The sequence below is a fragment of the Thalassotalea sp. ND16A genome, from assembly GCF_000764205.1.
GTDB lineage: Bacteria > Pseudomonadota > Gammaproteobacteria > Enterobacterales > Alteromonadaceae > Thalassotalea_A.
In genome coordinates, this window is the sequence record NZ_JQDZ01000123.1 from 57,672 (window position 1) to 115,342 (window position 57,671).

44 protein-coding genes and 1 riboswitch (1 of these 45 only partly in view) are annotated in these 57,671 nt (G+C 43.8%); of the genes, 37 read left to right on the plus strand and 7 right to left on the minus strand.

The window, feature by feature from the left end; all coding sequences use genetic code 11:
* From ND16A_RS01465 to ND16A_RS01440, 7 genes are all read left to right on the plus strand, one after another.
* Window positions 1-299, plus strand: the final stretch of a protein-coding gene (locus ND16A_RS01465; RefSeq protein WP_052073316.1) for a CbbQ/NirQ/NorQ/GpvN family protein. The gene continues 517 nt to the left of window position 1, outside the view; the window shows 299 of its 816 coding nt (coding positions 518-816); the start codon falls outside the window, past its left edge; its stop codon occupies window positions 297-299.
* A gap of 349 nt (window positions 300-648) precedes the next feature.
* Window positions 649-861, plus strand: coding sequence for a hypothetical protein (locus ND16A_RS0119745; RefSeq protein WP_152593937.1), 213 nt, complete (start codon window positions 649-651; stop codon window positions 859-861).
* 140 nt (window positions 862-1,001) lie between these two features.
* Window positions 1,002-1,442 (plus strand): c-type cytochrome, encoded by a 441-nt coding sequence (locus ND16A_RS01460; RefSeq protein WP_033079222.1) that lies wholly within the window; start codon window positions 1,002-1,004, stop codon window positions 1,440-1,442.
* A 5-nt stretch (window positions 1,443-1,447) separates the two neighbouring features.
* Window positions 1,448-2,836 carry a cbb3-type cytochrome c oxidase subunit I gene (locus ND16A_RS01455; protein WP_033079223.1) on the plus strand — a complete coding sequence of 463 codons (1,389 nt, stop codon included), beginning with the start codon at window positions 1,448-1,450 and terminating at the stop codon, window positions 2,834-2,836.
* A 208-nt stretch (window positions 2,837-3,044) separates the two neighbouring features.
* Window positions 3,045-3,512, plus strand: a complete 468-nt coding sequence (locus tag ND16A_RS01450; protein WP_235282253.1) for a GNAT family N-acetyltransferase — start codon at window positions 3,045-3,047, stop codon at window positions 3,510-3,512.
* Window positions 3,513-3,622: 110 nt separating this feature from the next.
* Window positions 3,623-5,452: a nitric oxide reductase activation protein NorD gene (locus ND16A_RS01445; RefSeq protein WP_033079224.1), complete on the plus strand. Its 1,830-nt coding sequence runs from the start codon at window positions 3,623-3,625 to the stop codon at window positions 5,450-5,452.
* 21 nt (window positions 5,453-5,473) lie between these two features.
* Window positions 5,474-5,665 (plus strand): hypothetical protein, encoded by a 192-nt coding sequence (locus tag ND16A_RS01440; protein ID WP_033079225.1) that lies wholly within the window; start codon window positions 5,474-5,476, stop codon window positions 5,663-5,665.
* A 97-nt stretch (window positions 5,666-5,762) separates the two neighbouring features.
* Here ND16A_RS01440 and ND16A_RS01435 read toward each other — a convergent pair whose 3' ends face one another.
* A complete protein-coding gene (locus tag ND16A_RS01435; protein WP_033079226.1) occupies window positions 5,763-6,329 on the minus strand; it encodes a bacteriohemerythrin in 567 nt (188 codons plus the stop codon).
* A 350-nt stretch (window positions 6,330-6,679) separates the two neighbouring features.
* Between ND16A_RS01435 and ND16A_RS01430 the strand changes: the two genes are divergently transcribed.
* The 19 genes from ND16A_RS01430 to amyS all read left to right on the plus strand — a co-directional run bounded on the left by ND16A_RS01430 (window position 6,680) and on the right by amyS (window position 31,638).
* The gene (locus tag ND16A_RS01430) at window positions 6,680-8,308 is read left to right on the plus strand and encodes a cytochrome D1 domain-containing protein (RefSeq protein WP_033079227.1); all 1,629 of its coding nucleotides are present in this window, start codon (window positions 6,680-6,682) and stop codon (window positions 8,306-8,308) included.
* 134 nt (window positions 8,309-8,442) lie between these two features.
* Window positions 8,443-10,236, plus strand: a complete 1,794-nt coding sequence (locus ND16A_RS01425; RefSeq protein WP_033079228.1) for a NapC/NirT family cytochrome c — start codon at window positions 8,443-8,445, stop codon at window positions 10,234-10,236.
* 77 nt (window positions 10,237-10,313) lie between these two features.
* A complete protein-coding gene (locus ND16A_RS01420) occupies window positions 10,314-10,640 on the plus strand; it encodes a cupredoxin domain-containing protein (protein WP_033079229.1) in 327 nt (108 codons plus the stop codon).
* 145 nt (window positions 10,641-10,785) lie between these two features.
* A complete protein-coding gene (locus ND16A_RS0119750; protein WP_235282258.1) occupies window positions 10,786-11,187 on the plus strand; it encodes a c-type cytochrome in 402 nt (133 codons plus the stop codon).
* Window positions 11,174-12,451 (plus strand): cytochrome D1 domain-containing protein, encoded by a 1,278-nt coding sequence (locus ND16A_RS01415; RefSeq protein ID WP_081945696.1) that lies wholly within the window; start codon window positions 11,174-11,176, stop codon window positions 12,449-12,451. Before ND16A_RS0119750 ends, ND16A_RS01415 begins: the two co-directional genes overlap by 14 nt.
* The gene (locus tag ND16A_RS01410) at window positions 12,451-12,963 is read left to right on the plus strand and encodes a hypothetical protein (RefSeq protein WP_235282259.1); all 513 of its coding nucleotides are present in this window, start codon (window positions 12,451-12,453) and stop codon (window positions 12,961-12,963) included. The genes ND16A_RS01415 and ND16A_RS01410 overlap by 1 nt, the downstream gene beginning before the upstream one ends.
* Window positions 12,953-13,486, plus strand: a complete 534-nt coding sequence (gene ahbB, locus ND16A_RS01405) for a siroheme decarboxylase subunit beta (protein ID WP_033079231.1) — start codon at window positions 12,953-12,955, stop codon at window positions 13,484-13,486. The genes ND16A_RS01410 and ahbB (ND16A_RS01405) overlap by 11 nt, the downstream gene beginning before the upstream one ends.
* 9 nt (window positions 13,487-13,495) lie before the next feature.
* Window positions 13,496-13,939 (plus strand): Lrp/AsnC family transcriptional regulator, encoded by a 444-nt coding sequence (locus ND16A_RS01400; RefSeq protein WP_033079232.1) that lies wholly within the window; start codon window positions 13,496-13,498, stop codon window positions 13,937-13,939.
* Window positions 13,914-14,450 carry a siroheme decarboxylase subunit beta gene (ahbB, locus tag ND16A_RS01395; RefSeq protein WP_033079233.1) on the plus strand — a complete coding sequence of 179 codons (537 nt, stop codon included), beginning with the start codon at window positions 13,914-13,916 and terminating at the stop codon, window positions 14,448-14,450. The genes ND16A_RS01400 and ahbB (ND16A_RS01395) overlap by 26 nt, the downstream gene beginning before the upstream one ends.
* A 9-nt stretch (window positions 14,451-14,459) precedes the next feature.
* Window positions 14,460-15,650: a heme d1 biosynthesis radical SAM protein NirJ gene (nirJ, locus tag ND16A_RS01390; RefSeq protein WP_033079234.1), complete on the plus strand. Its 1,191-nt coding sequence runs from the start codon at window positions 14,460-14,462 to the stop codon at window positions 15,648-15,650.
* Window positions 15,651-15,668: 18 nt separating this feature from the next.
* The gene (cobA, locus tag ND16A_RS01385) at window positions 15,669-16,505 is read left to right on the plus strand and encodes a uroporphyrinogen-III C-methyltransferase (protein WP_081945698.1); all 837 of its coding nucleotides are present in this window, start codon (window positions 15,669-15,671) and stop codon (window positions 16,503-16,505) included.
* 9 nt (window positions 16,506-16,514) lie between these two features.
* Window positions 16,515-18,140, plus strand: coding sequence for a nitrite reductase (locus ND16A_RS01380; RefSeq protein WP_033079235.1), 1,626 nt, complete (start codon window positions 16,515-16,517; stop codon window positions 18,138-18,140).
* Window positions 18,141-18,196: 56 nt separating this feature from the next.
* Window positions 18,197-19,144, plus strand: coding sequence for an NAD(P)-dependent oxidoreductase (locus tag ND16A_RS01375; protein ID WP_052073317.1), 948 nt, complete (start codon window positions 18,197-18,199; stop codon window positions 19,142-19,144).
* A gap of 372 nt (window positions 19,145-19,516) precedes the next feature.
* Window positions 19,517-21,982, plus strand: a complete 2,466-nt coding sequence (locus ND16A_RS01370) for a glycogen/starch/alpha-glucan phosphorylase (protein WP_052073344.1) — start codon at window positions 19,517-19,519, stop codon at window positions 21,980-21,982.
* 146 nt (window positions 21,983-22,128) lie between these two features.
* Window positions 22,129-24,318 carry a 1,4-alpha-glucan branching protein GlgB gene (gene glgB / locus ND16A_RS01365; RefSeq protein WP_033079322.1) on the plus strand — a complete coding sequence of 730 codons (2,190 nt, stop codon included), beginning with the start codon at window positions 22,129-22,131 and terminating at the stop codon, window positions 24,316-24,318.
* Between the two features lie 3 nt (window positions 24,319-24,321).
* Entirely contained in the window at window positions 24,322-24,612 is a 291-nt protein-coding gene (locus ND16A_RS01360; RefSeq protein ID WP_033079236.1) for a hypothetical protein, read from the plus strand.
* Window positions 24,609-26,789, plus strand: coding sequence for a 4-alpha-glucanotransferase (gene malQ, locus ND16A_RS01355; RefSeq protein WP_052073318.1), 2,181 nt, complete (start codon window positions 24,609-24,611; stop codon window positions 26,787-26,789). Before ND16A_RS01360 ends, malQ begins: the two co-directional genes overlap by 4 nt.
* Window positions 26,790-26,807: 18 nt before the next feature.
* Window positions 26,808-28,616, plus strand: a complete 1,809-nt coding sequence (locus ND16A_RS01350) for an alpha-amylase family glycosyl hydrolase (protein WP_033079237.1) — start codon at window positions 26,808-26,810, stop codon at window positions 28,614-28,616.
* Window positions 28,617-28,893: 277 nt separating this feature from the next.
* Window positions 28,894-31,638 (plus strand): alpha-amylase, encoded by a 2,745-nt coding sequence (amyS, locus tag ND16A_RS21565; protein ID WP_200880865.1) that lies wholly within the window; start codon window positions 28,894-28,896, stop codon window positions 31,636-31,638.
* Between the two features lie 250 nt (window positions 31,639-31,888).
* On the opposite strand, the gene ND16A_RS01345 is transcribed toward amyS, so the two are convergent.
* The 5 genes from ND16A_RS01345 to ND16A_RS01325 all read right to left on the minus strand — a co-directional run bounded on the left by ND16A_RS01345 (window position 31,889) and on the right by ND16A_RS01325 (window position 39,732).
* Entirely contained in the window at window positions 31,889-32,464 is a 576-nt protein-coding gene (locus ND16A_RS01345; protein ID WP_081945701.1) for an outer membrane beta-barrel protein, read from the minus strand.
* 179 nt (window positions 32,465-32,643) lie between these two features.
* Complete coding sequence (locus tag ND16A_RS01340) at window positions 32,644-34,062, minus strand: MFS transporter (protein ID WP_033079239.1); 1,419 nt, start codon at window positions 34,060-34,062, stop codon at window positions 32,644-32,646.
* A 61-nt stretch (window positions 34,063-34,123) separates the two neighbouring features.
* Window positions 34,124-35,041: an aldo/keto reductase gene (locus tag ND16A_RS01335; RefSeq protein ID WP_052073319.1), complete on the minus strand. Its 918-nt coding sequence runs from the start codon at window positions 35,039-35,041 to the stop codon at window positions 34,124-34,126.
* 29 nt (window positions 35,042-35,070) lie between these two features.
* A complete protein-coding gene (locus tag ND16A_RS01330; protein WP_033079240.1) occupies window positions 35,071-36,570 on the minus strand; it encodes a tryptophan halogenase family protein in 1,500 nt (499 codons plus the stop codon).
* Window positions 36,571-36,930: 360 nt separating this feature from the next.
* Window positions 36,931-39,732 (minus strand): TonB-dependent receptor, encoded by a 2,802-nt coding sequence (locus ND16A_RS01325; protein WP_033079241.1) that lies wholly within the window; start codon window positions 39,730-39,732, stop codon window positions 36,931-36,933.
* A gap of 369 nt (window positions 39,733-40,101) precedes the next feature.
* Between ND16A_RS01325 and pulA the strand changes: the two genes are divergently transcribed.
* From pulA to tesB, 11 genes are all read left to right on the plus strand, one after another.
* Window positions 40,102-42,978 carry a pullulanase-type alpha-1,6-glucosidase gene (gene pulA, locus ND16A_RS01320; RefSeq protein ID WP_052073320.1) on the plus strand — a complete coding sequence of 959 codons (2,877 nt, stop codon included), beginning with the start codon at window positions 40,102-40,104 and terminating at the stop codon, window positions 42,976-42,978.
* Between the two features lie 15 nt (window positions 42,979-42,993).
* Window positions 42,994-45,036 (plus strand): glycoside hydrolase family 97 protein, encoded by a 2,043-nt coding sequence (locus ND16A_RS01315; RefSeq protein WP_033079242.1) that lies wholly within the window; start codon window positions 42,994-42,996, stop codon window positions 45,034-45,036.
* Window positions 45,037-45,066: 30 nt separating this feature from the next.
* On the plus strand, window positions 45,067-46,527 hold the full coding sequence (locus ND16A_RS01310; protein ID WP_033079327.1) for an MFS transporter: 1,461 nt from the start codon (window positions 45,067-45,069) through the stop codon (window positions 46,525-46,527).
* A gap of 124 nt (window positions 46,528-46,651) precedes the next feature.
* The gene (locus ND16A_RS01305; RefSeq protein WP_152593941.1) at window positions 46,652-47,668 is read left to right on the plus strand and encodes a LacI family DNA-binding transcriptional regulator; all 1,017 of its coding nucleotides are present in this window, start codon (window positions 46,652-46,654) and stop codon (window positions 47,666-47,668) included.
* Window positions 47,669-47,792: 124 nt separating this feature from the next.
* Window positions 47,793-48,425: a fused MFS/spermidine synthase gene (locus ND16A_RS01300; protein ID WP_033079328.1), complete on the plus strand. Its 633-nt coding sequence runs from the start codon at window positions 47,793-47,795 to the stop codon at window positions 48,423-48,425.
* Entirely contained in the window at window positions 48,400-49,305 is a 906-nt protein-coding gene (locus ND16A_RS01295) for a spermidine synthase (RefSeq protein WP_052073321.1), read from the plus strand. The genes ND16A_RS01300 and ND16A_RS01295 overlap by 26 nt, the downstream gene beginning before the upstream one ends.
* Window positions 49,306-49,422: 117 nt before the next feature.
* Window positions 49,423-50,745, plus strand: a complete 1,323-nt coding sequence (gene deoA / locus ND16A_RS01290) for a thymidine phosphorylase (protein ID WP_033079244.1) — start codon at window positions 49,423-49,425, stop codon at window positions 50,743-50,745.
* A gap of 231 nt (window positions 50,746-50,976) precedes the next feature.
* On the plus strand, window positions 50,977-52,728 hold the full coding sequence (locus ND16A_RS01285) for a monovalent cation:proton antiporter-2 (CPA2) family protein (protein WP_033079245.1): 1,752 nt from the start codon (window positions 50,977-50,979) through the stop codon (window positions 52,726-52,728).
* 41 nt (window positions 52,729-52,769) lie between these two features.
* Window positions 52,770-53,231, plus strand: coding sequence for a DUF523 domain-containing protein (locus tag ND16A_RS01280; RefSeq protein ID WP_033079246.1), 462 nt, complete (start codon window positions 52,770-52,772; stop codon window positions 53,229-53,231).
* A gap of 58 nt (window positions 53,232-53,289) precedes the next feature.
* Window positions 53,290-55,050 carry a DUF885 domain-containing protein gene (locus ND16A_RS01275; protein ID WP_033079247.1) on the plus strand — a complete coding sequence of 587 codons (1,761 nt, stop codon included), beginning with the start codon at window positions 53,290-53,292 and terminating at the stop codon, window positions 55,048-55,050.
* A gap of 192 nt (window positions 55,051-55,242) precedes the next feature.
* A riboswitch (cyclic di-GMP riboswitch) is annotated at window positions 55,243-55,344 on the minus strand.
* A gap of 164 nt (window positions 55,345-55,508) precedes the next feature.
* Window positions 55,509-56,366, plus strand: coding sequence for an acyl-CoA thioesterase II (gene tesB / locus ND16A_RS01270; protein WP_033079248.1), 858 nt, complete (start codon window positions 55,509-55,511; stop codon window positions 56,364-56,366).
* Between the two features lie 7 nt (window positions 56,367-56,373).
* On the opposite strand, the gene ND16A_RS01265 is transcribed toward tesB, so the two are convergent.
* A complete protein-coding gene (locus tag ND16A_RS01265) occupies window positions 56,374-57,633 on the minus strand; it encodes a mechanosensitive ion channel family protein (RefSeq protein ID WP_033079249.1) in 1,260 nt (419 codons plus the stop codon).
* Window positions 57,634-57,671: the final 38 nt, after the last annotated feature.

The window sequence follows — 57,671 nt, forward strand, 5'->3', positions numbered from 1 at the left end:
CGTTAAGCTTTGACTATCCAGATAAAGAAGTTGAACAGCAAATTGTGATCAGTGAAGCCGATGTGGAGCCGCATTTAGCCTTTACTTTGGTAGAACTAGCACAAGCATTACGCCGTTTAGAACAAAATGACCTCGATGAAGTGGTTTCTACCCGATTATTGATCTATGCTGGAAAAATGATGGCCAGTGGCATGAACCCGCTTGAGGTGTGTAAATGCTGCCTGGCAGAGCCCTTATCTGACGACCCGGCTACCATTAAAGCGTTAATGGATATTGCCAGAATTTATTTTGATGAGTAAACTCGATTAAGTAATACCAATTTGATTAAGTATGTGATCTACTTTTTCATGAAGAAAAACGGGTAAATACAATGCATAAAATTTAGTATGTAGTTATTCTACATATAAATTTTATAAAGCAGTAGTTATTCGTTTTTGCCATTAAAAATGAGCAGATATTTAGTCAACTTGGTATGATCATTGGAATTAGCAGCAAGGAGTAGAGAGCATTTCGTTATTTAACCCTAAATCATCGATACATCTTGCTGTTGTTTGCCAATCTTTGTTTTTGGCAAACTTACTGGTATTACCTGGTCTGGCGTTTATCCTTTTGCTTTGGTTGTTCAAGCGCTATAAAAAAAATGGCGGCATGATCAGAATTCATTTGTACCGTGCCGTACAACTTTCGGTGCTGGTAGGCCTGGTCGTTTTCATCCCCCTGCTCTATGTCTTACTCTCAGATGATATTCAATTTCAGCTGATGGTGATGATCGTTTATTTCATTCTGGTACACACCTGTTTTGTGATGATTGGCATGCTTAACCTTGCTCGCGCTATGGTTAAGAAGCTGCCAATTTTTTAATCCCCGCCGTTTTAATACAAATAGACATATTTGCTAACAATTTTACAACATTCTTCATTAGTTTGATTTCCATCAAGATTTGTCTGGGCTTAGGGCATTAATATTGGCGGGCTTTATTAATTATCATAAGGGAGCAACCCATGTCAGAAAGTTTTACTAAAGGCATGGCGAGGAATATTTATTATGGTGGAAGTGTTTTCTTCTTCTTGATATTTCTTGCTTTAACTTTTCATACTACAAAAGAAATGCCAGAAAGAGATAACCGTCAAAACATAACCGAATCTGTAGAGCGTGGTAAACACCTCTGGGAAAAGAATAACTGTATTGGCTGTCATACTTTACTCGGTGAAGGTGCGTATTTTGCGCCAGAGCTTGGTAATGTTTTTCAACGCCGTGGTGGTGAAGCCGGCTTTAAAATGTTTTTAAATGGTTGGATGAAAGCACAACCGTTAAACATACCGGGTCGTCGTCAAATGCCTAATTTCCATTTAAATGATCAAGAAATTGATGATTTAGCTGAGTTCTTAAAATGGACCTCAGAAATGGACATTAACGGCTGGCCGCCAAACATAGAAGGGTAAGGCAGATGAATACATTAAAATATCAATCACAGGCTGTCGCAAAACCTTATTTTGTGTTCGCTTTAATCTTATTTGTCGGACAAATTTTATTTGGTCTGATCATGGGCTTGCAATATGTCGTAGGTGACTTCCTCGGCGGCGCAATTCCATTTAACGTCGCCCGTATGGTGCATACCAACTTACTTATCGTCTGGCTGTTGTTTGGCTTTATGGGCTCGGCTTATTACCTGGTGCCAGAAGAAGCCGAAACGGAATTGTATAGCCCTAAATTGGCGATAATCCTGTTTTGGGTGTTTGCTGCCGCGGGTGTTGCTACGATCTTAGGTTACTTGTTAGTTCCTTATTCAACGCTAGCGGATTTTACCTTTAACGAGTTATGGCCAACGATGGGACGTGAGTTCCTGGAACAGCCAACCATTACCAAACTGGGTATTGTTGTGGTGTGTCTTGGTTTCTTATTTAACCTGGGCATGACCATCTTAAAAGGTCGTAAAACTGCGATTAACATGGTGTTGATGACAGGTTTAATCGGTTTGGCGGTATTCTTCTTATTCGCGTTCTACAACCCGACTAACTTGGCATTAGATAAATACTTCTGGTGGTTCGTCGTACATTTATGGGTAGAAGGTGTTTGGGAATTAATCATGGGCGCAATCTTGGCTTATGTGTTAATCAAAATTACCGGTGTTGACCGTGAAGTTATCGAAAAATGGTTATATGTGATCATCGCTATGGCATTAATCTCAGGTATCTTAGGTACCGGGCATCACTTCTACTGGTTAGCGACTCCTGAGTACTGGCAGTGGGTGGGTTCAATCTTCTCAGCAATCGAACCATTACCGTTCTTTGCTATGGTATTGTACGCCTTTAACATGGTTAACCGTCGTCGTCGTGAACACCCTAACAAAGCCGCTACTTTATGGGCATTAGGCACGGCAGTAATGGCATTCCTGGGTGCTGGTGTATGGGGGTTCCTCCACACGTTAGCTCCAGTAAACTTTTATACGCATGGTTCACAAATTACCGCCGCGCATGGTCATATGGCCTTCTACGGTGCGTATGCGATGATCGTAATGACGATTATCTCATTCGCCATGCCAAAACTTCGTGGTATCGGTGAAGCAAACTGCAACCGTGCGCAAGTTCGTGAAATGTGGGGCTTCTGGTTAATGACGGTTTCTATGGTATTCATCACCTTGTTCTTAACTGGTGCTGGTGTATTACAAGTATGGTTACAACGTCTACCTGAATCTGGTGAAGCGTTAAGCTTTATGGCGACACAGGACAAGTTGGCAATCTTCTACTGGATGCGTGAAGTTGCCGGTGTTTTCTTCTTGCTCGGCTTAATTGCTTACATCTCAAGTTTCTGGGTGAAAGAGAAAGCACAAGCTTAATCTTAAACTTTTAAGTAAACTGAATTAACTAAGCCAGTTGCGCAAGCAACTGGCTTTTTTGCACTTGCGAGACTGAAGTCCCGCCAACCAGGAAACAGAACCTCGCGTCATTGCCGAAAGCAACTCAGAGTGGCTATCGCCATACCTTGACCTAACACTTAGATCTCGCTTAAGGTTTAATCAGGACGTCAAACAAGGATATTCACCGATGCAACAAGAAATAGATGATTTCGTCACAATGAATACAAATATTAGACAGTACCAAGCCAGTGACCTAACCAGTTTGATGGCAGCATGGGAGAGTGCCAATAATTTAGCCCACCCCTTTCTTAAAGATGATTTTGTCGCACAGGTGAGAAAAGATATTCCAGCACTGTATTTGCCCAATTCAGACACTTGGGTGGTCGAGCTTAATCATCACGTCGTTGGATTCATGGCGCTAATCGGCAATGAGGTTGGTGCTATATTTCTCCAGCCGGAGCATCATGGTAAGAAAATAGGTAAAATGTTGCTGGATAAGGCTCAACAGCTACATGGCAACCTCGAACTGGAAGTTTTTAAAAAGAATTCGATCGGCCGCAAGTTTTACACGAAATATGGTTTTGAGTTGCTTGAAGAGAAAGTACATCAGCCAACTGGTGAGCGGGTGTTGCGTTTGCAACTTAATGCGATCTAGTCGCGCATCGGTAGCAAGTGTCAGAACTCACTTTTGTTGATTCACATCAGAGTACGTTTTGGTTAATTTGTTATAATCGTTACAAATTAAAGTAAGAGTAATTGGTTGCAATGGAAGAGTGGGTTGGCAGTATCTGGCATCAGTTTATCACTCGTAAAGCCAGTACCGAGTTTGAGCAGGCCAAGGTTAATTTTGACCAGGTGAGTAAATCTGTTGGTATTGTGTTTCGGGCGTTAGGCGGCGATGCAGTAAAAAGAGTAGAAGCGGCAAGTCATCGTGATTATTTATCACGCAAAAGTTTTTTACAAAAGATCTCTGGTGATAATCAGCAAATCAGTCTTGCCTGGCAAGATGCTGACAGCTTAAGGCTACCTGAATACATCGCAGTGTTTCCTGAGCAGGAACTGAATGCTGACCTATATATTTGGCTGGCAGTGCTGGCAGCACATCATAGCGGCCGCTTTAAGCATTGGGCCATCGACAATCAACAACTTGTGGTTGATGTGCTTAACCAGTTTCCGGCATTAAAACCCAGATATCAACGACTGGCACAGGCGTTTGTTAAATTACGCCCAGGTGTTGAAAAACGCCCTGCCGCGGAACAGGAAATGGAACAAGCCATCATCGATGCAATTTTATCTCCGGGCTCAGTAACAGAATTTCCAACGGTAAACTATGCACCACAAGCCGTATTTTTATGGCTTTATCCATCGGCGCAAGCAACCGATCAAATTCAGGCAGAGTATGCCGATGACGTAGAAGAGCCAGAAGGCTCAAGCGGCAAAAAGCAAAATAAGGCGGGGCGGAAAAAGACAGAGCGAGTAGAGTCGACAAACAGCCGTGATGGGATGATGATCTTTCGTCTGGAAAGTTTATTTTCCTGGAGTGAGTTTGCCAATCTAGATCGTGGCAATGATGACAGTGACGACGATGATGGCGACCGAGTTGCCGATGATTTAGACAAAATCACCATATCGAAGCAGCAAGATCAAAAAAGTGCCCGCATTAAAATAGACCTCGATTTACCGTCAAGCTCCGAAGATGATATCCCGCTAGGTGAAGGCATAAAACTGCCAGAATGGGATTATCGTAAACAGCAATTAGTTAGCGACAGGTGTCTATTGCAACCTATGTTGCCAAAAGATGCTGTTGCGCAAAAATTACCGTTGCATTTGCAAAAAACGGCAAAAAATATTCAGGCGCAATTCGAGCAATTACAAACGCTGCGCTATTGGTTGAAAAGCCAGCAGCAAGGTGAAGAACTGGATCTTAATGCCTGGCTCGATTTTCATGTCGAGCGACAAATATCGCCAACCGCAGAAAAAGGCCTGTATCAAAGTTTTCGCGGCAACAATCGCGATCTGTCCTGTTTGTTACTCGCCGATTTGTCGATGTCTACCGACTCGCATCTAGATGATGAGATGCGGGTTATTGACGTAGTACGCGACAGTATGTTGTTGTTTGGTGAAGCGTTAAACGTAGTAGGTGATAATTTTGCCATGTATGGTTTCTCCTCGGTAAAACGCTCGCATATTCGTTTCACTATGCTGAAAAACTTTAAAGAATCTTATGATGATAATGTCCGTGGTCGTATCCAGGCGATTCGCCCTGGTTTTTATACCCGCATGGGCGCCGCGATAAGGCAAGCGAGCAAAATATTGCAAGAGCAAAAGTCATCGCAAAAGTTATTATTGATATTAACCGATGGCAAACCAAACGATATTGATCATTATGAAGGCCGATTTGGCATTGAAGACACCAAACAAGCGATATTAGAGGCGAAACAGGCGGGGTTAAAACCGTTCTGTATTACCGTAGACAAAGAGGCGGAAGAATATTTACCGTATATCTTCGGCCGCCATAGTTACACGGTAATGCTCAGTCCGTCACAATTGCCGGTATGCCTGCCACAAATTTATCATCGCCTAACTGCGAACTAGTGCTGAATTGGGATAACTACTATGTCTGAATCAGCCCCATGCCTGTATTGTCAAACCGATAACGAAGCCGGTTTACGCGACTGTAAAAACTGTGGCATGCCATTGGCACCTTCGCACCCGGAAAACCGTAAACGCGGGCTGAAATTCTTTAGCAAAGCATTTTGGTTAATCGCCATATTCTGTGTGATTATGATGTTTTATTTACCGAGATAAACCTTAGTCTCGCAAATGCAAAAAAGCCAGCAACAAATTTGTTACTGGCTTTTTAGTTTAAGTGTCATGTCCTGAAACAGGTTTACACTTTTAGAACTTATTTAATACCCTTAGCGTTTAAATGCGAAGTATATTGTTTATCCGTGCCGTTGATGTGGTTAATTAACCAGTCACTGAGAAATTTGCTGACTTCTTCAAAAGCATCGTGACCAATTTGTTCATATTTTTGTTCAATTTCTTTAATTTTCTCTATCATGATCTGGTGTTGCTGTTTATGGGCTTCCAGATCAGGGTAACCACTTTCACTCATCAGCTCTTCCTCGCGAGTAAAATGATAATGAGTGTATTCAATTAACTCTTTTAAACTTTGATGTTCAAACTCTGCGCCCATGTCGTAGTCATAAGCGGTATTAAATTGATTCAATAAGGTAATCAGCTTTTGATGGTCAAGATCGAGTGACTTAACGCCAACACTATATTCACTCTTCCATTTTAAAATCCTGCCATTTTTTCTTTGGCTATACAACCATGGGATCAGGATCAACAGGGCGATTAACAGCCAGGATATCTTGTTATCCATCCCGCTCAAAAAGCCGAGGAAGATAACCACAGTAACCAGCCCGATTAAGGCTGCATAAATCAATGCTTTGTAACGATTCGTCATTTTAAATACCCATAAATATTATAAGGTTAAACTAGCTTTTGGTTTTACCCATCTTAAAACAAAAAACCGCGTTTTTTTAACGAAATGATGCAAATACCGACAAAATTGTAACAAAGTTTGATCTAGGTTAAATAAACACTTGCGCTATTGGTAGATAGTTGTTGGCAGAAGGTGGAAACGTAACAAATAGTTAAGTTAGCTTCTCAAAAAAGTTGTTTTTTGGTTGTTGTTGTAAACTTTTAAACAGTCTTTTAAAAGTGATTCTCGACTATTTATAAGGTAAATTTAATAGATTTTAAATTACCTCTCTGCCTTATCAGTATTGTTAAATAACCTCGGGAGAGATACCAATGAAAGCAATAAAATATGGAGTGTCCGTACTCAGTGTTGCAGTAGGACTGGCTGTTAGTGGTATGAGTATGACCGTTTCGGCGGCAGCACCAACCTTATCAGAAGCAGACTTCGAAAAAGCACAATTACATTATTTCCAGCGTTGTGCTGGTTGTCATGGTGTATTACGTAAAGGCGCTACCGGTAAAAACTTAGAACCTAAAAGCATGTTAAAAAAAGGCCAAAAGCGTCTGGAGAAAATTATCTCTCTAGGTACTGAAGGCGGCATGAACAACTTTGATGATTTGTTCTCAAAACAAGAAATCTCAAACTTAGCGACCTTTATTCAAATGACACCACCGGTGCCACCGGAAATGTCATTAGAGCAAATGCGCTCTCACACTAAAGAGTTTGTTGCTCTTAAAGATTACCCAACTAAGCCTTTGCACGGGTTAAACTGGAAAAACTTCTTCGTAGTAATCGAACGTGATGCTGGTAAAGCCGCAATCGTTGATGGTGACACTAAGAAAATTATCACTCATATCGATACGGGTTATGCGGTACACGTAATCAAAGGTACTGAGAAGCATAAGTTAGATACTGCTAAAGATGTAGGTCGTTTCTGGTACACCATTGGTCGTGACGGTAAAGTTAACAAAATCGATTTATGGCAAACACCTGAGAAGATGTTAGTTGCTGAAACTAAAATGGCCTATGACGCTCGTGATATCGCCGTTTCTGGTGACGGTAAATACGTAATTGCTGGTGGTTACTGGCCTGCGCATTTCGTTATCATGGATGCCGAAACGTTGAACCCACTTAAAGTTGTGTCAACTCGTGGTTACAACACTAAAGGTGAGTTCATTAACGAAGCACGTGTAGCTGCGGTTTACACGTCTCCTAATAAATCTGAATTTACTGTTGCTGTTAAAGAAACTGGTCAAATGTTACAAGTGGATTACAGTGACTTAGATAACTTAACTATCACAGCCATTTCGTCTTCAGAGTTCTTGCATGATGGTTTCTACGACTCAACTGGTCGTTACTTCCAAATTGCTGCTAACGCATCAAACAAAATGGTTATAGTAGATACCAAAACAGGTAAATTAGAAGCACAAATTGATGTTGATTCTTTACCACATCCTGGTCCTGGCGCTAACTGGATTGATGAAAAATGTGGTCCTGTTGGCGGTACAACTCACTTAGGTACTGGTCTAGTATCTGTTTGGGGTAACGATCCAATGAACCACCCTGAGAGTGCTTGGAAACTATGTTATGAAGTTGAAACTGATGGTGCTGGTGCATTCATCCGTACTCATGAAACTTCAGATTATGTTTGGGCTGATCAGCTGAAACACCCAGAGCCAGAAGTACAACAATCAGTACAAGTTTTCGATAAGAAAACTCGTGAGATTGTTAAGACTATCCGTGTTACTGAAGAAGAAGGTAAAGCCGCTCTTCACATGGAATTCAACTCTGATGGCACTGAAGTTTGGGTATCTGTATGGAACCGTACTGATAACTCTAACCCAACCGGTGAAATCGTAGTTTATGATGCCAAGACTCTGAAAGAGTTACACCGCATCAAAGGCTTAACTACACCAACAGGTAAGTTCAACGTGTACAACCGTATGAACCACAAAACCTAATCAGTAAATCTTACTGATAATGCGAGCATAACACTGGTTATGCTCGCACTTTTTCGCTTAATGCCAATCAGAGTAAATGATTGTTGATGGACTGATTATTTAGTCTGATTGGTATAAATTAGTACGAGTTAGTTATGGTAAATCAATCATTAAACAAACCAAGCTTTTGGTCACGTCGCCTGATCCTTGGTACCACTATTTCAGGCGCAGTGATATTTTTCGTTGTCGGCATTGTTTTTTGGGGTGGCTTTAATACCGCGATGGAAGCGACCAACACCACCGAATTTTGTATCGGTTGTCATGAAATGGAAGATAATGTTTATCAAGAATATAAACCTTCTATTCACTATTCCAACAGAACCGGCGTAAGAGCGGGTTGTCCTGATTGTCACGTACCTCGACCTTGGATCCATAAGGTAGTACGTAAAATACAAGCATCAAAAGAAGTCTTTTCCTGGTTAACCGGCAAACTGGATAGCAAAGAAAAATTCAACGAGCATCGCTTTGAAATGGCGCAAAGTGTCTGGAAGGCGATGAAAGATACCGATTCCCGAGAATGCCGTAACTGTCATAACTTTGAATCGATGAATCCGGAATTCCAAAAACCACGAGCGCGTAAGCAACATTTAAATGCGTTTGAAACCGGACAAACCTGTATCGATTGTCATAAAGGTATTGCTCACCATAATGTTCGTGATCAATTAACCGATGAACAGCTGGAAGAGCTGGAAGCGCCGATTGCCGCTTATATTCGTGAAGTGCCAGAAGAATATAAAGCAGGCTTGGCGCGCATCGAAGCAAAAGAAGCTGCGATTGCCGCTGAGAAAAAAGCAAAAGCAAATGCAGAGAAAGAAAAGGTACAATTGCAAATTGAACAGGCGGTTGCCTCTGCATTAGCAAGTGCGCAAACGAGTGGTACGAAATCTGCTACCAGCAAAAGCGCAGCAAAAGCGAAGCCGACAGCCAGCCTGAATGTTGACTGGAAAAAAGCCAGCTCAACCGATATTAGCGTATTCTTCCCGGGTACTGCCTCTATCGAGTGGGTTTTAGGTCGTAAACATGGCGGCAAACGTGCCTTTACCAAAGGTGATCGTTGTATCGAATGCCATAGTGAAGAAATTGCCGATATTGGTCAATTGATTGTTAGTGGTGAAAGTGAGAAAGAACTTGAGCCGAATATCATTCCAAATAAGCGTGGCAGTATCGACGTTAGTATCGCCGCAACTCATGACGATGAAAATCTGTTCTTGAAATTTAGCTGGCCTGATGGCGACCATGCTCCGGCACCATTTGTTGACGGCGGTAAAATGGACCCTGACAACAAAATGAAACTGGCGTTTATGATAGCAACCGACGACGTTGAATATGCCGATCGCGCCGGTTGTTGGGGAACGTGTCATGCCGATGCCAACTCAATGCCATTTGCACCTGAGCAAGATACCTTAACTGGCAGTGAACTCGCTAAGCGCCTAGACTTTAATAATGGTGTAACCAAATACCTTAAAGAGAGTCGCAGTAAACTTGAGCTCAAAGGCCGAAGAGGTAAAGCGTTAGGTGGTTGGGATAAGCTGAAAAGTGAAGAAGAAATTACCGAATACCAGCAAGCTCAACAATTTATGGACATAGTGCGCTATAAATCGGGCAGCAAACAAGTGGAAGATGGCCAAATATTAGCACAAAGAAAAATGCATGGTGGCCAGGGAGCGCAAGCAGTTGCTAATCTTAGCAATGGTACCTGGACGGTAGAAATTAAGCGTAAGCTTAAATCTGCTAAAGCAGGTGACGTTTCTATCGAAGCCGGTAAAGTGTATAACTTTGGTTTTGCCATCCACGACGATTACTCTGATGCTCGTTATCACCACGTATCCTTTGGTTATAAACTGGCTTTAGATAATTCTGACGCGGAAATTAATGCGACTAAGCAATAATTTTTAAATTTGCCTTACTCGTTCTGAAATAAGTTCAGAACGAGCAAGGCAAGATTTAAAAATCAGGAGAGTTAACGATGTGGCATGCGTTTATCAAATTAACCGCCATGATTTTTCTTGCTGTTTTCAGTACTAATTTGATCGCCAAGGATATTGTCGTTGAAATTTATAAGAAGAAGTTTATTCCGGCTACCGTTACTGTGGCGCCCGGTGATAAGGTGATCTGGAAAAACATTGAAAAACGTCAATACCATAACGTTTGGTTTAAACAGTTTTATCAGGAAGAACCGGATTATCTATTCCCTGGCGACAGTTATGAACAGGTGTTTAATGACGTCGGCGAATTCCCTTACGAATGTGGCCCACACCCGAAAATGATCGGCGTGGTTATCGTCAAAAAGTAATACCATTCAAGGCGCCACTTGCCCGAAGAAAAATAACCGTAAGAAAATACGGGTATTTTGTAAAAAAGTGATCTTAAACAATAAATTAGATCCATTTTATTGATAAATTTTAGCCACTGTTTAATTACTACGCTGAAGTTTGCCAATGAAAAATATTACCTTATTGCTCGCCTGTTGCTGCTTTGTTGCCAGCCTGAATTTTAATTCAGTTATGGCTGCTCCCAGCAAATATGTGAATCAAACTGCCGAACCAACACCCTCTGCAAAAGCGTCCTCAGCAGCACTAAGCAAACAACGCAAAAACGATCTGTTGCACTTGGTCAAACAAGATTGTGGCTCTTGCCATGGCATGACCTTAAAAGGTGGCCTGGGCCCGGCATTATTACCAGCAGATCTTGTCAACAAACCGGAATATTTTCTTACCATTACCATTCTTGAAGGTCGTCCTGGCACGGCTATGCCGCCATGGAAAGACATTTTAAGCGAACAAGAAGCGCAATGGATCGCAGAACAATTGCTACAAGGGCTAGATCATGAACAAAACTAAAATACAGTTTTTAACCAGCTTGGTAATACCTTGGTTATTATTGGGTTGCCAGCAGGTAACTAAGACTACCGAGATAAGCAAGAGTGTTAGCAGCACAGAGCAAGCAGCAGAAGCTAATTTAAGAGCGACCGGCGACCTCGGTCTGGTTATCGAACGCGCCACCGGGAAAGTGCAAATTGTCAACCATAGTGGTCAGCAAAGCCTGGCACAAATTGATGGCTTAGGCGATTTATCGCACGCTTCAATTGTTTATTCACGTGATCAGCGTTTTGGTTTCGTTTTTGGCCGTGACGGCGGCTTAACCAAAGTCGACTTGCTCACCAGCAAAATTGATAAACGCGTTATTCAATCGGGTAACAGTATTGGCGGTGCCATTAGTCAAGACGGTAAGTTTGTTGCGGTTTCTAATTACACACCTGGTGGGGTGAAAATCTTTGCCACTGACACATTAGAACTCGTTGCCAATATTCCGGCGACTGAGTTGCCTGACCATCCAAGAAATAAAGATGGTTCAATCAAGCGTTCAAAAGTGGTTGGTCTGGTGGATGCCCCAGGACAAAAATTTATTTTTAGCTTGTTTGATAGCCATGAAATATGGATTGCTGACCTGTCGCAATACGGCTTGTCAGAAGAAAAGGTCAAAATCACTAAGTATACCGACATCGGCCTCAACCCTTATGACGCACTAATCAGTCCTGATGGTCGTTTCTATATCGCCGGCTTATTTGGCGAAGATGGTATGGCGTTAGTGGATTTATGGTCTTTGGATAAAGGCGTTAAACGCATTCTTGGTAATTACGGTAAAGGTGAGAAAAAGTTACCGGTTTATAAAATGCCTCACCTTGAAGGTTGGGCTATTGCCGGAAACTATGCCTATGTACCTGCAGTAGGCTTGCACCAAGTATTGATCATTGATACCAACACCTGGCAGCAAGTTGGCGCTATTGATGTGCATGGTCAGCCGGTATTTGTGATGGCGCAACCGGATAACCGCCAAATTTGGGTAAATTTTGCTTACCCGTTAAACGATACAATTCAGGTTATCGACAGTAAGAGCCAGACGCTTGCCAAAACCTTAACCCCAGGTCCAGGTGTACTGCACATGGAATTTACCCCTAGAGGTGAGCATGTGTGGATGTCGGTACGTGATAGCGATGAAATTCAAATTTATAATAGTCAGAATTTTGAGTTGCTCAAAACCTTACCAGCAGAAAGTCCAAGCGGTATCTTTTTTACCAACCGTGCGCACCAAATAGGGTTGTAATGATGACAGCTAGACAAATCACCAGCGAAACTAAAGTGGATAGTTTAAGCCAACAGATAATCAATGCGTATCAAAAAAACTTTCCGCTGTGTTCAAGACCGTTCTTGCAGCTGGCGGAGCGTTTTAATGTCAGCGAAGAGCAAATCATTGCGCGCATAAGCTTGTTGCAAGAGCAACAAATATTATCGCGCCTGGGGCCGGTATTTAACCACAAACAAGCCGGTGCCAGTACGTTAGCGGCATTGGCAGTTCCCGCAGAACGCCTGGATGAAGTTGCCGACATGGTAAGCCAGTTTAAACAAGTCAATCATAACTATGCGCGTGAGCATCAATATAACTTATGGTTTGTGGCTACCGCCGCCAATGAAAAAATGTTGCAGCAGTGTTTAACCCATATTCATCGTGAAACCGGCTTTGAACCGTTAATCTTGCCGATGGAGCAGTCGTATCATATCGATCTGGGCTTTGAAGTCGATTTCAGCGAGGCCGAGGTGAATAAACATGAGCACTAATGCCATCGCATTTTTAAACAGTGAGAATCCAGAGCTGAGCATCGAACAACAATTGCAGTTGTTTAATGCCATCGAATCTGGCTTGCCACTGGTAGCCCAACCTTATCTGGCTTTGGCAGAAGAGATTGGTGTTAGCGAAGAACAAGTGATTGCAATGATAACAGACTGGCAGCAACAAGGTTTGATCCGTCGTTTCGGCCTTGTTATTCGTCACCGTAAACTGGGCTATGTCGCCAATGCCATGGTGGTTTGGGATGTAGAAGATGAGCAGGTTGACGCCATTGCCGAAATTCTAGCCGAGCAAAAAGTAGTGACTTTATGTTATCGCCGCCCGCGAGTATTGCCGCATTGGCCATATAATTTGTTTTGTATGGTACATGGCAAAAACCGAGATCAGGTTGAAGCTCAACTTGCCCAAATTTGTCAGCATAGTGAATTGAAGTCGCTGTCGAAAAAGTTACTGTTTAGCAACAAAGCCTACAAACAACGCGGCGGTCGCTATCAACATCAGCTTGCAACTTAAGGAAGAATTATGGATGCGCTAGATAGAAAAATATTAAATCGAACCCAGCTCGGTATTCCGGTATCCGATCAGCCATTTGCTGATATTGCCAATGAGCTCGGTTGTGATGAACAGCAAGTTATCGATAAACTTCAAACCATGCTTGATGACGGTTTATTAACTCGTTTTGGCCCGATGTTTGACGCTGCCAGTTTAGGTGGAGCCTTTACCCTGTCAGCCATGATAGTGCCAGAAGAAAGGTTCGGTGAAGTGAATGATATCGTTAATGCCTTTAGTCAGGTTGCTCACAACTACAAACGCCAACATACGTTAAATATGTGGTTTGTCGTCGCCTGTGAATCGCAACAAGAAATTCAAACCGTGATTGCTGATATTGAACAACAAAGCGGTCTACAAGTATTTGATTTCCCTAAGCAGGAGGAGTTTTATGTCGGACTCTACTTACCCGTCTAAACAGCAACAATCAGAAAATTTAACTGAGCTCGAGCGACAATATATATTATTCACCCAAAATGGCATGCCGTTAGTCAGCAAGCCGTACCATCACCTTGCCGAGCAGCTAAAAATTAGTGTTGAAGACACTCTGGCGATGACAAACGACTTGCTTGCGCGCGGTGTTATCCGCCGAATTGCTGCGGTTCCGAACCACTACCGTGCCGGTTATACCTTTAATGGCATGACAGTATGGGATGTTAAGGATGAGGAAGTGCAAACATACGGGAAATTACTCGGCCAGTTACCGTTTGTCAGTCATTGTTACCGTCGACCAAGACGCTTACCCGAATGGAATTTCAATTTGTTTGCGATGATCCATGGTAAAAATGAACAACAAATTGATGAATACCGAATCCAGATCAAAAAACTGTTGGAAGATGTGTTGCAAACTAGTGCGAATAGTTCAAATGAAATGCTAACCAGCAGTAAAATATTGAAAAAGACTGGCTTGCGTTTGAAAGCCAAATAAGGAAAAACGATGTTTAGAATCTCGCAATTACTGAAAACCGTATACGATGACGCTCCAGTAAATAAGGCGGCGAAAATGCCAGGTCCAGTTGTGATTTGGAATTTAATCCGTCGTTGCAATTTGCAATGCCAACATTGCTATTCAACCTCTCTGGATATCGATTTTAAAGACGAATTAAACACCGAACAAATTAAAGCGACTATCGACGATTTAAAAGTGGCGCAGGTACCGGTATTAATTCTTTCTGGTGGTGAGCCACTGCTGCGTCCGGATATCTATGAAATTACCGCCTATGCCAAAGCGAAAGGTTTTTATGTTGCTTTATCTACCAATGGCACTTTGATCAACGAAGACAATATTGAACAAATCAAAGCCGCTGATTATCAATATGTTGGTATCAGCATTGATGGATTAGAAGAGTTTCATGATAAATTTCGTCGTCAACAAGGCAGCTTTAAAACCTCTATGCATGCGTTGAAGCTGTGTAAAGATGCGGGCATAAAAGTGGGTATGCGTTTATGTCTTACCCGCGAAAACTATAAAGATTTACCGGCGATACTCGATCTGATGGAAGAACATCGCATCGATAAATTTTACTTATCGCACCTTAATTACTCTGGCCGTGGCAAGCGTAGTGCTGAGAATGATGCGATGTTTGCGATGACCAAAGGGGCGATGGAGCAGTTGTTTGAACGTGCCTGGTCACATTTAGAACAAGGCATAGACAGCGATTTTGTTACCGGTAATAACGATGCCGATGGCCCGTTTTTACTGCAATGGGCCGAGCACAAGTTTGGCGATAAATACCCGCAACGCGTGGCCAATTTAAAACAACGGCTAATTAACTGGGGCGGTAATGCCAGTGGCGTTAATGTGGCCAATATCGATAATACCGGCGTCATTCATCCGGACACTTATTGGTGGAACCACCCGTTGGGTAACGTCAAGACCGAAAAATTTTCAGACGTTTGGAAAAATACCCAAGACCCGTTAATGCTGGGTTTCAGACAAAGTCCAAGACCGGTAACCGGTCGTTGTGCAAGATGTGAATATTTAAATATTTGTGGTGGCAATACTCGCACCCGCGCCTTCGCGCAATCAGGTGATGTTTGGGCAGAAGACCCGGGCTGCTACTTAACCGATGAAGAAATTGGCGTTGCTGCAAGTGCGCCTGAAGCGATTGCAGTAACCAATATATAATTAAACAGAGAGCTTGTTATGACAAATCTTCTTAATAAAATTTTACCACGTGCTACCTTTGCCAAAGGTGAAGTTGCACTCGTTGGTGCCGGACCTGGTGATCCTGAACTGTTGACCGTAAAAGCGCTGCGCTTTATTGCCCAGGCGGAAGTGGTTATTTATGACCGACTGGTAAGTGATGAAATTATGGCGTTATTGCCAGCTGATTGTGAGCGTTTTTATGTGGGCAAAAAGCAAGCTCAGCATTGTGTGCCACAAAACAATATCAACGAAGTGTTGGTGCAATACGCCAAGCAACACAAGCGGGTATTACGGTTAAAAGGCGGTGATCCGTTTATTTTTGGTCGCGGTAGTGAAGAAGCAGAGCATCTGTTAAACCATGGCATTAGCTGTCATGTGTTATCTGGTATCACCGCCGCATCGGCGTCTACCACTTATGCTGGTATCCCACTCACCCATCGTGGTGTTTCCCAGTGTTGTACCTTCATCACCGGCCATTTACAGAATGATGGTCAGCTAGTATTGCCTTGGCAAAGTTTGAATAATGACAATCAAACGGTTGTATTCTATATGGGCATTAGTGCGGTGAAAATGATCTCAGAAAAACTGATCGAACATGGTCGTGCGGGAACTACCCCGGCTGCGATCATTCGCCAGGGTACTCGCCCGGATCAGCAAGAGTTTAGAGGCACCTTAGCTACACTAGAACAAATGGTGATTGAGCATGATATTAAACCACCAGCCTTGATTGTGGTGGGTGATGTGATTAATCAACTCGACCCGAAACATATTGCCGGTGGTGGTTATTTTCAAGCCGAAGCGATAAAACAAATGCCAGAATTATCTGTGGGATAGGAATTACTGATGAGCAAGAACAGCCCCTTTTATAGTGCACTGATCGCCGCTGCAACTTTGCTTTTAAGCCAAGCGGCAATGGCCCATGTTGAGAAAAGTGTTGAGCAAGATGCGAAGCAAAAAGATAAGCAATCGGCAGAGCAGTTATACCAACAACATTGTCAGAGCTGTCATGGTGTGGATCGAATGGGCAGCATGGGGCCGGCATTATTCCCGGAAAATTTATCGCGCTTGCGCAAAAATAAAGCAAGTGGAGTTATCAGCAAAGGGCGCATTGCGACCCAGATGCCAGCGTTTGAGAAGACATTATCAAAAGATAATATCGATAAATTAGTCGACTACATTTACACCCCGGCAGAAACGGTTCCACAATGGACATTGGCCGATATCAATGCCACGCATATTCAACACTTTGACCAAAACAAATTGCCAAATACTCCGCAATTTGACGCCGACTTGATGAATCTGTTTATTGTCGTGGAGCTTGCTGATCACTCGGCAACCTTGCTTAATGGCGATACCTTTGAGCCGATCACTCGCTTTAAAACGCGCTTTGCCTTACATGGCGGCCCTAAGTATTCACCGGATGGCCGCTTTGTCTATTTTGCCTCGCGTGATGGTTGGATCAGTAAATACGATATTTACAATATGAAAACTGTAGCGGAAATTCGCGCCGGTATTAATACCCGTAATTTGGCGGTATCAAGTGACGGCAAGTACGCAATAGTGGGTAATTACCTGCCTCATAATATCGTGATTTTGGAAACCGAAACTCTGACTCCGATTAAAGTGGTGGCAACGAGCGACAAAGATGGTAAAACGTCCCGCGTTAGCGCGGTATACAATGCACCACCAAGAACCAGTTTCATCGTCGCCTTAAAAGATGTGAAAGAAGTGTGGGAAATTCCATACAGTGATGCCGGTGGCGTTGATGTGTATAAAGGTTGGGCGCATGACTATCGTAAAGATGGTGGTGAAGGCAAACTGGAGAACTGGAAAAAAGACGAGCAGTTCCCAATTCGCCGCATAACCACTGAAGATTACTTGGATGATTTTTTCTTTGACCCGGACTACATTAATTTAATTGGCGCCTCACGCGATAGCCAAAACGGGCAAGTGATTAACCTGGATGCGAAAAAGAAAGTCGCCACCATAGAAATGGCCGGCATGCCACACTTGGGCTCAGGCATTACCTGGGATTATCAGGGCAGGCAAGTGTTTGCTTCACCGAATATCAAAGATGGTCGGGTAACGGTTATTGATATGGATAACTGGCAGGTGATCAAAGAAATCAAAACCGAAGGCCCGGGTTTCTTTATGCGCAGTCACAGTAAATCGCCTTATGCCTGGGTGGATGTATTTTTTGGTCCGAACAAAGAAAAAGTACATATCATCAAAAAGAATACCTTGGAAATTGTTAAAACCATCGCGCCGGCACCCGGTAAAACCGCCGCGCATGTTGAATTTACCAAAGACGGAAAATACGTATTGTTGAGCATTTGGGATAACGATGGCGCGGTAATTGTGTATGATGCTAATACCTTAGAAGAAATTAAGCGTTTACCTATGAAGAAACCTTCTGGAAAATATAACGTTTATAATAAAACGCACTATGAGCGTGGAACTAGCCATTAACAGCAAGATGAGATAATTGCTGATTTAATCGCGCTAGCAAAGTTTTTGGAGAAAACATGAATTACTTCCCAATTTTCCTTGATGCGAAAATGATCAGTGTATTGGTTGTTGGTGGCGGCGAAATTGCCGGCGCGAAAATTGATTTACTGATAAAAAGTCCGGCTAAGGTGACGGTAGTGTCGCCAAAAGTGTCAGCCAATATACAGGCGCTAATTGATGATGATAAAATTGCCTACATCGATGGTGTATATGAAAAATCACAACTGGCAGGGAAACAGCTGGTCTTTGTTGCCACGGAAAATCGCAGTTTAAATGAACAAGTGAACCTGGATGCGCGCGAGTGTGGTGTGCTGGCCAATGTGGTGGACAACGCCGATTTGTGCCACTTTATCACGCCAGCAATCATCGACCGTTCGCCTATGGTGTTTGCCATGGTAAGTTCAGGTCAGTCACCTGTATTGCTGCGTTATTGGCGCGAGAAACTGGAAACCATGATCCCGCAATCGTTAGGGAAACTGGCAAGCTTTGCCGGAGCAAAACGCCAGGCGGTGAAAGATCACTTTAGCAATTTTGCCAACCGTCGCTTGTTTTGGGAAAGTTTCTTTACCCATACCGGTATCGAACAAGGCAAAGATCTTGAATCTACATTTAATGCTCAGCTTGCCAACAGTAAAGACGAAGCCAAAAATCAAGGCGAGTTATTGCTGATCGACGCTCCGGCTCATCCGGATTTACTAACGCTAGGCGCAGTAAGGAATATGCAAAAAGCGGATAATATTTTGCATGATGCCAACGTTGCCGCGAACATTATCGATTTGTGTCGCCGAGATGCGCCGAAAGCGATTAACAATGATAGCAACATTGCAGAAACCCTGGCATTACTGCAACAAGGTAAACGCGTGTGTTATTTACACCTTGGCGATGTCGCAGCAGCTCATCCTTTACTTACGGCAGCAGAAGACAAAAATTACCCGATTTATCGTTTCAATTGCGCTCGCCGATAATTCAACCTTTTCCTATTTATCCCTAGCTCAGGTTATTTAAAAGCCAGAAATTAGTCACGCTAATCTCTGGCTTTTTTACGTTCTTAGCTAAATCCCCTCACTTTTGTTGTTCAGATTTTCCCAAATCGAGCAATTACATACGTATGCACGGCAAATTTGCCATGCATACGTATGTAGTCATTTGCACCTAATTGTTAATTTATCGTAACTTTATAGACAGATTATTAAATTGCCGATTTTATCGATAACCGCTGAAAAAACGAAACCGTTTTAATGCATTGAAGCGCGGTTGTTAATTTATACCTACGGGTATTACCCAATATTAAGCAACACGGATTGGTTTTGCTTAATTTCAGAAGAGACCAAATGATTATGGCGACAGCAATTAAAAAGCCGTTAACTGCAGCACAGTTTAAAAAGAAAGTGTTACAACACTTGAACTTCACTTCTTCGCAAGAAGATTTAGCGCAAAACCCTACAGCGGTGTTAAAAGCGGTGTGTTTAACCGTTAATGAAGTGGTCTACGAAAAGCTGACCGAAACCAATAAATATCATAAAGAACAGCAAAGTCGTTCGATTAACTACTTGTCATTAGAGTATTTAATGGGGCGGATGTTATCGAATAATCTGCACAATTTGGGCTTATTTGACGTTGCCCAAAAAGCGGTCGCCAGCCTGGGTTTTGAAATAGAAGACATTTTTGAAGAAGGTCATGACCTGGCCTTAGGCAATGGTGGCCTGGGCCGTCTTGCCGCTTGTTTTCTTGATTCGCTTGCCACCATGGACTTTAACGCCGTCGGTTACGGTATCCACTATGAGCACGGTTTATTCAAACAACAATTCCATCAGGGCCGACAAATTGAAACTCCCGACGAATGGCGTGAATACGGCAATCCGTGGGAAGTGTGCCGCCCGGAAGCGGTACAAGAAATTCCACTGTTTGGCCATGTTGAAACCGTTGTCAATAGCGATGGTAGCGAGAACAAACATTGGCATGCCAGCCAAACCATTAAAGGTGTGCCTTGGGATGTTCCGATTGTTGGTTATAACTCGAAAACCGTGAACGTATTGCGTTTGTGGGAATCGCGCGCGTCGAGTCACTTTGACTGGCAGCAGTTCAACTCTGGTGCTTATCAAGATGCGCATTCGGCGCAAAACCAGGCGGAAACGATTTCAAAGGTGCTTTATCCGAACGATGAAACCGACGCCGGTAAAGAGTTACGTTTTATTCAGCAGTATTTTTTCTGTACCTGTTCGATTAAAGACATCATCAAGCGTTACTTTGAGCAACATGGTGATGACTGGTCACAATTTGCCGATAAGGTGGCGATCCAATTAAACGATACTCACCCGACTATCGCCATTTTAGAGTTAATGCGCACCTTAATTGATGATTATGCCTTTACCTGGACGGATGCTTTTGCCATGTGTCGTAAGGTGTTTGCTTATACCAATCACACGTTATTGCCAGAAGCGCTAGAGAAATGGTCGGTGGCCTTGTTCGACAAGGTGTTACCACGTCATCTAGAGTTGCTTTTTTCGATCAACGAATATTTCCTCAATGAAGAAGTGTCAAAGATGTGGCCAGGCAATGAGCAAATGCGTCGTCGTTTATCGTTAATCGAAGAAGGCGAAACACAAATGGTGCGTATGGCACACTTGTGTGTGGTCACTTCGTTCAAGGTCAATGGCGTGGCCCAAATTCATTCCGATTTGGTGAAAAGCGACCTGTTCCCCGAGTTCGATACGTTATACCCGGATAAATTAACCAATGTGACCAATGGCGTAACGCCGCGTCGTTGGCTAAAAGCCTGTAACCCTGAGTTGTCTAAATTACTCAGCAGTAAAGTAAAAACTGATTGGGCGAAAGATTTAACAAGCCTTGGTGATGTCGCAAAGTTTGCAGACGATGAAAAATTTCAACAGCAATTCATGCAAATTAAACGCAACAACAAGGTCAATCTTGCCGAAGAAATCTTGGCAACTACTGGGGTTGAAGTGAGTCCAGATGCCATCTTTGATGTACAAATTAAACGTTTGCATGAATATAAACGTCAGCATTTAAGCTTTTTGCATATTTTGGCGCTATACCGTCGTTTACTGGCCAATCCAGATTACGATATGCACCCGCGTGTTTATATCTTTGGCGCCAAAGCGGCTCCGGGTTACTACCTGGCGAAAGAGATCATTTATGCGATCAACAAAGTGGCTGAAAAAATCAATAATGATGACCGTATCCAGGGCAAGTTGAAAGTGGTATTTATGCCGAATTATCGGGTAACCCTGGCGGAGAAAATTATTCCTGCCGCCGATGTGTCCGAGCAAATTTCTACCGCCGGTAAAGAAGCTTCAGGTACCGGCAATATGAAGCTAGCGCTTAATGGTGCCGTTACTATCGGTACGTTAGATGGTGCCAATGTTGAGATTGCCGAAGAAGTGGGCGACGACAATATTTTCATCTTTGGTAATAACGTAGATCAGATCAAGGTGTTAGAGCAACAAGGCTACAACCCTTACGATTACTACCATAACAATGAAGAGATTAAAGCCTGTTTAGACTGGTTACATACGGATTATTTCACTCCGGGCAACCCGGGTGAATTATCGGCAATCGCTAACAGTTTACTCGAAGGCGGCGATCCGTACCGTTTACTGGCTGATTTTGCCGACTATGCCAAAGCCAATGAAGCACTCGATGCCGCCTATAAAGATACCAAGCGCTGGGCGCGGATGGCGATCATCAATACCGCGCAAATGGGTAAGTTTACTTCCGACCGGTCGATTCAGGATTACGTCGATAATATCTGGAAATTGACGCCAATTGGCGAGGAATCATAGCGCTTAGTGCAGACGCTAAGTTCAGGAATAGATTTATGCAAAACGATATTCGAGCCACAGCTCAGGCTACAACCAAAGTAAAAGCTAAGGCAAAAGTTCAAGCCACAACTGAGACAAAAGTTCAGGCCGAAACTATTGCCGAAGTTATGCCCGATATCAGGGCGATAAGCAACGCCAACCATAGCAACCCGTTTGGGGTGTTAGGCATGCACGCCAATGCTGAGGGCTATTTGCAAATTAATGTATTCCAGCCACAAGCGAGTGCAGTCGCGCTGGTCGATGGTCAAGGCAAGGTCATTGCCAAGCTGGAACAGCTCAATGACAGTGGCTTTTTTAGTAAAGTAACGCGTCGCAAAAAATCGTTTAGCTACCAATTGAAAATCACTGACGGTCAGGGGGAACGGATAATTACCGACCCTTATGGCTGTTCGCCGCTGTTGACTGATTTGGATGTGTATCTGTTTAATGAAGGTAAACATAAAACCTTACACCACACACTGGGCGCCCACTGCGTAGAACATGACAACCGGAAAGGGGTTTCGTTTATTGTATGGGCACCCAATGCCAGCCATGTCAGTGTGGTCGGTGATTTTAATCACTGGGATGGTCGTCTGCACGTGCTGCGCAAGCGCCTGGAATGCGGCCTTTGGGAAATCTTTATTCCAGAAAACGCTAGCTATTCACCCCTTACTGCCGGCAGTAATTACAAATTTGAAATCAAAGACAGTTCCGGACATTTGCTGCCGTTAAAGGCCGATCCGTTTGGTGTGCAAGCACAGTTTCGTCCTGAGACGTCCTCGGTGGTTAGCGGGGAATGTAATTTTGACTGGCAAGATCAGCAATGGCTGAGCAGCCGCGAGTTACGTAACTCGCGCAACAGTGCCATTAGTATTTATGAATTGCATTTAGGCTCGTGGCAACGCGATACCAATAATAACTTTTTAAACTATCGTGATATCGCTGACCGGTTGATCCCTTACACCCTGGATATGGGCTTTACTCATATTCAGTTGATGCCGGTCAGTGAATATCCGTTCGATGGTTCCTGGGGCTATCAACCCGTTGGTTTGTTTGCTCCTACCGCCCGTTTTGGCAGCAGCGACGATTTTAAATACTTTGTGCAAGCTTGTCATAAAGCGGACCTTGGTTTGCTGATTGACTGGGTGCCGGGTCATTTTCCAGTGGATCAGCACGGTTTAGCCAAATTTGATGGTACCTGTCTGTATGAGCATGAAGATTTACGTAAAGGTTTTCATCCCGACTGGAACACCCTGATTTATAACTTTGGCCGTACTGAAGTGGCCAACTTCTTACGTGCCAGCGCCATGCATTGGCTAGATACCTACCACGTGGATGGCATCAGAGTAGACGCCGTTGCTTCGATGTTGTACTTAGATTACAGCCGAAATGACGGTGAGTGGCTCCCGAACGAGCATGGTGGTAATGAAAATTTAGAAGCGGTGGCGTTTTTACAGGAATTTAACGAAGAGCTTTATCGCGATTATCCTGGGGCGTTCTCGGTAGCCGAAGAATCCACCTCATGGCCGGGTGTGTCAAAACCCACCATCGACGGCGGTTTAGGTTTTGGTTACAAGTGGAACATGGGCTGGATGAACGATTCCTTGAAGTACTTCAGTCGTGATCCTATCCATCGTCAACATCATCATAACGAACTCAGCTTTGGTTTGGTTTATGCGTTTGATGAAAACTTTGTCTTGCCATTAAGTCATGATGAAGTGGTCCATGGTAAAGGCTCAATACTGGGCCGTATGCCGGGTGATGACTGGCAACGCTTTGCCAATTTACGTGCATATTACAGCTTTATGTGGACTCATCCGGGCAAAAAATTATTGTTTATGGGGGGGGAATTTGGCCAACAAGGCGAATGGAATCATGAGCAGGCACTTGACTGGCATTTGTTGGAGAATCGCTACCATAAGGGCGTTCAGCAGCTAGTGAAAGACTTAAATGCTCTGTATAAAACCACCCAGGCCCTGTATCAAAAAGACTGTCAGGCAGAAGGCTTTGAATGGGTTGATCACCAAAATGCGGAACAATCGATTTATAGCTATGTTCGCTATGGCGAAGCAGGCACCAACCCGCTATTAGTCGTATGTAATTTTACCCCGAATGTTCATCATAAGTTTCGGGTAGGTACGCCAAAAGCCGGTTTTTGCGCGGAAGTGCTTAATTCTGATGCCGCCGTTTATGGTGGCAGCAATGTTGGTAACTTAGGTGGCGTAGATAGCGAAGCAACGCCGTGGCAAGGTTTTGACCAATCCATTGCAATCAGTGTGCCGCCGTTAGCAACTCTGGCGTTTGAGCTTAAGGGCTAAGTGATGCAAGTACAAACGATGCAAGAGCAAGCGGGCAAACATTATCCGCTTGGCAGCAATGTTGACGGTCAGGGCACTAATCTTGCCCTGCGGATCATTATTAATGCGCATCACCAACAAAATATACTCCATTTGCCGAAACCTCCAGGCAAATGGCGACAAATAATCAATACCGCTGATAGTAAAGCGGAAATTAGCGCCACCGAAATCGATGATTCGTTATTATCCATTGTCGGTTGGAGCCGTTCAGTGCTGACTTATAGCCATTTAGACACTCAGGGATTACCATTATGACTCCACTTCAACAACTTGCCGAACAGGTAGGTTTTCATCCGAATTATAAAGACAGCTATGGCAACATTGTCCATGCCAACATTGACGCGGTAACAAGTTTGCTAGTGGCGATGGGTTACGACTTGAGTACTGATCAGAAAATTTTAGCTAGTGCCGAACAATTGCAGAATCGCTCGTGGTTATCATTGAGCCCGGCAATGCAGATGGTAAAAGCGGAGGCGCCGCAACATACCGCATGGCTAAGCGTAAATGTCGCCGATGTAACGAAAGCTGTTGACTGGAAAATTACTCTCGAAGATGGCGGAGTGTTATCGGGCTCGGCAGCAGTTGCGAGTTTAGCTGTGTTCGATGAAGCTCAAGTGGGCGGTAACCACTACCAAAAATTAACCCTGGTTTTACCGAAATTAGTGGAAGGTTATCATCAGCTTACCCTGGTTCTTGGTGAGCAAACCAGTAGCAGTCATTTAATTGTTGCGCCGCAAACCTGTTTAAGCCCAAGTGAAGCGGCAAATTACCGCATGTGGGGATTGGCGGCACAACTTTACTCGGTGAAATCAGTAAATAGCTGGGGCATGGGGGATTTTGGCGACTTGAAAAATTTGGTGGTTGAATCCGCTAAACGTGGCGTTACCGCCATTGGTTTAAACCCGCTACATCCGCTGTATCCAGATAACCCAGCGCACATTAGCCCATATTCACCGACGAGTCGTTGTTTCTTAAACAGCCTTTATATCGATGTCACTAGCGTCGATAACTATGAAAGCTGTAAAGCGGTTCAAAGTTTAGTAAATAGCGAAGACTTTCAACACCATATCAGAGAGGCCAACAATAAAGAATTTATCGATTACCCTTATGCCGCGCACTTGAAGTTTCAGGCACTAGAGCTGTTATATGCTGATTTCGTTAACAAGCACCTTGCTAAAAGCACAGGCTTTGCTCGGCAGTATCAAGAATTTTGTCAGGAAATGGGTGATGATCTGCTAGAACTTGCCACATTTGATGCACTTTATGAACATTTTAGAAAAATTGATGAAAACACTTATGGCTGGAAAGCCTGGCCTGAAGAGTACCAAGATCCAGCAAGCACTGCCGTGACTAAATTCAAGCAAGAGCACAGTGAACGCATTGGCTATTTTCAATTCTTACAATTTGTTGCCGATAGCCAATTAGGCGCTGCCGCCAGGCAAACCAAAACCGATGATATGCCAATAGGTTTATATCTCGATTTAGCCGTAGGCTGTGACGGTAGTGGCGCCGAAGTCTGGGCCGACAAGCACAGCTATGTTTCTGGTGCAGCCGTTGGCGCCCCGCCTGATGCAATGAACACATTAGGCCAAGACTGGGGGCTTACGCCAATTAATCCAGTAGCATTACAAGAGCAAGGCTATTTACCGTTAGTAAAGGCATTAAGAAGCAATATGCGCCATGCTGGCGCGTTACGAATTGATCATGTGTTGGGGCTAATGCGTCAATATTGGGTGGCACCTGGCATGGCCGCTGATCAAGGTGTGTATATTACCTTCCCATTAGAAGATATTTTTCGGATTATCGCGCTTGAGTCTCGCCGTAATAACTGTGTGGTGATTGGTGAAGATTTGGGCAATGTGCCAGATGGTTTTGGCGATATCATGGCTCAAGCTGGTCTCTTATCGTATAAAGTGTTGTTTTTTGAGCGTTGGGAGTCGGGTTTGTATTTCCGACCTGAAGAGTATCTTGAACAATCTATGGTAACGGTTTCTACCCACGATTTATCAACGCTGGCCGGTTGGTGGACAGGGAATGATTTAAAATGGCGGCAAGAGCTTAACTTGTATCCCAATGAGCAAATGGGTCAGGATGAGCGATCGGGCCGAGTTACCGACAGAGAACAGTTACTCTCGGCATTAGAATTTGAAGGTGTGATAAATAAGGCTCATTTTCCACCAACGAAACCGGCTTTGATCAATGCTGAGTTATCACGAGCAGTGCAAGCGTTTTTAGCAAAAGCACCAAGTAGAGTTTTACTGGTACCCTTAGAGGATGCGTTAGGCTTGCATGAACAAGTGAACATTCCGGGGACGATCGATGAGCATCCAAACTGGCGTCGTCGTTTGCCATACACCATCAATGAATTTTGGCAACATCAGGATATGAACAACTTGGTTGGGGTGATGAACCAGGAACGCCCGAAGGGCTAAACTGAAATAGGTATGAAGATGAATAAATTGAATAAACTGGCTGTTTTAAGCTTATGCACCTTAGCGTTAACCGGCTGCGATACGGCGAAAAACAATGGCGAAAATGCGACGACAGCGCAGCAATCGCCAGAGCTGAAAATACCAGTACCACAAAGAAGCACGGCTAAAATTAGCACGCAGTTGCCGCACTACCTTGAACGGGATGTTCGTGATGAAGTCTTTTACTTCGTCATGCCTGATAGATTTCAAAACGGCGATAGCAGTAATGACAATGGCTCGAAAACGTTGCCAGAATCACAAGGTGGCTTCGATCCAACGAGCAATGGTCATTATCACGGTGGCGACATTGTTGGCTTAAAAGATAAACTGCCATACCTGCAAGATTTAGGTATTACTGCCCTTTGGATGACGCCGATCATGCGCAACCAGGCAGTACAAGGTGACAGCAGTGGTTATCATGGCTACTGGGTATTGGATTTCACCGAGATTGACCCGCACTTAGGTACTAACCAAGACCTGAAACAGTTAATTGACGCCGCCCATAAGCTTAACATTAAAGTGTTTTTTGACATCATCGCCAATCACTCGGCCGATGTGATTAAATTCAAAGAATGTCATGGCGAAGACGGCCAGCAATGGTTAGGAAAAACGCCTGGCCTGTGTGATTACATTAGCAAGCAGCAGTTACAAAATGGTGAGGGCTATTCAGAGTTTGTCCCTGAGGGCCAAGAAAACCTGAAAGTACCGGCCTGGCTTAACGACACTCAGTATTACAACAATCAGGGCGACAGTACCTGGCAAGGTGAGAGTGCCGTTTATGGTGATTTTGCCGGACTCGACGATATTGATACCGCCAACCCGGTTGTAGTTGAAAAAATGATCGAATTGTTTAAAGGTGTGGTATCAGAGTTTAAACCTGACGGCTTTCGTATCGATACGGTAAAGCACGTCAATTTGGAATTCTGGACAGAATTTTCACCGGCCATAGTCGACCATGCAAAATCGATAGGCATTCCCCAATTCTTCATGTTCGGCGAAGTTTACGATTTTACACCAGAGTTTCTTAGCAAATTCACCACCCAAGGCAACTTACAGTCGATTTTAGATTTTGCTTTCCAGGGCGCCATGCAAAAAGTCCTGATTGCAGGTAAAGGCACCGACCAGTTAGAGCAGCTGTTTAATGGTGACCATCATTACCAGGATGAAGACAGCGACAGCAGCATGTTGGTCACCTTCACCGGTAACCATGACATGGGCCGCTTTGCTTATATGTTGGATAAAGAGAATCCGGATATGAGCGAACAGGAAAAACTTGCCCGCATTAAATTATCTAATGCGTTAATGTATTTCTCCCGCGGTATCCCGGTAGTGTATTACGGCGATGAGCAAGGCTTTATTGGCGACGGTAATGATAAAAACTCACGTCAGGACATGATGCCGTCACTGGTGGATATTTATAATGACGATGACTTGCTCGGTACCGATAAAACCACTGCCGATGCAAACTTCGATCAGGACCATGTGCTTTATCAAGACTTGGTAAACCTGGCTAACATCTATGCAGATCATAGCGCCTTACGCCAGGGTAAACAGCAGCAAGTATACTCGCAGGCGACCCCTGGCTTATACGCTTTTACTCGCAGCGATGAGAGCGCGGAATACTTGATCGTTGCCAACACCGCAACCACAGATCAAAGCCAAACATTTACCATGCCGCAACACGGCTATGCACCTGTGGTTTTAGCTAAAGATAAAACGGAAAATAATGGCGTCGTGACTATCAATTTAGCGCCATTAAGTTACGCGATATACAAAGCAGAAAAGTAAGCTTTAGCGCAATGTTATGAATGAATTTGAAAAGCCGAGCAATGCTCGGCTTTTTTCTGAAAAATTAATGCTATTCAAATCGAGCAGACAGTATGATTGCTAACTGATTTTGTCGTTTTCAATAAATACAGCGTGCCTTCTCCTGTGTGTTTTTTAGACAAAAAATCAATGAATACGAATGCAGACATTAGACTCTAGGCGAGTCTCTGTGTAGTGTTATTTTTCGCATAAAGCGGAATATAGAAAAAATAATTGAATTTAATTTAATGGGGGAACTATGACTAATGCGTTTCATGGAGTTAAACAGAAAATACAAAATTCATTACCGATGATTCAAAAAATTCTATCTATATCGGCCATTATCACCGGGCTATTAACCACTAGCTCTGTTGTTGCTTTGACTGATGACGATACAACTAACCTGCTCACTAATAATAAATCTATCAATAAATTATTCGCTCAAAAAGATGAAATACTTTTGTATCGTTTTGATGTACCCCAAGGGACGAAAGAAGTGGTATTTCAATCGCGTCATGGTAAAGGAAATGCTGATTTGTATGTTAAATTAGCTAGCAAACCGTCGTTAGCAGATTATGATTTTTCTTCCATAGGTAAAATGAATAAAGAAAAAATTGTCATTAAAGACCCACAGCATGGACTCTACTATATTGGTGTCAACGCAACCGAAAGCTTCAATAAATTACAATTAATAGCCAAAGTTAAACACCCTGATTACTTTGTCTTGCTAAACAAGATCGTAAAACCTGAACTGAGAAAAGGTACAGGTAAAGATCTGCGTTTTAGGTTCGATGTGCCGGATAATGCAACGGAGCTGACTTTTTCCAGCGGTGGTGGTACGGGAAATGCTGATCTTTATGTCAAACATGGGACGTGGGCAACGACCACCGATTTTGATTATGTAGGCAATAATGAAACCAATGATGAAACATTAACAATTGCCAACAGTAATGTATTGGCGGGCACCTATTATGTAACGGTGCATGCTGAACACAGCTATAAAAATCTCAATTTCACCGCAAGCTATGCTCTGGATGAAGCAGAGCCGACCGAACCAACAGAGCCGACTGAACCAACAGAGCCGACCGAACCAACAGAGCCGACCGAACCAACAGAGCCGACTGAACCAACAGAGCCGACTGAACCAACAGAGCCAACAGAGCCAACTGAGCCGACTGAACCGCCAGAGCTAACTGACCCCGTTATTGCTCAGGCAAATGGTGTCATGATGCAGTACTTTAATTGGTATACGCCAAACGACGGATCATTATGGACAGAGGTGGCTCAACAAGCTCAAAACTTAGCTGATGCGGGCATAACTGCATTATGGCTGCCACCAGCCTATAAGGGTAGCGCCGGAGGAGCTGATGTTGGTTATGGTGTTTATGATATGTATGATCTTGGTGAGTTTGATCAAAAGGGCAGTGTTCGTACTAAGTACGGCAGCAAAGATGAGTACCTTACTGCAATCAATGAAGCTCATAGTCATGGTATCCAAATCTACGGTGATGTAGTGTTTAACCATCGTGGTGGTGCAGATGCTACTGAATCCGTTACGGCGGTAAGAGTTGACTGGAATGATCGCAATCAGGAGCTGGGCGCTGATGTCCAGATTGATGCCTGGACAGAGTTTAACTTCCCGGGACGTGGCAATACCTATTCAGACTTTAAGTGGCGTTGGTATCATTTTGACGGCGTTGATTGGGCAGCAAATCTGAATGAAAGCAGTATCTTTAAATTCCGTGGTATAGGTAAAGCCTGGGATTGGGAAGTTGCAACAGAAAATGGTAATTACGATTACCTGATGTTTGCCGACTTAGATATGGATCATCCCGAGGTTGTTCAAGAATTAAAAGATTGGGGTGAATGGTATGTAGATTTCGCCAATGTTGACGGTTTCCGTTTGGACGCAGTCAAACATGTTAAATTTGCGTTCTTTAATGAGTGGTTAGATCATATCCGAACAGCTACACAAAAAGAATTGTTTACCGTTGGTGAGTTCTGGAGTTACAACAAAGAACAATTGCATCACTTCATTGCTCAAACGGGTGGTCGTATGTCATTGTTTGACGCGCCATTGCACATGAATTTTCACATCGCTTCAGCAAGCGGTGGTGGCTATGACATGCGCAGCATCATGGACAATACCTTAATGAAAGAACAGCCTGGTCTGGCGGTAACGCTAGTTGATAATCACGATACACAGCCTTGTCAGGCGTTAGAATCTGCCGTTCAAGACTGGTTTAAACCATTAGCCTATGCATTTATTTTACTACGTGAGCAAGGCTACCCTAATATCTTTCATGCGGATTACTATGGTGCAAATTACACCACCTCAGATAATGGTTGTGACAATACCCAAATCACCATTACTTCGCAAAAGGAAAATATTGATGAGCTGCTTGCTGCGCGTAAAGAATATGCTTATGGGGCTCAAATCGATTACTTGGATCACCAAGACATCATCGGTTGGACCCGATTGGGTGATGCTGAACATGTAACTGCTATGGCCGTGATCATGACTGACGGACCTGGTGGTGTTAAATGGATGGATGTGGCACGTGTAAACACCCAGTTTATCGATGTAACAGGTAACCGCTCAGAAGTTATCACCACCAATAACGATGGTTGGGGAGAATTTCCGGTGAACGGTGGTTCGTATGCGGTGTGGGTTGAACAAACTGCCGATGATACTCCACCTGAGCCACCGGTAACCGAGGTACAGGTAACACTGAACTGTGCGAATGGGAACACCTATCTAGGGCAAAACGTATATGCGGTGGGTAATATTGACGCCTTGGGTAATTGGGATGTAAATAATGCTTTGCTATTAAATGCCGACAACTACCCTACCTGGAGTGCTCAGGTAACTTTGGCGCCAGTAACTGCAGTCGAATGGAAATGCGTTAAAGTTGACGGCAGTAATACCGAGTGGCAATCAGGTAATAACAATAGCTTTACTTCTCCGGAAACGGGCACTGCCGACAGCAATGGTGGCTTTTAATTCATGGAATTAACTTAGAATTACCATGGGAGGGGATAAATTCTGTTACAAGCTCGCAGCAATGAGAGCGCGGAATACTTAATCGTTGCCAATACCGCAACCACAGATCAAAGCCGGACTTAGGTTCAAGCCGTTTGGCTAACGTAAAGTTTCTTTGGCTAGAAAAAATTAAAGAGGGTTATGGTTTAACATAACCCTCTTTTCGTTGCTTCTTTTCAAATTCGGCTTATTTCTGAAAATTTAACACTTATTAAAATCGAGCGGACAATAATAAAGATGATGAGATCGCCGTTACATCACCATTACCACCTAGGTCTTCAATAAAATCGGCATAATCGTCGGCCGATCTTATGCCAAGCATCAGCTCTAATGAGACAAACTCCCAATTGTAACCGATACCACCATTTAACTGGATGCCGGAAAAGTCTTCATCTTCACCTTCTGCTTCCCAAGTATCGGTGAAAAAGCCACCACCAATATAGGCTTTAAAACCTTCTGTGGCAAAACCGGTACCATAATAGGCCAGGAGATCCAGACCGCTGGATTCCAATTCGGAATCATCGTCAAAATCTAAAGAGTAGTAACCAGCTCTGATCGCTACATTATCATTAAAAGCGTACGTGCCGGCTAGATTTAAGCCACTAAAGTCTAAATCTTCATCGCCATGGTTGCCATCAACATTAATGGTGGTTGCGTAAGAACCGATGCCGACGTTCCATTGTTTTAATGGCTCAGCTGCTGCTTGCTCTGGCTGTTCAGCAAGTGCTTGACAAGAAAGTGCAGAGGCCAAAGATAAAGCTAAATAAATTGACATTTTTTTCATCATAATCCCTTATTTTTTATATATTTAGATCAACAACTTAATTTGTTGTAACGGGGATGTTAATCGCTGCTATTGAGGAAAGCAAGGATTAATCATATTGACAGTTATCACTAAACAAAGCTTAGACTCATTAGGGCAAAACCAGGGCTCATATTGTCCCTGAATTAGTCGTGAGTGGCAGCTTATTTTAAATGCTCTTTTACCCGGCTCCAGCAAATTGCCGACAGGGTTAAGGCAATACCACATAGGATAAATATTGCGCTTTTATCCTCGGTTTGGGAGATAAACAAGCCAATACCTAAGCTCACCAATAATTGCGGCACCACTACCGAAAGGTTGAATAAGCCCATGTACATGCCCATTTTGTTCTGATCGATTTTTTCCGACATGATGGCAAACACCAAACTGATCACCGACGACCAACCAACACCTAACAGCGCCATAAGCAGGTAAAGCGTGTATTCAGAACTGCCAAGCAGTGCGACAGCAAAATAACCAACCGCCATCGATGCAATACAGCAGGTATGCACTTTTACCCGGCCCACTTTCTTCGCCAGGGGTTCTAATACCGTTGCCGGTAAAATTGCCGAAACGGCACTGAGTATCAAAAAACTGACGGAGATAATTTTGCCGAGTTCATCGTCACTAATGGTGGCCATTTTGTCTTGCAAAAAAGCAAAGATAAACACGAACATGGTTTGGATGCCAATCCAGCTAAAGGAATGGGCGGCGAGTATTTTACGAAAGCCGATTAAGCCTGCTTCCTGCTCGCTTTTGTTATCCTCACTGGCGCCGATGGTCTGCCAGATAAAGAATAGAGTCAGCAGCGCACAAATTAATTCGATGTAGTAGTGATTGACCTCAATACCGCTAAGTTGTCTGGCCATGGCATAGATATCGTAAATGATAAAACCCCATAGCGGCTTAATGTTGATCAGAATGTCGCTAAAAGATAACGATGGTTCAGTCGCGGTTTCGGTTTGTGCTAACTGTTTGGGTTCGCGGATAAAAAATGGTGGCAAGATGGATAACATTAACACCAATGCCGCACCAAAGTAGATCAATACATAGTTACCCCAAACAGCCCCTATCGCATAGGCCAATACGCCAAAGCTGCCTGAGATGGTTTGCATCCAGGTATAACCTTTAGTGCGTTCATCGCCTTCAGGGGTGACATCGGCAATAATTGCGCGGGTGGGGTTAAAGCTGATGTTGATCGATAAATCCAAGGTTAAGGCAATGGCAATGGCCACGGCGAGTATGCCTTCAATGCCAAGGCTGGCAGAAACAATATCAATACTTGGCAGCGCCAGTAACATTAACCCTGCAAGCACCCCGCCGATGAGAATAAAGGGTCGGCGGCGACCGTGCCAAAACCAAACGTTATCGGAAATAATGCCAACGATCACTTGCCCTAAAATGCCAGCAATGGGGCCTGCCGCCCAGACTAAGCCCACTTCGTGAATATCGAGACCATACTGGGTGGTTAAAATCCAGCTAAGCGCAGAAATTTGCACCGAAAGGGCAAAGCCCATCGCAGTGGCCGGTAGACTAAGTAACATGTAAAAACGCTTACTTAGATTTTGTTGAATTGCTAACATAAAATTCTCTTAATGCTAAATTAGGGAAAGGCGTTGTTTGCTTGTAGTAATCTGCTTGTCGTTAGGGCACTGGCTGGCCATTTCTGGCTTCGAGCAAGCGGTACCAGTCCTCACGGCTGTAATTTAGCTCTAACGCTTGTTTGGCAGCAAGGATGCGCTGTGGATTGGTAGTACCAACGATTGGGCAAATATTGGCTGGGTGTTTTAATAACCAGGCAAAGGCAATTATCCATTTTTCGCAGTCATAAATTTGTGCCTGGCGTGCAAACTCTCGATGAATACGGGCATGATCTTCATCACTAAACGTATTGCCCCATGCTTCGTATACCACTGTGGCGATTGGGCACCATGCCATCGGCGTAATGTTATGTTGTAAACATTGATCAAGCGTGCCATCGGTAAATGAGCTGATGTTATGAATATTGATTTCAACTTGATTCGCCATTAACTTTTCAGTGGTGGCAGATTGTAAAAGGCTAACCTGAGATGGACTAAAGTTGCTGACACCAAAATTCTTAACTTTGCCCTGGCGTTTAAGCTGTTCAAACGTCTCTGCTACTTCGTTAGGATCAAATAGGTAATCTGGACGATGTAACAAAAACAAATCTAAGGCTTCAACGTTTAAGCGCTCTAATGAACCTTCTACTTGATTAATGAGATAATCTTTGGAGAAGTCATAACGACCGACATCGCCAATGCTTGGTGTGTTGGCAAAACGTATGCCGGCTTTCGAGGTGATTATTAATTGTTGGCGTAGTTCAGGGCTTTCTTTTAATACTTGACCAAAAATGCGTTCACATTCGCCGCCGCCATAAATATCGGCGTGGTCAAAATGATTATAGCCGGCATCAATGGCACTGCGAATGGCATTTTTGCCCTGCTGTATTGCCGTCGCTGAATTATCACCATTAATGCGCATGCAGCCGTAAATCAGGCGTGAGGACGGTGAGTTAATATTGCCAATTTGTATTGTTTTCATTTTGTCTTTTTCTTCTAATTTTATTTACGTTACATAGCTTTTGTGCGGTTGATGAAATCATCATGACCCGGCATGTTATCCACACTGCGATCGATAAGAATTTTCAAGTTTTGCATCAGCTCAGTAATTTGTTGATCGGTTAACGCATCGGCTAACGCGTGATGATCTTCGGGCATAATGCCCTGGCCAATTAATACTTGTTGCCAGGCAATTTCGGTAAACAGGTCATCTTGCTCGCGGAATAGTTTTCCTGTGCTTCTAAATAATTCAATTTTGCGCTGCAGACTTTCTGGAATATCCATGCGTTGGCATTCACGCCAAAACTGGCTGTCTTCGCGCTCGTTAACTTTGTAGTGCAAGATGATGAAATCGCGTATTTGTTCGATTTCAATTTTCGCCTGACGGTTAAATTCCACCACTTCATTGGCTTTAATGCCGTTATGTGGGAATAACTTGATCAAGCGAATTGCTGCGGTTTGGATCAAGTGGATACTGGTCGATTCTAATGGCTCCAAAAATCCACTGGATAAACCAATACTGACCACGTTTTTATGCCATTGCTTACGACGTCTACCGGTTCTAAATGGAATGATTTTCGGCTCCGCTAACGGCTTGCCATCGAGATTATTTAGCAATAACTGTTTTGCCTGCTGATCACTCATGTATTTGCTCGAATAGACTAAACCGTTACCGATGCGATGCTGCAGCGGAATGCGCCATTGCCAGCCACTGTCATGAGCAATCGATTTAGTGTATGGGCTAATTGGCGTAACCGATTCGCAGGGGATGGCCATGGCGCGATCACAAGGCAGCCAGTGCGACCAGTCGACATAACCGGTGTTTAACGCTTTCTCAATTAATAATCCGGCAAGACCGGTACAATCGACAAATAAATCACCGCGAATAATATTGCCATCTTTGAGCTCAATCGAATCCACATAACCATTGTCGTCATTGAGATTGACTTTGCAGACCATGCCTTCAATGCGTTTAACCCCTTTGGCTTCGCTGAATTTACGCAGAAATTGAGCGTACAAGCCGGCATCAAAATGATAGGCATAAGTCAGCCCAGGCAGATTGGTGCCTTCAATTTTTGCCGCTTTTGAAAACTTGTTGTGTTTGGCGGCTTGATAGTTCAGCGAAAAATCCCAAAAATCGGATTTATCGCCCAGCTCTTTGGCTTTCAGCCAGTAATGATAAAAGTCACAAAATGGAAAGTTTTTGCCGATGCCGCCGAAAGCGTGCATGTAGCTATCGCCCTGCTGTTTCCAGTTTTCAAACTCAATGCCAAGTTTAATGGTGGCAGAAGTGGCATTGATAAATTCTTTTTCAGTAATGCCAAGAGCATTGTTGATGGTGATGATCGGTGGAATGGTCGCTTCGCCAACGCCGACAGTAGCAATTTGCTCCGATTCAACCAGGGTGATATTTAAGGTTTTACCTAATACCCGTGAAAGCAAAGCTGCAGTTACCCAACCAGCGGTACCGCCACCGACAATTACCACATTTTGAATTTTATCTTGATTCATAATCACACCTTAACTGCCGCTTTAAATTGTCGGCTATATTCATTCAATAATTTACTTTAACTCAACCATTTGAGTTTAAATAGTTTATTGAATGGATACCCTCTTTCAAGGCGTCCTGCCTGCAGGGTATAAGTAGAAAACATTAATAGCTTCTGGCTACGGGCTTCTGGCAGCATTCGTATTGTTACACGATAGGTGAATTCATCAAATACACAGCCCGTGGCCAGTAGCTAGTTGCTCGAAGCTTAAAACAATCACCCTTAAAAGGCCTCCTGCCTGGCGGGTATAAGCACATCCATGTGCAAAAAAGCCCCTGCAATGATGTTATTACAAGGGCTTAAATAGAACTACATCAGTGGATTACAGCTTGTAGCTGAAACCTAATAAGTAGGTTCTACCGTAATCCTGGTAGTCACGTACTTGTAGACTGTTGTCGCCAGATAACGTCGTGAAAGGCTCTTCGGTAAGGTTATAAGCTTGTAGGAAGATTGACAGGCCTTCCAGCGATTTGAATCCGGCTTCACCGAAGTCGTAACCAATTTGCGCATCGATGATGGTTTCGCCTAAGATATCTACTTGTTGAGAATCGAAGCCGATGCCGTAAACGTCGCCTTTAAAGTCGCCACGATGGCGCATGCTGGCACGAATTTGCAAGCCATGTTTTTCGTAGTATGCGGTTACGTTGGCAATATTTTCTGATAAGCCAGGAAGTTCATAATCGTTACCGTTTTGATCTTTAAAATCAGATTCAACACCGGTGTAGCTGGCAATTAAACCAAAGCCATCCAGGCTGTCGCTAAATACATTAAACGGTAATGCTACAGAGAGCTCATAACCCCAAAGAGAACCATCTCCACCATTCACTTGGCCTGAGCCAGAACCCTTTGGATTCTCAGGGATTTCACCAGAAATAGGATCGGCGACACCGGTTAAATCAATTTCATAAGTTCCGTTGAAAATCCATTGGCTCAGGTCTTTATGGAATAACGCCACCGAGAAGTAACCTTCAGCGGAGTAGTAGTTTGAGTACGTTAAATCTAAACCAAATGCTTCTTTCGGCTCAAGTTCAGGGTTACCACCACTGACCGTCCAGTTATAGCCTTCATTATTTGGTATTTCACTGTAAGTCGTTTGAACAGAGGCATTCATATCACTCTGCTGAGCACGAGATATGGTTTTCGCTGCGCCAAAACGAATCGTTTGGCTATCATCAATGGCTAATGACAAGTTCAAGCTTGGCAATAGATGTGAGTAATCGTGACTGATATCTGTTGGGCTGGTAGCGACCACACCATCGGCAGGGTTAAAAGCACTGCCTTGCGAAGATTGATCGGTTTGTACATAACGTACACCAACATTACCGGTTAAAGGGTATCCGCCAACTTCCATATCGATATCTGCTTTCACAAATAAGGCAAGAATTTCTTCTTTCACCGTCCAAGACTTAGTTTGGTGTTGGGCGCCGGTTAATTTTTCAGAAAGCAGATCGTAGTAGCCATCCTTCATTAAGCCACGCACGTCATAAGCGATCATATCGCCCATGCCGATGAAATCTAAATTGGCGCTGCCTAAACGGTACTCTTCTGGTACCGATAACATTCCCGGGTTTTCTAACGAGAACGACGAAACCGTCATGTAATCACCATCAGAAAATTTTGTCTTTTCACGCTCTTTGTAAGACACACCGTAGGTAATGGCACTCACGTACTCATTGTCAAGAGCTTGTGTTGCGGCAAATTTTAATGCCGTTAACTCATCGTCTATTGATGGTGTGTTTAAGAAACCATCTTGCGCCTGATTTTCATATTCTGTGCCGGTGATACCGTACTTTTCGTTAAGCGCAGAACTCCAACCCCAAGATAATGGGCCACCCAACTGGATTAAGTTAAAATCGGAGTAATCTAATTCGTGACTAAATTGTGCACCGGTATTGCCACCGTCAAAGGTATAACCGATATTATCTGCAACACCACGGCTGTCACCGCGGCCAGTTCCGGCGTAACTTTCTAAAGACCAAATTTGACGTTCCACTTTTGAATAACTTGCATCAAATTCTAGAGACCAGTTGTCATTGACATCGTATTCGCCATTAAAGCCAAACGAGGTTAACTCGGCTTCTTTCTCTTCATAGTCGTTACGTACAACTACGCGTTGACCTTCAGTGAGTGCGCTGGTGACAAAACCTGTTTCAGGATCAAAGGTCGCGTTATCAGCCGAGATTGAACCTTGTCCCCAGGCAAACGGCACTTCGATGCCACGTAATATTTTTTCATCTCTATAATCTATGTATAAGGCGTCAAAGGTAAAGTGCAAATCATCAGTAGGAGCAAATTCAAGCACTCCCATTACGGTGTCACGTTCTAGCATTGAAGAACGTACGAAAGGTTTGGCACCACCTAAAATTGAGAAAGACTCGCCACTGTCATTGCTAACCTCAGGGTAACCCCAGGCATTCCAACGTTTTTCCTGATTGGGCGAGCTCATGGTAGAAATTGCGATGGCAACACCAACGGTATCATCGGCGAATTTATCCATGTAGGAAAATGTGCCACGGAAGCCATTATTGTCGGCATCCGGGTTTAATTCATCAAAGCTGGTTTCTTCATAAGTACCGTTAAACTGAATAACGCGATCATTAAGGCTTAAAGGGCGGACGGTTTGTAAATCGACAACACCGGCGATACCTTCACCTTCAATGGTGGCATCAGGGGTTTTATAAACGGTGACGCCGCTCATGATTTCTGAGGGATATAAATCAAACTCAACACCACGATTATCGCCAATTGATACTTGCTCACGACCATTGAAGGTTGTGGCACTTTCGTTCTCACCAAAACCACGAATACTGACTTTACTGGCACGACCGTCAAGACGTTGTGCAGTAAGACCTGGTAAGCGGGCAATGGACTCGGCGATTGAAGAATCGGGTAATTTACCAATATCTTCGGCTGAGAGGGCTTCGACAACGCTAGATGAATAGCGTTTAACATTCATTGACTCGATTAAGCTGCGACGAAAGCCGGTTACTTCAATAACTTCAACTTCTTCGTCAGCTTGTTCTGTCGTTGTTGCGTCTTCAGCGGCAAAGGCGATAGAGCTCATTGATAACAGACCACTCGATAGAAGTGCTACGGTCAGTTTGCTAGGTTTAAAATTTAACATATTGTATATCTCCCCATGCGTCCATTCTATTTATTATCTCTTGGTCGTCCTGTCCAAGGTATATGTTGATTAACATGAAACCCACGTTAAGCGGATAACCATTATGTTAATTACAAACCGGTACAAAGAGAATGACTTGCATACGTATTCATCAATATGCAGAGAAATCCGACGTTGACGTAACAACAATTTAACAAAACAACGAGAAACTCTTTATATACAGTGGCTTACAGTGTGACCCTTGGTCAAAAAACACACTGAATAATTTCTGAATACGTATGTAATTGCTTATTGTATTCGCTTGTATCATGCTTGTCGCAACTTAAATTTCATTTCATTTAAACGTTTTGGTCACCACTTGGTTACATTATGAATCAGAAACTTGCAGCACCTTTTTTATCTATCTTACTGTTGGCATGCTCGCCATCCGAACCTGTAACTATTGACGTTAGCTCAGACAGTATTCGCCAACTGGCCAGCACTTCTGCCGGACACTGGTTGGCAGCCGATACTTTTTATTTGCATGCTGAAATGAATCCACAGCTAAATTACTTTTTAATTTCAAAAAACAATTTAGCTGACAACTCAACAACTAGCTTCTCCCTTAAACGTTCGCAATTGAGTGACGAACAAGGTGCTAAATTTGGCCATCTACTTGAAACCGGCCAAGCGTTGAGTTTTGCCAACAGCATTACAAAGCCCGCTCAAATGCTGGCAAAAACCTTGCTTAAAGGGCCGTTGTTTATTGCCGGCGTTAACGATGAACAGCAGCTGGTCAGCTTAACCAAAGTGCAAACCGGCAATGTCATTGATGATCTTTTTACCCGTGGCGTAACCGATGCCGATGAAGTACCTGATCTGGGTGCGACAATTACCGCACAAACTACGCAATTTAAGTTGTGGGCGCCAACAGCAAAGCAAGTATCCGTATTATTATTTAACCAGGATAAAACTCAACAGCCGTTAGCCGAAGTGGCCTTAGAGCAAAATCAGCATACCGGGGTGTGGCAAGCAAACTTTAACGAATCATTACTCGGCAGCTATTACCAGTTTAAAGTGCAAGTATATCACCCGGCAAGCCAGAAGGTTGAAACTTTAATTACCACAGACCCATACAGTTTAAGTTTATCGGTGAATAGTGAGTACTCACAAGTGATAAATTTAAATCATCGCTCAACCAAGCCAAAAGGCTGGGACAGTCAAACGATTCCGGTGGTGGCCGATGTTGAAGACAATGTGTTTTATGAGCTGCATATTCGCGACTTTAGTGGCAGTGATAATTCGATAACAACGAAAAATGTTAAAGGCAAATACAAAGCGTTTGCACAAACAGACAGTAGCGGTATCAAACATTTAAAAACGTTAAAAGCGGCAGGCTTAAATAATATTCATTTATTGCCAACGTTTGATATTGGAACGGTCAATGAAGATACCAGCCAGCGCTTGGCCTTAACCGACACTGTGGCGAAGTTATGCACCATCATTGCAACGCATGAGTTGTGTCAGCAAACAGAAAACCAAGATAAATCCTTGGCAGAGATACTCGAAAGTTATGATGCCAATGGTTCTAAGGCTCAGCAATTGGTGAGTCAAACTCGAACATTTGATGATTACAACTGGGGCTATGACCCGTTTCATTACACCGTGCCGGAAGGCAGTTATGCGCAAAACCCCGAAGGTACTGCCCGCATAATTGAGTTTCGGGAAATGGTACAAAACCTCCATAACCTCGGCTTTCGGGTGATCATGGATGTGGTGTATAACCACACCCACCAGGCAGGCATGGCAAGGACCTCCGTTTTGGATAAAATAGTCCCAGGTTATTACCAGCGCCTGCACCCGGTTACCGGCTTAATTGAGCAATCAACCTGTTGTGATAACACCGCCACCGAACGCAAAATGATGGCGAAATTGATGACCGACTCCTTAGTGGTGTGGGCACAAGATTATAAAATTGACGGTTTTCGCTTTGATTTAATGGCGCACCAGCCAAAAGCCGTGATGTTGGCGGCAAGAGCGGCGGTATTAGCCGTAGACCCGGACAGCTATTTTTATGGTGAAGGCTGGAATTTTGGTGAAGTGGCCAATAACCAGCGCTTCGTGCAGGCCAGTCAGTTAGAACTTGGCGGCAGCGAAATTGGTACCTTTACCGACCGAATGCGTGATGCCGTTCGTGGTGCGGGTATGATGGCATCCGGTGATGGTATTCGTAAAGCCCAAGGCATAGGCAATGGTTTATATACCGTGCCCAATGAATTGCGCAGCAGTGCCGACAGCCAGGCAAACTACCAATTACTGGCCGATCAACTGCGTGTTGGTTTAGCCGGTAATTTGCAACATTTCCCTATTGAAAATGCCGCCGGAGAAAAGGTGACCGGCAAAGACATTCCTTATGGTGAGCAACCAACCGGCTATGCTCTAGATCCTGCCGACACCATTAATTATGTGTCGAAACACGATAATCAAACGCTTTGGGATAATAACCAATATCGTAATGCTTTTCGTTTAACTATTGATGACCGGGTTAGAATGCATGCCTTGAGTTTGTCTTACCCGTTAATGGCGCAAGGCATTCCGTTTATCCATATGGGCTCTGAATTGCTGCGTTCAAAGTCTTATTTACGTGACAGCTATGATTATGGTGACTGGTTCAATAAAGTCGACTTTAGTATGCAAACCAATAATTACCATGTCGGTTTGCCACCAAAAGAGAAAGACCAACAGAACTGGCAGTTGATCGGCGAGATTGTCAGTAACAATGCTGGCCGTGATAGGGTAACCGCAGAACATATCCGTTTTAGTCGCGATCGTTTTCTTGAGTTTTTACAAATTCGCATGACTTCAAAGCTGTTTCGCTTAACCACAAGCGACGCCATCAAGGAGCAGGTACAATTTTTAAATACCGGTAAAAATCAGCAGTTAGGTCTGATTGTGATGAATCTTACCGATACTAATTCCGATTCTAATACTGATAACAATACGAATCCCGAAAAGAATACCAATACCAATACCGATAAAGATTCTGAGCAAGTGGAGCAACACTATGAGCAAATCGTAGTGCTATTCAACAGTTCAGCCAAACCACAACATTTTGCTTATCCAGCGGCAGCTGGTTTTAGCTTACACCCATTGCAGCTGGCAAGTTCTGATCCATTAACGGCCAGTAATGACGTAGGTAAGAATGACATCGGAGATTTTGGTTTTAGCGTTAATAAATTCAGCACTGCTGTGTTTGTCAAAAAATAGAAGGTTGAGAAAAATATGAAGATTTTAGTTAAAGTTACGCTACTGGCGTTGTCGCTAAGCAGTTTTTTACTGACGGCAAAAGAAGTCACCGTTGCCTCTCCTGATGGCAAGTTAAGTTTCACCATAAACGATGTAGCTGAGGCGCCCAAGTACAGCGTTAGTTTTAATGGCGAACAAGTGATTGAACCTTCTCGTTTGGGTATGGTGTTTAAATCGGGCCCTTATTTTGACCAGGGTTTTGCCATTACATCAACGACGATTCAGTCGGTGAACAGCTCATGGCAACAACCTTGGGGTGAGCGTGAAACCATTACCGATCACCATAATGAATTGCAGGTAACGTTCGCCGCCAACAGAGAGACGGTAAATACTTACACCTTACGAGTTCGAGTGTTTAACGATGGCCTGGGGTTTCGTTACGAAGTGCCGAAACAACCGGGTTTAGCGCAGGTAGAAATCACTAACGAACTGACCGAATTCGCCATTAAAGATTATAAAAACGCTACCGCTTACTGGATCCCGGCGCGTCAATTTAATCGTTATGAATACATCTACGACACTACTGAATTTGAGGACGTTAATATTGCCCATACGCCATTTACTTTTACCTTGGGCTCAGGGGTACATATGAGTATTCATGAAGCGGCGTTAGTCGATTATGCCGGTATGTCAGTAAACCAGCGTCGCCCTGGGGTATTGAAAGCGGATTTAGCGCCCTGGTCCGACGGTGTTTTGGTGAAAACCACGGCAAACTTTAAAAGCCCGTGGCGTACCATACAGGTGAGCGAAGATGCGGTTGGCTTATTAAATTCTGATTTGATTTTAAACCTCAATGAGCCGAATAAACTCGGCGATGTGTCTTGGGTTGAACCGGGCAAATACGTGGGTATTTGGTGGGGCATGCACATAAATGAAACCACTTGGGGCAGTGGCGATCAGCATGGTGCAACCACCAGTGAAGTGAAACGTTACATGGATTTTGCCGCTAAGTATGGCTTTAAAGGAGTGTTAGTTGAAGGCTGGAATATCGGCTGGGATGGTGACTGGTTCTTTAATGGTGATGTGTTTGACTTTACCAAACCCTATGACGACTTTGATATCGATGCGATAAGCCAGCATAGTAAAGATGTAGGGGTAAAATTAGTTGGTCATCATGAAACTTCGGGTAATGTCAGCAACTACCGCAGGCAAATGGCGGATGCGCTCGATTTGTACCAAAGCATGGGAGTGGCTCAGGTGAAAACCGGCTATGTTGCCGATGGCGGTAACATTAAACGTATCGATGACGATGGCATTGCCCGTCATGAATGGCACGATGGCCAATATATGGTGAATGAATATCTCTATAATATTAAACAGGCGGCGAAAAGAAATATCAGTATTAATACCCATGAACCAATTAAAGACACAGGTTTGCGCCGTACTTATCCAAACTGGATTGCTCGTGAAGGTGCACGCGGTCAAGAATTCAATGCCTGGGGCACGCCACCTAACCCGCCGGAACATGCGGCAATGCTGCCATTTACCCGGATGTTAGCCGGGCCGATGGATTTTACGCCAGGCATATTCAACATGGACTTTAATGGTTTGGGTGCCAATACCAACAGACCACAAACGACCTTAGCCAAGCAGTTAGCATTGTATGTTGTGCTGTATAGCCCAATCCAGATGGCGGCGGATTTACCGCGCAATTACGAAGCCAACTTACCTGCATTTCAGTTTATTTTGGATGTACCCACCGATTGGCAACATTCAATCGCGGTGGCGGGTGCAGTGGGCGACTATGTTGCTTTTGCCCGGCAAGAGCGTCATGGCAATGACTGGTATTTAGGCGCTTTAACGGATGAACAAGCCCGCACTATCGAGGTTAAATTAGACTTTTTAGCGGCAGATAAGAGTTATCTTGCCGAAATTTATCGTGATGGCGACCAGGCAAACTGGGTAGATAAGCCTTATGAGCTGGTGATTGAGCAAAAAACGGTTTCAGCAAAAGATATCCTGAACATTAAAATGGCAACAAGTGGTGGCGCCGCCATTCGCTTTAAGGCAATGGACTAAACTATGTTAGATGAAAGCAAGAGTTTGATGATGAGTAAAGAAAAACCGCAGTTATCGTTTTGGCAGGTATGGAATGTCAGTTTTGGCTTCTTAGGGGTGCAATTTGGTTTTGCCCTGCAAAATGCCAATGTCAGTCGAATTTTGTCGGACTTAGGTGCTGACTTGCATTCACTGTCACTGTTTTGGCTGGTGGCACCAATCATGGGGCTGATTGTGCAGCCTCTTGTTGGTTCGGCGTCTGATCGCACCTGGAATCGATTTGGTCGACGTAAACCGTTTATTTTAGCGGGTGCCATTGCCGCGGCTATCGGTATGGTGTTAATGCCAAATGCTGGAGTTTTTGTTGCCTTTATTGCGCCGATGCTATTTGGCGCGATGATTTTGGCGCTAATGGATGCTTCATTCAATGTTAGCTTCCAGCCATTTCGTTCTCTCGTCTCTGATTTGGTGCCAGCCAAGCAGCGCAACCTGGGTTATTCGATTCAATCGTTATTGATTAATATTGGTGCGGTTATCGGCTCGATTTTGCCGTTTGTGTTAACTAATGTTGTTGGTTTAGAAAATACCGCGAAAGTTGGCGAGGTTGCGCCATCAGTTACCTGGGCATTTTATCTTGGCGCAACGGTATTGTTAGGCTCAGTATTGTGGACAGTATTTCGTACCAAGGAACACCCGCCGGAAGATTTTTATGCGTTTCGCGGTATCGATGCGCAGGCAATTGCGCAAGAACAAAAACAGAAAAAATCGCTTAGAGGCTCGCTGGTAGAATTTTTCAGGCTGATGAAAACCATGCCACAAACGATGAAGCAACTGGCAATCGTGCAGTTTTTCTCCTGGTTTGCCTTGTTCATTATGTGGGTTTACTCGATGCCGGCAATCACCCAGTACATTTGGGGAGTCGAGGCAAAATGGTTTGACCCAGATTATTTACATGCAGTTGGCACGGTGCCGCAAGCAATCCTTGATGCGAAAGGTGCTGCCGGTGACTGGGTCGGCATAATCTTTGCCGCTTACTCGTTATTTGCCGCCGTATTTTCGGTGGTGTTGTCGAAACTGGCGGATAAGTTTGGCCGTAAATTAGTGTATTCATTATCTTTGTTCGCCGGGGCATTGGGCTATTTTGGTTTTATGGCGTTTAATAACCCAGAGCCAGTGGTTGTTGACTTATTGATTACCTCGGTTACCGTTCCGCAAGCGGCGGTTAACTTATTTATTCCAATGATCGGCGTCGGCATTTCCTGGGCGGCAATTTTGGCGATGCCCTATGCGATTTTGGCCGGGTCATTACCCGCGACTAAAACCGGGGTATACATGGGGATTTTCAATTTCACCATCGCCGCACCACAAATTGTCTCCGGTTTGTTTTCGGGTTGGATTTTAAGTAGCGTGTTTAATAATGAAGCGATATACATCATAATGCTGGCCGGTGTTGCTATGCTGTTTGCCAGCGCCTCGGTGTATTTTGTCAAAGACGATCAAGAGCAAAATTAAGCGAACCGGTCGTGCTTGTGCGTTGTGCCAAATTTCAGTTTGGCACAACGCGGCACATTTAATCCGCTATACATTGCTATGATCTTGCGTTACTATTTTTTTAAGTGAAATTTTTTAGATGTATATTAACGTGAAAGCAACTTCATTTGACATCGCCTATCGTGCCGGTGTTTCACAATCTACGGTGTCGCGAGCACTGCGTAATAGTCCGCTGGTGAATGAGGAAACGCGTCTAAAAATTCAGGCCATCGCCAAAGAACTCAATTATAAGGTCGATAAAAATGCCCGTAATTTACGCTCACAACAGAGTAACACCTTAGCGCTGCTGTTATTTGAAGATCCCACCTCAGATGATTCGCAAATCAATCCATTTTTTCTGTCGATGCTGGGCAGTATTACCCGAGCTTGTGCGAATAAAGGCTACGATTTGTTAGTCTCGTTTCAGCAAATGGATAACGATTGGCACGCCGAATTTGAAGATACTAACAAAGCCGATGGCATTATTTTGTTAGGCTACGGTGATTACGTTGCTTACAAAGAAAAGTTGGTGCATTTGCATGAGCAAGGTACTCATTTTGTTCGTTGGGGCGCAGAAGTAAAAGATATGGACGTGGCCACCATTGGTTGCGATAACTTTCATGGTGGTTACCAACTTACCGAGCATTTAATCCAAAAAGGCCATAAACAATGTGCCTTTATCGGCACCGCTTCCCGCCGGGCGCCGGAATTTTATGATCGTTATAAAGGCCATGCTGCGGCACTGAAACATGCGGGCATAAGCGTGGATGAAAACCTACAAATTGATGCCTTGTATACCGAAGAAGCGGGTTATCTGGCCAGTAAAGAGTTACTGGCGGCCGGCGCCAAGTTTGATGCCTTGTTTGCCGCTTGCGATTTGATTGCCGTAGGCGCGATTAGAGCATTAACTGAGCATGGTTTGGCCATTCCTGATGATGTCGCCGTCGTTGGCTTTGATGATATTCCGATGGCCAGTTTTGTCAATCCTCCGCTGACCACAGCGAAACAAGATACCATGCTGGCCGGACAACTATTGGTGGAAAACCTGCTGAAGCTGATCGCCGGCGACAAACCTTCTACGCTGTTAATTGAAAGCCAGCTTATCGAAAGATCTTCTTCATAAACTTTAGGTTGCCCACTCCAGACGGTACTGTTAAGTTAGTGTCATAATATGAATAACGGCAGTAATAGCAAGTACATTCATGGGTTGCTTAACCAGTCAATGTAATTGCTGTAAAATAAACAGTATGAACAAGCAGTGGCATAACTATTTTATCTATCTTCTTGCTTTTAGCAGTGGTTTCTCAATTATGGGGATTGAACTGTTAGGCGGGCGCATTTTGGCGCCATATTTCGGCTCAAGCGTGCATGTGTGGGGCAGTATCATCACCGTGTTTATGCTCTCATTGTCTTTGGGTTACTTATTTGGTGGCCGCTTGTCTTTACATCGGCCGTCATTGCAAAAATATGGCCGAATATTTTTATTTGCGGGCATTACGCTGTTGCCTTTGGCTTATTTCGCCACCCCTATTCTCGATTTGGTTTTTGATAATATTGAAGACTCGCGCTATGGCTCATTAACCGCGTCTATGTTGTTATTTTTTGTGCCCACCATTATTTTGGGGATGATCTCGCCGTACTCGGTGCGCTTGTTAGTGACCAACGAAGCGGAAAGTGGCCACGTAGCGGGTGTACTCTACTTTGTTTCCACTTTAGGCTCGGCACTGGGTACCCTGGCCACCTCGTTTTATCTGGTATTATGGTTTGAAGTAAACACGATTATCTTTACCTATTGCCTGTTATTGATATCTCTTGGTTTGATGGCGATGGTTGTGAATAAAATGGAGGTAAAAGATGCACAAGTCCCTCTACAGTCTTAAATTCAATGTTGCGCTATTGCTCACCTTCTCGGTGTTCATCGGTGCGTCTTTTACTATTCAGGCGAAAGTCATTAAAGAAGAACGGTCATTGTATCGAAATATCTTTGTTGAAGATAAAGACAATGTTCGTTGTTTGAAGTTTTCGGTAAAGCGCAAAACCAGCAGTCAATCATGTATCAATAAAGACAATCCGCAGCAGCTGGTATTTAATTACACCAAGTATGTGATGTCATCTTTAGTGTTCAACCCCAACCCGCGCAGGGTGCTCATTATCGGCTTAGGTGGCGGCACTTTATCCAACAGTTTATTAGAGCTCTACCCTGACATTGAAATTGATAATGTCGAAATTGACCCTGCGGTAGTGCGGGTGGCAAAAACCTATTTTGATTTCAAAGAAACCGATAAGGTTAAAAGCCATACCAAAGATGGCCGCATTTTTATCAAACGGGCGCAACGTAATCAACAACGTTATGATTTGATTATTCTCGATGCTTTTAATGGCGAATATATTCCTGAACATTTATTAACGCAGGAATTTTTAGAAGAAACGAAATCATTACTCACCGAGGAAGGGGTTTTGGTGGCGAATACCTTTTCCAGCAGTAAACTTTATCATCATGAATCGGCCACTTATCATGCGGTGTTTGGCGACTTTTATTCAATCCGCAACGAGCAAAGCTCAGGTAATCGAGTGATTATCATCCCCAACAAAATGCCAATAGCAAATGAGATAGGTGACAATGTTGAGATGCTGACTCAACCGTTGGCAACCTACAATATAAAATTGTTCAAGGTGATCAGTTTTATGGACTTGAAGAAAGATGTCGAGTCTGATTACCGGGTACTCACCGATCAATATTCACCGGCGAATTTACTCTGATTACTTTCAAACTTTGACCGATATTTAGGAGATATTTTGCTGCAATCATCGCATGCCGCAACGATTGAATTATTACCAGATGCATATACTTCGAAAGATTTCGAGTAAGCTATCGCTATGCCCTTACCGCAAGAAATTATTCGCCACAAACGTGATGGTTTAACCCTCAATCGGCTAGAAATACAAAGCTTTGTTGATGGTTTGGTTAATGGCGATTTTAATGATGCACAAGTGGGCGCGATGGCGATGGCTATTGTCCAGCAAGGGATGAACGTTGAGGAAACTGTCGCTTTAACAATGCAGATGATGCACTCTGGCGATGTGCTGCAATGGCCTGATATTGATGGCCCGGTAATTGACAAACACTCTACCGGCGGCGTCGGCGATAAAGTCAGTTTCATGCTGGCGGCAATTGTTGCCGCTAACGGTGCTTATGTGCCGATGATTTCTGGTCGGGGATTAGGCCATACCGGCGGTACGGTTGATAAGCTGGAAAGTATAGCTGGCTTTAATGCCCACCCTGACAATGCCAAGTTCCAAGCTATCGTCAAGGATGTGGGCATGGCTATTATTGGTCAAACCGGAAATATTGCGCCTGCCGATAAACGCCTGTATGCAATTCGCGACGTTACTGCCACCGCCGAATCAACCCCGCTAATTACCGCCTCAATATTATCAAAAAAATTATCTGCCGGCCTAGGCGCCTTAGTGATGGATGTGAAAGTGGGCAATGGTGCGATGATGCAAGATATGCAGGCAGCGAAAACGTTAGCGCAAAGCATTGTCAACGTCGCCAATGGTGCTGGTGTTCATACTCAGGCGATCATCACCGACATGAATCAAGTACTGGGTAGTAGTGCAGGCAATGCCGTTGAAATTATCGAAACTCTGCATTATTTAAGCGGGGATAAGCGCGAATCGAGGTTGCATCGCGTGGTCACTGCGTTAGCTTGTTCGATGTTAATGTCTGCCGGCCTGGCCGAACATAACCACGAGGCCCGACAAATGGTTGAACATGCCTTAACGTCAGGTAAAGCCGCTGAAGTATTTGCTCGTATGGTAGCGGCCATGGGCGGACCAGCTGATCTATTTGAATGTTCCAATAGGTACTTGCCCTCGGCAAAGGTGATTATCGATGTTTTTGCCCCCAAGTCTGGTGTTATTTGTGCAATGCAAACACGTGATATCGGGATGGCAGTGGTGAGGCTTGGTGGTGGCCGACTGAGCAATGAGCAAGAGGTTGATCACAGTGTCGGCTTTGACTCGATTGTCCATGTTGGCAAGAGAGTGAGCACCGGTGATGTAATCGCCAGAGTGCATGCCCGCTCGCTTGCTCAAGCTGAAATGGCGAGCAATCAATACGTTGCCGCTATTGAGATAAATGAGCAAGGTGAAGGTTTTAATCCGGTGATCTTTGAGACCATCAGCGCATCGAAGTAAATCTAATACCATTGCGAATGCTGACTGTTATTATTTCGCCAAATAGCGCTTAGCCACATCTGTGGAGGCGAAAAGTGCCAGACCAAAAGCCTGACTGACTTCACTGCGATAATTATTACAAAAAATAATTGCGAATTACTCTATTTCAGTGTTTAAAATGAGTTAACCTTTAGCCCAAGTGCGGTTAAAATAACGTATAATCAAAGACTTCTTGCCGAACAGGGATTTCTCATGAGCGCTATTGCCTCGGGTGTTATTTTTCTCAGTGCCGCAGTAATTGCCGTACCAATTTTTACTCGCTTCAAACTTGGCGCTATCCTCGGCTACCTCACCGCTGGCTTGCTTATTGGCCCATCTGTGCTTGGCTTAATCAATGATCCGGAACAAATTTTACACTTTGCCGAACTCGGAGTGGTCTTTTTATTATTTGTCATCGGTCTGGAATTAGAACCAGAAAAACTGCTGCGGATGCGCAATATGATTTTATTCATCGGTGGCGGACAATTATTATTTTGTACCGTGGCGATAACCGCGATATCGTTAATTTTCAGCTTTTCCTGGAAGATCTCTCTAGTGCTTGGCTTGGCCCTGGCTTTATCATCGACGGCGTTCGCCATTCAGCTAATGGAAGAAAAACAGCTGTTGAAAACACCGTTAGGGCAAAAAGGCTTTTCCATACTGTTAATGCAAGATTTGGCCGTGATCCCTATTTTATTATTAATTTCAGTTCTTGCCGGTGCCAGTAACAGTGAAGACCCGGCATGGTGGGTTAGCGTGCTGGTAATTATTGGCGTATTGTTCTCTGGCCGCTATTTAATCAATCCATTGTTACGAATGGTCTCGCACTACGGTAGCTCAGAAGTGATGACTGCGGCGGTGTTATTGATTGTAATGGTGACGGCATTGGTAATGCAGCTGGCCGGATTATCTATGGGCTTAGGCGCATTTTTGGCGGGCATTTTATTGGCTAACTCCTCTTTTAGACATTTACTAGAGGTAGAAATTGCACCGTTTAAGGGCTTGTTACTAGGCTTGTTTTTTATTGCCATCGGGATGAATTTAGATCTACAAATACTGTTTGCGCAACCATTACTGATACTGGGCGCAAGTTTGACCTTAGTCGCCATTAAAACGGCAATCATTTTTGCCCTACTTAACTTCAATAATCAGCCCGGTACTCACCCATTACGCTTGGCGTTAATGTTGTCGCAAGGGGGTGAGTTTGCTTTTGTTATCTTTAATGTTGCCGTTAATGATGCCTTAATACCGGCTGAATTAGCCGCGCAAGCAACGTTAGTGGTGGGTATTTCAATGGCACTGACTTCGCCGTTGGTGATTATTTATGAAAAATTGGCTCGCCGTCAGCATCAGCAACCAGAGTATGATTCAGCCCCAGAAGTGCTTGAGCCGGAAGTGATTATTGCCGGTTTTGGTCGCTTTGGCCAAATTACCGGCCGCATATTAACCGCCAATAATATTCCATATACCGCGCTTGATAATAGTGCTGAGCAGATTGAGTTTATTAAGCAATTTGGCAATAAAGTCTTTTTTGGCGACGCCACTAATTTAAAGTTACTAAAAGCGGCTGGGGTCGAATATGCGAAGGTGATGTTTATTGCCGCCGATTCTGACAAGCATGGTTTTGATATTGCCAAAACGGTAACCGAACACTTTCCGCACATAAAAATTGTTGCCCGCGCGAAAAGCCGTTTCAGTGTCTTAAAGTACCGTGACATCGGTATTTATGACAATGTTCGGGAAATGTTTGACGGCAGTTTGACCGCGGCGAAATTAGTGCTGCAAGAATTTGGATTTGATGAGGCCAGGGCTGAGCATATGGTGAAAGTGTTTAAAGTTCATGATGAAGAATTGTTGGACAAATCCTATCGTAGTAATAATTTTGATATGAAAGAGTACATCAAAGTGAGTAAAGCGGGGCGTGCGGAACTAGAATCACTGTTTAAACGGGATCATCAAGACTAATCATTAAAAATGAGTAGACAGTTAATCAACGTGGTATAAAGATGCAAAAAATTCTGATCAGTAGCTGCTTTCTTGGCAACAAGGTACGTTTTGACGGTAAAACCAAAACCTTAATCGACCCACAAATTGCGACCTGGCAACTACAGGGACGGTTGGTGGTAATTTGCCCGGAAACGACCGGTGGTTTACCTGTGCCGAGACCAAGAGCTGAGCAACTGGCTGATAAGGTATTTGATGAGTTTGGTAACAACGTCACTGAGCCATTTCAGCAAGGTGCCGAGGCTGCCCTGAATTTGTGCCAGCAACATCATATAGGCTATGCATTGCTGAAAGAATATAGTCCATCCTGTGGTAGCCGTGCAGTTTATGATGGCCATTTTCAGGGCAATAAAATACCGGGTATGGGAGTTACGGCTAAACTGTTAACTGCCAATGGCGTTAAAGTGTATAGTGAACTCACTCTGGCAGAGCTGATATTAGACATCGCCAATAAAGAGACATAATTTTTATATTTATAATGGTCTGTACCTGAATTGTTATTCGTTTATTGAGAGTAAAAATATGAAACAATTTGCCATCAGCTTGATGATCTTGTCTTTGCTTGCGTGCGCGCAAGTGAGCAATGACTTAACCGCTAACTCGACAGATGCTCAGTTACTGCAAATAATTGCTGAAGAGCAGAGCTATCAAGATTCACTGAATCCGTTTAACAAAGAAAATAATATTCTTTATTACGACGCCTCGCCCCAAGCATTAGCCAAGCATAATGATAAAGTGAGTGACATCTATCATCGGCTGAAATTGATTGACCCCAATGGTTTAACCAAAGCGAATCAAATTAACCAAACCATTTTGGCTTACAAACTGAAAAATGATATCGATTCTTATCGCAACCTTGATCACTACATGCCTTTGACCGCCGAAGCAGGGTTTCACGCCTATATGACGTTTATGGTATCTCGCTCAAGCTTTAAAAATGCGGATGACTACGAGACTTATTTAAACCGATTAGTCGCCCTGGACCGTTATTTTGAGCAGCAAACTTACTGGTTAAAGCAAGGTTTGGCATCTGGTATCAGCCAACCGAAAGTCGTGCTTGCCGGTTTTGAAGAGAGCATCAGTGCCTTTATTGTTGATGATGCAACCAAGAGTGATTTTTATCGTCCGTTTAACAATATGGCAAAACATATTTCGGCTGAGCAGCAAGCGCAGTTAAAGGCAAAAGCGGAACTCATTATTTTAGAAAATATTAACCCTATGTATCAGCGTTTCTATGACTTTATGGTAGATACATACATTCCTAATGCGAAACAAACCATCGCGGCTAAAGATTACCCGAATGGCGCCGCTTTTTATCAGAACCGTATTGAACACTACACTACCTTAACCTTGACTGCGGATGAAATTCACGACATTGGTTTGCAGGAAGTCGCGCGCATTCGCGGTGAAATGGAAGAAGTAATAAAAGACGTTGAATTTGAAGGCACATTTGCCGAGTTTGTGCAGTTTTTACGAACCGATCGGCAATTTTACGCCACGACACCTGAGCAGTTATTAAAAGAAGCCTCGTTTATCGCCAAAAAAATGGATGCAAAATTACCATCACTGTTTAAAACCTTACCACGTACACCTTATGGTGTGGTGGAAGTACCAGCAAGCATTGCTCCTAAATACACTACGGGTCGTTACTCTGGTCCAAGCCGAGATGATCAGGCGGGCAATTATTGGGTGAATACCTACGCTTTAGATCGTCGCCCATTGTATGTACTGGAAGCATTAACTTTGCATGAAGCCGTACCGGGTCATCATCTACAAGGCTCGATTGCCCGTGAGATGGAAAACGTACCAGAGTTTCGTAATCAAACGTATATTTCAGCGTTCGGTGAAGGTTGGGGCTTATATTCTGAGTTCTTAGGTGTGGAAGCCGGATTTTATCAAGATCCCTATTCACGTTTTGGCCGTTTAACCTACGAGATGTGGCGAGCTGTTCGTTTAGTGGTGGATACCGGTATGCATATGAAAGGCTGGAGCAGACAACAAGCGATGGATTATTTAGCGAGGAACTCGGCGTTATCTTTACATAATGTGAAAACGGAAATTGACCGATATATCTCTTGGCCGGCACAAGCACTTTCTTACAAGTTGGGTGAAATTACCATTAAAAGTTTACGCGTTGAAGCCGAAAAAGCGTTGGCCGAGGATTTTGATCTACGCGAGTTTCATGATCAAATATTGAAAAATGGCTCTATTCCATTGTCGTTGTTAGAAACCTTGATTAGAGATTATATCGAGCAAAAAGCGGCAGCAATAACAGGTAATTAATAGACGATTAATTTGTATCGGTTGGCAAGGATGCTGACGAGAAACGAGAAACGAGAAACGAGAAACGGATTCCGTTTGGAATTAGTAATGTGTTGAGTTTTGGTGACAATTGAAAAAGGTAGGCAAGGCACGCAAAGAAATCAATCTTGAACACGGGAATGCTAAATAAAGAAAAGCCCCCACTATTTCTTAGTCGGCAGTTCCGCTATCATAGGTAATTATTGTTATTAATAAACAACCTTTAGACCGGTAACTTTGCGTCCCTAGCTTTCACTAGGTTTGCCTTGGACGAGCTAATTAGCCCTAACACTGATTATAGTCAAATATTGCTTGCTGTAAACCTTTTGTAAGTTTTTTATCGCATAAAATCCATTTTTTTAGTTAATTTGCTGAATTTCTTAATAAAAGTTACGATAATATGTACTTATTTTGCAGATTACTTCATTTAGGACGACACCATGAGCCAAGTGCTTGACGATTTACTGACGTTATTAAAGCTGGAACAACTGGACGATAACTTATTCCTGGGCCAAAGCCAGGATCTGGGCTTTCCTGCGGTGTTTGGTGGTCAGGTTATTGGTCAGGCGTTGTCTGCGGCGAAAGAAACTGTTGCCGAAAATCGAGCGTTGCATTCCTTTCACAGCTACTTTTTATTACCCGGCAATGCCCATAAGCCCATTACCTATTTGGTCGATGTTACCCGCGATGGCCGTAGTTTTAGTGCTCGTAGGGTACAGGCCATGCAAAATGGCAAAGTAATTTTTAACTTGATGGCATCATTTCAAATTATTGAGACTGGGTTCGAACATCAGGATGTTATGCCGGATGTGATGGGCCCCGAAGGGTTAGCAAGCATGCTTGAATTACAGCTGCAGCATAAAGATAAAATCCCGCAAGCCATGCATGACACTGTCTTTGCTGAACGACCAATCGAGTTTCGTCCAATCAAACAATATGACTGGCTCAATCCCGAAAAATCTTCAGCCAGTAATCAAGTTTGGATGAAAGCGAAAGGAAAAATGCCAGCCGATTTACGGGTGCATAAATACGTATTGGGCTACGCTTCCGATTATAATTTTTTACCCACGGCCGTGCATCCACACGGTCGCAGTGTGTGGTCAAAAAATTTCCAGATAGCCACCATCGATCACGCCATGTGGTTTCATCGAGATTTTCGTTTTGATGACTGGTTGCTGTACGATATTGATAGCCCATCGGCCAGTGGTGGCCGAGGATTAGTGCGCGGTAAAATCTATAATCGTCAAGGCCAACTCGTGGCCTCAACAATTCAGGAAGGGGTGATCAGGCAGTATTAATTGTCGCTCAACTGAGCGCGGTTTGACCGTGGCTTTGCTGCCAGTCATAACCGCTTGGGATTTGAAAAACGCGTAATTCAAACAGTGGGGCAATGGCAAATAAATGGTCAAAAATGTCGGCCTGTATCGACTCAAAGTTGCCCCAGTTAATGTCATTGCTGAAAAAGTACAACTCTAGCGCGACGCCACTTTCTGTCGGTTTCAGTTGCCTTACCATGCAGGTCATATTCTGGTGCACGTTCGGATGATTCTTTAAATAGGCGGAGATATAGGCTCTAAATGTGCCTATATTGGTTAATCTTCGGCTATTCGGGTTGGTTATGTCAGCAATACCTTGCTGGCGGTGAAAATCATTAATTTCACTATGTTTATCACTAAGATAATCTCGTAAAAAATCAAACTGATTTAGCTCTGCGATCAAGTCACTGGAACAGAAATGGATACTGGCAATATCGATACTGATACTGCGCTTAATGCGTCTGCCGCCAGACGTGGACATACCGCGCCAATTTTTAAATGACTCACTGATCAGCGCATAGGTAGGGATGGTGGTGACGGTATTATCCCAGTTTTGCACTTTTACCGTATTTAAAGCGATTTCTAACACTTCACCGTCGGCGCCGTATTGTGGCATTTCTATCCAATCCCCCGGCGCCACCATTTTATTGGCAGAAATTTGTATGCTCGCTACCAGGCCCTTGATGGTGTCTTGAAACACCAACAATAGCACTGCTGTTAATGCGCCTAAGCCACTGAGTAGGTAAATGGGGGAACGATCAATTAATATCGAAATCGCCAGGATGATGGCAACCAGGTAGATAGCCAGTTTTAACAACTGAATGGTGGCGTTTAATGGCAGGTACTTTTCTTTACTCGATTCCTGAAACAGGTCGTTGGCCACGTTTAACAGCGAGCTTAAACTGCGCGCCACCTGGATCGCTATTGCTACTTTGGCAAAGATAGTGAGGGCTGCGACCAAGCGGGGATTTTCGCTAATGAAGTATGGCATAAATGCCAGTAGCAGCAATGCCGGTACCAACCAGGCGATACGGGCGAATACCTTATTTGAGACCAATAAATCGTCCCATTGATTGCTGGAGCGGGTGACGATTTTATGCACCAATTGCAATACTTGATGTTTGGCGATGTAAAAACTAATCCAGCAAATGCTGAGTAATAATATTAAACCTATGGCCGCGGATACCGGAAGAACTAAATCGCCGCTTAAGCCACTTGCCGTTAACCAGGTTTTTATCAATTCTGACATTAATTTCTAACTTTCTTATTATTGCTTGTATGCTTGAG

Bases quoted from the DNA above. Each gene is read 5' to 3' on its own strand.
- ND16A_RS01440 (WP_033079225.1), top strand. From the start codon at position 5,474: ATGTCTGAATCAGCCCCATGCCTGTATTGTCAAACCGATAACGAAGCC.
- ND16A_RS01455 (WP_033079223.1), top strand. From the start codon at position 1,448: ATGAATACATTAAAATATCAATCACAGGCTGTCGCAAAACCTTATTTT.
- ND16A_RS01335 (WP_052073319.1), bottom strand. From the start codon at position 35,041: ATGAAAACAATACAAATTGGCAATATTAACTCACCGTCCTCACGCCTG.
- ND16A_RS01300 (WP_033079328.1), top strand. From the start codon at position 47,793: ATGAACAAGCAGTGGCATAACTATTTTATCTATCTTCTTGCTTTTAGC.
- nirJ (WP_033079234.1), top strand. From the start codon at position 14,460: ATGTTTAGAATCTCGCAATTACTGAAAACCGTATACGATGACGCTCCA.
- ND16A_RS01345 (WP_081945701.1), bottom strand. From the start codon at position 32,464: ATGATGAAAAAAATGTCAATTTATTTAGCTTTATCTTTGGCCTCTGCA.
- ND16A_RS01410 (WP_235282259.1), top strand. From the start codon at position 12,451: ATGATGACAGCTAGACAAATCACCAGCGAAACTAAAGTGGATAGTTTA.
- ND16A_RS01430 (WP_033079227.1), top strand. From the start codon at position 6,680: ATGAAAGCAATAAAATATGGAGTGTCCGTACTCAGTGTTGCAGTAGGA.
- ND16A_RS01330 (WP_033079240.1), bottom strand. From the start codon at position 36,570: ATGAATCAAGATAAAATTCAAAATGTGGTAATTGTCGGTGGCGGTACC.
- ND16A_RS01425 (WP_033079228.1), top strand. From the start codon at position 8,443: ATGGTAAATCAATCATTAAACAAACCAAGCTTTTGGTCACGTCGCCTG.
- ND16A_RS01325 (WP_033079241.1), bottom strand. From the start codon at position 39,732: ATGTTAAATTTTAAACCTAGCAAACTGACCGTAGCACTTCTATCGAGT.
- ND16A_RS01295 (WP_052073321.1), top strand. From the start codon at position 48,400: ATGCACAAGTCCCTCTACAGTCTTAAATTCAATGTTGCGCTATTGCTC.
- ND16A_RS01415 (WP_081945696.1), top strand. From the start codon at position 11,174: ATGAACAAAACTAAAATACAGTTTTTAACCAGCTTGGTAATACCTTGG.
- ND16A_RS01275 (WP_033079247.1), top strand. From the start codon at position 53,290: ATGAAACAATTTGCCATCAGCTTGATGATCTTGTCTTTGCTTGCGTGC.
- ND16A_RS01310 (WP_033079327.1), top strand. From the start codon at position 45,067: ATGAGTAAAGAAAAACCGCAGTTATCGTTTTGGCAGGTATGGAATGTC.
- ND16A_RS01450 (WP_235282253.1), top strand. From the start codon at position 3,045: ATGCAACAAGAAATAGATGATTTCGTCACAATGAATACAAATATTAGA.
- ND16A_RS01350 (WP_033079237.1), top strand. From the start codon at position 26,808: ATGAATAAATTGAATAAACTGGCTGTTTTAAGCTTATGCACCTTAGCG.
- cobA (WP_081945698.1), top strand. From the start codon at position 15,669: ATGACAAATCTTCTTAATAAAATTTTACCACGTGCTACCTTTGCCAAA.
- pulA (WP_052073320.1), top strand. From the start codon at position 40,102: ATGAATCAGAAACTTGCAGCACCTTTTTTATCTATCTTACTGTTGGCA.
- deoA (WP_033079244.1), top strand. From the start codon at position 49,423: ATGCCCTTACCGCAAGAAATTATTCGCCACAAACGTGATGGTTTAACC.
- ND16A_RS01280 (WP_033079246.1), top strand. From the start codon at position 52,770: ATGCAAAAAATTCTGATCAGTAGCTGCTTTCTTGGCAACAAGGTACGT.
- ND16A_RS01435 (WP_033079226.1), bottom strand. From the start codon at position 6,329: ATGACGAATCGTTACAAAGCATTGATTTATGCAGCCTTAATCGGGCTG.
- glgB (WP_033079322.1), top strand. From the start codon at position 22,129: ATGCCCGATATCAGGGCGATAAGCAACGCCAACCATAGCAACCCGTTT.
- ND16A_RS01460 (WP_033079222.1), top strand. From the start codon at position 1,002: ATGTCAGAAAGTTTTACTAAAGGCATGGCGAGGAATATTTATTATGGT.
- ND16A_RS01420 (WP_033079229.1), top strand. From the start codon at position 10,314: ATGTGGCATGCGTTTATCAAATTAACCGCCATGATTTTTCTTGCTGTT.
- tesB (WP_033079248.1), top strand. From the start codon at position 55,509: ATGAGCCAAGTGCTTGACGATTTACTGACGTTATTAAAGCTGGAACAA.
- ND16A_RS01375 (WP_052073317.1), top strand. From the start codon at position 18,197: ATGAATTACTTCCCAATTTTCCTTGATGCGAAAATGATCAGTGTATTG.
- ND16A_RS01445 (WP_033079224.1), top strand. From the start codon at position 3,623: ATGGAAGAGTGGGTTGGCAGTATCTGGCATCAGTTTATCACTCGTAAA.
- ND16A_RS0119750 (WP_235282258.1), top strand. From the start codon at position 10,786: ATGAAAAATATTACCTTATTGCTCGCCTGTTGCTGCTTTGTTGCCAGC.
- ND16A_RS01380 (WP_033079235.1), top strand. From the start codon at position 16,515: ATGAGCAAGAACAGCCCCTTTTATAGTGCACTGATCGCCGCTGCAACT.
- ND16A_RS01370 (WP_052073344.1), top strand. From the start codon at position 19,517: ATGGCGACAGCAATTAAAAAGCCGTTAACTGCAGCACAGTTTAAAAAG.
- ND16A_RS01400 (WP_033079232.1), top strand. From the start codon at position 13,496: ATGGATGCGCTAGATAGAAAAATATTAAATCGAACCCAGCTCGGTATT.
- malQ (WP_052073318.1), top strand. From the start codon at position 24,609: ATGACTCCACTTCAACAACTTGCCGAACAGGTAGGTTTTCATCCGAAT.
- ahbB (WP_033079231.1), top strand. From the start codon at position 12,953: ATGAGCACTAATGCCATCGCATTTTTAAACAGTGAGAATCCAGAGCTG.
- ND16A_RS01265 (WP_033079249.1), bottom strand. From the start codon at position 57,633: ATGTCAGAATTGATAAAAACCTGGTTAACGGCAAGTGGCTTAAGCGGC.
- ND16A_RS01340 (WP_033079239.1), bottom strand. From the start codon at position 34,062: ATGTTAGCAATTCAACAAAATCTAAGTAAGCGTTTTTACATGTTACTT.
- ahbB (WP_033079233.1), top strand. From the start codon at position 13,914: ATGTCGGACTCTACTTACCCGTCTAAACAGCAACAATCAGAAAATTTA.
- ND16A_RS01315 (WP_033079242.1), top strand. From the start codon at position 42,994: ATGAAGATTTTAGTTAAAGTTACGCTACTGGCGTTGTCGCTAAGCAGT.
- ND16A_RS01285 (WP_033079245.1), top strand. From the start codon at position 50,977: ATGAGCGCTATTGCCTCGGGTGTTATTTTTCTCAGTGCCGCAGTAATT.
- amyS (WP_200880865.1), top strand. From the start codon at position 28,894: ATGACTAATGCGTTTCATGGAGTTAAACAGAAAATACAAAATTCATTA.
- ND16A_RS0119745 (WP_152593937.1), top strand. From the start codon at position 649: ATGATCAGAATTCATTTGTACCGTGCCGTACAACTTTCGGTGCTGGTA.
- ND16A_RS01360 (WP_033079236.1), top strand. From the start codon at position 24,322: ATGCAAGTACAAACGATGCAAGAGCAAGCGGGCAAACATTATCCGCTT.